General features: G+C 70.0%; 55 protein-coding genes, 1 tRNA gene and 1 pseudogene (1 of these 57 only partly in view). 32 read left to right on the top strand and 25 right to left on the bottom strand.

Going from position 1 to position 55,564, the window contains the following annotated elements; translation table 11 throughout:
- Positions 1-940 carry the 5' portion of an MFS transporter gene (locus HUT06_RS00535; RefSeq protein WP_176193871.1) on the bottom strand. The gene continues 524 nt to the left of window position 1, outside the view, so 940 of the gene's 1,464 nt are visible here — the first part of the coding sequence; its start codon is at positions 938-940; the stop codon falls past the left edge of the window.
- Between the two features lie 197 nt (positions 941-1,137).
- On the opposite strand from HUT06_RS00535, the gene HUT06_RS00530 reads away from it, so the two are divergent.
- The gene (locus tag HUT06_RS00530; protein ID WP_176193870.1) at positions 1,138-1,629 is read left to right on the top strand and encodes a MarR family winged helix-turn-helix transcriptional regulator; all 492 of its coding nucleotides are present in this window, start codon (positions 1,138-1,140) and stop codon (positions 1,627-1,629) included.
- Between the two features lie 12 nt (positions 1,630-1,641).
- On the opposite strand, the gene HUT06_RS00525 is transcribed toward HUT06_RS00530, so the two are convergent.
- Positions 1,642-2,061, bottom strand: coding sequence for a MerR family transcriptional regulator (locus tag HUT06_RS00525; protein WP_217711132.1), 420 nt, complete (start codon positions 2,059-2,061; stop codon positions 1,642-1,644).
- On the opposite strand from HUT06_RS00525, the gene HUT06_RS00520 reads away from it, so the two are divergent.
- Positions 2,060-2,995, top strand: coding sequence for an NAD(P)H-binding protein (locus HUT06_RS00520; protein WP_176193869.1), 936 nt, complete (start codon positions 2,060-2,062; stop codon positions 2,993-2,995). The two genes, HUT06_RS00525 and HUT06_RS00520, sit on opposite strands and share 2 nt — an antisense overlap.
- Positions 2,996-3,022: 27 nt before the next feature.
- On the opposite strand, the gene HUT06_RS00515 is transcribed toward HUT06_RS00520, so the two are convergent.
- The gene (locus HUT06_RS00515; RefSeq protein WP_176193868.1) at positions 3,023-3,550 is read right to left on the bottom strand and encodes a YbhB/YbcL family Raf kinase inhibitor-like protein; all 528 of its coding nucleotides are present in this window, start codon (positions 3,548-3,550) and stop codon (positions 3,023-3,025) included.
- A gap of 108 nt (positions 3,551-3,658) precedes the next feature.
- Here HUT06_RS00515 and HUT06_RS00510 point away from each other — a divergent pair, with 108 nt between their 5' ends.
- Positions 3,659-4,336: a GntR family transcriptional regulator gene (locus HUT06_RS00510; protein ID WP_176193867.1), complete on the top strand. Its 678-nt coding sequence runs from the start codon at positions 3,659-3,661 to the stop codon at positions 4,334-4,336.
- An 11-nt stretch (positions 4,337-4,347) separates the two neighbouring features.
- Here the strand turns inward: HUT06_RS00510 and HUT06_RS00505 are convergent, their stop codons facing one another.
- Complete coding sequence (locus tag HUT06_RS00505; RefSeq protein ID WP_176201053.1) at positions 4,348-5,091, bottom strand: helix-turn-helix domain-containing protein; 744 nt, start codon at positions 5,089-5,091, stop codon at positions 4,348-4,350.
- A 224-nt stretch (positions 5,092-5,315) separates the two neighbouring features.
- Between HUT06_RS00505 and HUT06_RS00500 the strand changes: the two genes are divergently transcribed.
- The 5 genes from HUT06_RS00500 to HUT06_RS00480 all read left to right on the top strand — a co-directional run bounded on the left by HUT06_RS00500 (position 5,316) and on the right by HUT06_RS00480 (position 9,139).
- Entirely contained in the window at positions 5,316-5,984 is a 669-nt protein-coding gene (locus HUT06_RS00500; protein ID WP_176193866.1) for a DUF4097 family beta strand repeat-containing protein, read from the top strand.
- 11 nt (positions 5,985-5,995) lie between these two features.
- On the top strand, positions 5,996-6,955 hold the full coding sequence (locus HUT06_RS00495) for an ATP-binding cassette domain-containing protein (RefSeq protein ID WP_176193865.1): 960 nt from the start codon (positions 5,996-5,998) through the stop codon (positions 6,953-6,955).
- Entirely contained in the window at positions 6,952-7,725 is a 774-nt protein-coding gene (locus tag HUT06_RS00490) for an ABC transporter permease (RefSeq protein WP_176193864.1), read from the top strand. Before HUT06_RS00495 ends, HUT06_RS00490 begins: the two co-directional genes overlap by 4 nt.
- Positions 7,726-7,970: 245 nt before the next feature.
- Positions 7,971-8,546 carry a universal stress protein gene (locus HUT06_RS00485; protein ID WP_176193863.1) on the top strand — a complete coding sequence of 192 codons (576 nt, stop codon included), beginning with the start codon at positions 7,971-7,973 and terminating at the stop codon, positions 8,544-8,546.
- A gap of 17 nt (positions 8,547-8,563) precedes the next feature.
- The gene (locus HUT06_RS00480) at positions 8,564-9,139 is read left to right on the top strand and encodes a hypothetical protein (protein WP_176193862.1); all 576 of its coding nucleotides are present in this window, start codon (positions 8,564-8,566) and stop codon (positions 9,137-9,139) included.
- A gap of 28 nt (positions 9,140-9,167) precedes the next feature.
- Here HUT06_RS00480 and HUT06_RS00475 read toward each other — a convergent pair whose 3' ends face one another.
- From HUT06_RS00475 to HUT06_RS00465, 3 genes are all read right to left on the bottom strand, one after another.
- The gene (locus tag HUT06_RS00475; RefSeq protein WP_176193861.1) at positions 9,168-9,908 is read right to left on the bottom strand and encodes an SDR family NAD(P)-dependent oxidoreductase; all 741 of its coding nucleotides are present in this window, start codon (positions 9,906-9,908) and stop codon (positions 9,168-9,170) included.
- Positions 9,909-10,058: 150 nt separating this feature from the next.
- A complete protein-coding gene (locus HUT06_RS00470; RefSeq protein WP_176193860.1) occupies positions 10,059-12,806 on the bottom strand; it encodes an AAA family ATPase in 2,748 nt (915 codons plus the stop codon).
- A gap of 95 nt (positions 12,807-12,901) precedes the next feature.
- Positions 12,902-14,092: an MFS transporter gene (locus HUT06_RS00465; RefSeq protein WP_176201052.1), complete on the bottom strand. Its 1,191-nt coding sequence runs from the start codon at positions 14,090-14,092 to the stop codon at positions 12,902-12,904.
- 104 nt (positions 14,093-14,196) lie between these two features.
- On the opposite strand from HUT06_RS00465, the gene HUT06_RS00460 reads away from it, so the two are divergent.
- Positions 14,197-14,787, top strand: a complete 591-nt coding sequence (locus tag HUT06_RS00460; RefSeq protein ID WP_176193859.1) for a TetR/AcrR family transcriptional regulator — start codon at positions 14,197-14,199, stop codon at positions 14,785-14,787.
- Positions 14,788-14,865: 78 nt separating this feature from the next.
- Positions 14,866-15,354, top strand: a complete 489-nt coding sequence (locus HUT06_RS00455) for a TIGR03618 family F420-dependent PPOX class oxidoreductase (RefSeq protein ID WP_176193858.1) — start codon at positions 14,866-14,868, stop codon at positions 15,352-15,354.
- 23 nt (positions 15,355-15,377) lie between these two features.
- Here HUT06_RS00455 and HUT06_RS00450 read toward each other — a convergent pair whose 3' ends face one another.
- Positions 15,378-15,965, bottom strand: a complete 588-nt coding sequence (locus HUT06_RS00450) for a hypothetical protein (RefSeq protein ID WP_176193857.1) — start codon at positions 15,963-15,965, stop codon at positions 15,378-15,380.
- Positions 15,966-16,167: 202 nt separating this feature from the next.
- Here HUT06_RS00450 and HUT06_RS00445 point away from each other — a divergent pair, with 202 nt between their 5' ends.
- Positions 16,168-17,628, top strand: coding sequence for an FG-GAP-like repeat-containing protein (locus tag HUT06_RS00445; protein ID WP_176193856.1), 1,461 nt, complete (start codon positions 16,168-16,170; stop codon positions 17,626-17,628).
- A 52-nt stretch (positions 17,629-17,680) separates the two neighbouring features.
- On the opposite strand, the gene HUT06_RS00440 is transcribed toward HUT06_RS00445, so the two are convergent.
- Positions 17,681-17,863: a hypothetical protein gene (locus HUT06_RS00440; protein WP_176193855.1), complete on the bottom strand. Its 183-nt coding sequence runs from the start codon at positions 17,861-17,863 to the stop codon at positions 17,681-17,683.
- Between the two features lie 410 nt (positions 17,864-18,273).
- Here HUT06_RS00440 and HUT06_RS00435 point away from each other — a divergent pair, with 410 nt between their 5' ends.
- The 3 genes from HUT06_RS00435 (at position 18,274) to HUT06_RS00425 (ending at position 21,689) form a co-directional block, all read left to right on the top strand.
- On the top strand, positions 18,274-19,272 hold the full coding sequence (locus HUT06_RS00435) for an isopenicillin N synthase family oxygenase (protein WP_176193854.1): 999 nt from the start codon (positions 18,274-18,276) through the stop codon (positions 19,270-19,272).
- A 716-nt stretch (positions 19,273-19,988) separates the two neighbouring features.
- Positions 19,989-21,458: a serine hydrolase gene (locus HUT06_RS00430; RefSeq protein WP_254714895.1), complete on the top strand. Its 1,470-nt coding sequence runs from the start codon at positions 19,989-19,991 to the stop codon at positions 21,456-21,458.
- 87 nt (positions 21,459-21,545) lie between these two features.
- On the top strand, positions 21,546-21,689 hold the full coding sequence (locus tag HUT06_RS00425; protein ID WP_176193853.1) for a hypothetical protein: 144 nt from the start codon (positions 21,546-21,548) through the stop codon (positions 21,687-21,689).
- Positions 21,690-22,026: 337 nt separating this feature from the next.
- Here HUT06_RS00425 and HUT06_RS45490 read toward each other — a convergent pair whose 3' ends face one another.
- The 3 genes and pseudogenes from HUT06_RS45490 to HUT06_RS00415 form a co-directional block, all read right to left on the bottom strand.
- Positions 22,027-22,254, bottom strand: a complete 228-nt coding sequence (locus tag HUT06_RS45490) for a hypothetical protein (RefSeq protein WP_368407019.1) — start codon at positions 22,252-22,254, stop codon at positions 22,027-22,029.
- Positions 22,223-22,498: pseudogene (locus HUT06_RS45485) on the bottom strand (hypothetical protein); the annotation flags it as partial. The gene HUT06_RS45490 and the pseudogene HUT06_RS45485, both read right to left, overlap by 32 nt.
- 8 nt (positions 22,499-22,506) lie before the next feature.
- A complete protein-coding gene (locus tag HUT06_RS00415) occupies positions 22,507-23,505 on the bottom strand; it encodes a YafY family protein (protein WP_138641080.1) in 999 nt (332 codons plus the stop codon).
- A gap of 91 nt (positions 23,506-23,596) precedes the next feature.
- Here HUT06_RS00415 and HUT06_RS00410 point away from each other — a divergent pair, with 91 nt between their 5' ends.
- A complete protein-coding gene (locus tag HUT06_RS00410) occupies positions 23,597-24,133 on the top strand; it encodes a VOC family protein (RefSeq protein WP_240808493.1) in 537 nt (178 codons plus the stop codon).
- 386 nt (positions 24,134-24,519) lie between these two features.
- Here HUT06_RS00410 and HUT06_RS00405 read toward each other — a convergent pair whose 3' ends face one another.
- Positions 24,520-25,152 (bottom strand): CGNR zinc finger domain-containing protein, encoded by a 633-nt coding sequence (locus HUT06_RS00405; protein WP_254715711.1) that lies wholly within the window; start codon positions 25,150-25,152, stop codon positions 24,520-24,522.
- Between the two features lie 88 nt (positions 25,153-25,240).
- On the opposite strand from HUT06_RS00405, the gene HUT06_RS00400 reads away from it, so the two are divergent.
- Both HUT06_RS00400 and HUT06_RS00395 read left to right on the top strand, forming a co-directional pair.
- On the top strand, positions 25,241-25,576 hold the full coding sequence (locus HUT06_RS00400; RefSeq protein WP_176193852.1) for a VOC family protein: 336 nt from the start codon (positions 25,241-25,243) through the stop codon (positions 25,574-25,576).
- Positions 25,577-25,628: 52 nt separating this feature from the next.
- Entirely contained in the window at positions 25,629-26,045 is a 417-nt protein-coding gene (locus tag HUT06_RS00395; RefSeq protein ID WP_176193851.1) for an SRPBCC family protein, read from the top strand.
- Between the two features lie 178 nt (positions 26,046-26,223).
- Here the strand turns inward: HUT06_RS00395 and HUT06_RS00390 are convergent, their stop codons facing one another.
- Positions 26,224-26,424: a hypothetical protein gene (locus HUT06_RS00390; protein WP_138641086.1), complete on the bottom strand. Its 201-nt coding sequence runs from the start codon at positions 26,422-26,424 to the stop codon at positions 26,224-26,226.
- A 559-nt stretch (positions 26,425-26,983) separates the two neighbouring features.
- Between HUT06_RS00390 and HUT06_RS00385 the strand changes: the two genes are divergently transcribed.
- The gene (locus HUT06_RS00385) at positions 26,984-27,481 is read left to right on the top strand and encodes a VOC family protein (protein ID WP_176193850.1); all 498 of its coding nucleotides are present in this window, start codon (positions 26,984-26,986) and stop codon (positions 27,479-27,481) included.
- Positions 27,482-27,553: 72 nt separating this feature from the next.
- Here the strand turns inward: HUT06_RS00385 and HUT06_RS45480 are convergent, their stop codons facing one another.
- Together HUT06_RS45480 and HUT06_RS00380 are read right to left on the bottom strand one after the other, a co-directional pair.
- Positions 27,554-27,871, bottom strand: a complete 318-nt coding sequence (locus HUT06_RS45480) for an ATP-binding protein (protein WP_368407018.1) — start codon at positions 27,869-27,871, stop codon at positions 27,554-27,556.
- 576 nt (positions 27,872-28,447) lie between these two features.
- The gene (locus HUT06_RS00380) at positions 28,448-29,212 is read right to left on the bottom strand and encodes a DUF3883 domain-containing protein (protein ID WP_176193849.1); all 765 of its coding nucleotides are present in this window, start codon (positions 29,210-29,212) and stop codon (positions 28,448-28,450) included.
- Between the two features lie 114 nt (positions 29,213-29,326).
- Here HUT06_RS00380 and HUT06_RS00375 point away from each other — a divergent pair, with 114 nt between their 5' ends.
- Complete coding sequence (locus tag HUT06_RS00375; RefSeq protein WP_176193848.1) at positions 29,327-29,614, top strand: hypothetical protein; 288 nt, start codon at positions 29,327-29,329, stop codon at positions 29,612-29,614.
- Positions 29,615-30,169: 555 nt separating this feature from the next.
- On the opposite strand, the gene HUT06_RS00370 is transcribed toward HUT06_RS00375, so the two are convergent.
- The 5 genes from HUT06_RS00370 to HUT06_RS00350 all read right to left on the bottom strand — a co-directional run bounded on the left by HUT06_RS00370 (position 30,170) and on the right by HUT06_RS00350 (position 35,117).
- Entirely contained in the window at positions 30,170-30,757 is a 588-nt protein-coding gene (locus HUT06_RS00370) for an RNA polymerase sigma factor (RefSeq protein WP_302931876.1), read from the bottom strand.
- Positions 30,758-31,298: 541 nt separating this feature from the next.
- Positions 31,299-33,053 carry an ABC-three component system protein gene (locus HUT06_RS00365; protein WP_176193847.1) on the bottom strand — a complete coding sequence of 585 codons (1,755 nt, stop codon included), beginning with the start codon at positions 33,051-33,053 and terminating at the stop codon, positions 31,299-31,301.
- Complete coding sequence (locus tag HUT06_RS00360; RefSeq protein WP_176193846.1) at positions 33,043-33,309, bottom strand: ABC-three component system middle component 6; 267 nt, start codon at positions 33,307-33,309, stop codon at positions 33,043-33,045. Before HUT06_RS00360 ends, HUT06_RS00365 begins: the two co-directional genes overlap by 11 nt.
- Positions 33,306-34,259: an ABC-three component system protein gene (locus HUT06_RS00355; protein ID WP_176193845.1), complete on the bottom strand. Its 954-nt coding sequence runs from the start codon at positions 34,257-34,259 to the stop codon at positions 33,306-33,308. Before HUT06_RS00355 ends, HUT06_RS00360 begins: the two co-directional genes overlap by 4 nt.
- Positions 34,260-34,742: 483 nt before the next feature.
- Entirely contained in the window at positions 34,743-35,117 is a 375-nt protein-coding gene (locus HUT06_RS00350) for an aminotransferase class III-fold pyridoxal phosphate-dependent enzyme (protein WP_254714894.1), read from the bottom strand.
- A 447-nt stretch (positions 35,118-35,564) separates the two neighbouring features.
- Here HUT06_RS00350 and HUT06_RS00345 point away from each other — a divergent pair, with 447 nt between their 5' ends.
- Positions 35,565-35,924 carry a MarR family transcriptional regulator gene (locus HUT06_RS00345; RefSeq protein WP_176193844.1) on the top strand — a complete coding sequence of 120 codons (360 nt, stop codon included), beginning with the start codon at positions 35,565-35,567 and terminating at the stop codon, positions 35,922-35,924.
- A gap of 33 nt (positions 35,925-35,957) precedes the next feature.
- Positions 35,958-36,599 (top strand): hypothetical protein, encoded by a 642-nt coding sequence (locus tag HUT06_RS00340; RefSeq protein WP_176193843.1) that lies wholly within the window; start codon positions 35,958-35,960, stop codon positions 36,597-36,599.
- Positions 36,600-36,641: 42 nt separating this feature from the next.
- On the opposite strand, the gene HUT06_RS00335 is transcribed toward HUT06_RS00340, so the two are convergent.
- Positions 36,642-37,916 carry a hypothetical protein gene (locus HUT06_RS00335; RefSeq protein WP_176193842.1) on the bottom strand — a complete coding sequence of 425 codons (1,275 nt, stop codon included), beginning with the start codon at positions 37,914-37,916 and terminating at the stop codon, positions 36,642-36,644.
- A 2-nt stretch (positions 37,917-37,918) separates the two neighbouring features.
- Entirely contained in the window at positions 37,919-39,085 is a 1,167-nt protein-coding gene (locus HUT06_RS00330) for an ImmA/IrrE family metallo-endopeptidase (protein ID WP_217711129.1), read from the bottom strand.
- A gap of 1,180 nt (positions 39,086-40,265) precedes the next feature.
- Between HUT06_RS00330 and HUT06_RS00325 the strand changes: the two genes are divergently transcribed.
- Both HUT06_RS00325 and HUT06_RS00320 read left to right on the top strand, forming a co-directional pair.
- The gene (locus tag HUT06_RS00325; protein ID WP_176193841.1) at positions 40,266-41,219 is read left to right on the top strand and encodes a hypothetical protein; all 954 of its coding nucleotides are present in this window, start codon (positions 40,266-40,268) and stop codon (positions 41,217-41,219) included.
- Positions 41,220-41,554: 335 nt separating this feature from the next.
- Complete coding sequence (locus HUT06_RS00320) at positions 41,555-42,184, top strand: hypothetical protein (protein ID WP_176193840.1); 630 nt, start codon at positions 41,555-41,557, stop codon at positions 42,182-42,184.
- 230 nt (positions 42,185-42,414) lie between these two features.
- Here the strand turns inward: HUT06_RS00320 and HUT06_RS43630 are convergent, their stop codons facing one another.
- Positions 42,415-42,756, bottom strand: a complete 342-nt coding sequence (locus HUT06_RS43630; protein ID WP_217711128.1) for a helix-turn-helix transcriptional regulator — start codon at positions 42,754-42,756, stop codon at positions 42,415-42,417.
- Positions 42,757-42,850: 94 nt separating this feature from the next.
- On the opposite strand from HUT06_RS43630, the gene HUT06_RS00310 reads away from it, so the two are divergent.
- Positions 42,851-43,858, top strand: a complete 1,008-nt coding sequence (locus HUT06_RS00310; protein WP_176193839.1) for a hypothetical protein — start codon at positions 42,851-42,853, stop codon at positions 43,856-43,858.
- A 2-nt stretch (positions 43,859-43,860) separates the two neighbouring features.
- On the top strand, positions 43,861-45,678 hold the full coding sequence (locus tag HUT06_RS00305; RefSeq protein WP_176193838.1) for a hypothetical protein: 1,818 nt from the start codon (positions 43,861-43,863) through the stop codon (positions 45,676-45,678).
- Positions 45,679-45,871: 193 nt separating this feature from the next.
- On the opposite strand, the gene HUT06_RS00300 is transcribed toward HUT06_RS00305, so the two are convergent.
- Positions 45,872-45,954, bottom strand: a tRNA-Leu gene (locus HUT06_RS00300).
- Between the two features lie 128 nt (positions 45,955-46,082).
- On the opposite strand from HUT06_RS00300, the gene HUT06_RS00295 reads away from it, so the two are divergent.
- From HUT06_RS00295 to pknB, 7 genes are read left to right on the top strand one after another with little or no spacing between them, the layout of a single operon-like run.
- On the top strand, positions 46,083-46,838 hold the full coding sequence (locus HUT06_RS00295) for a DUF3662 and FHA domain-containing protein (RefSeq protein WP_067627928.1): 756 nt from the start codon (positions 46,083-46,085) through the stop codon (positions 46,836-46,838).
- Between the two features lie 11 nt (positions 46,839-46,849).
- Complete coding sequence (locus HUT06_RS00290; RefSeq protein ID WP_089327623.1) at positions 46,850-47,341, top strand: FHA domain-containing protein; 492 nt, start codon at positions 46,850-46,852, stop codon at positions 47,339-47,341.
- Positions 47,338-48,918 (top strand): Stp1/IreP family PP2C-type Ser/Thr phosphatase, encoded by a 1,581-nt coding sequence (locus tag HUT06_RS45100; protein WP_176193837.1) that lies wholly within the window; start codon positions 47,338-47,340, stop codon positions 48,916-48,918. Before HUT06_RS00290 ends, HUT06_RS45100 begins: the two co-directional genes overlap by 4 nt.
- Positions 48,919-50,505, top strand: a complete 1,587-nt coding sequence (locus HUT06_RS00280) for an FtsW/RodA/SpoVE family cell cycle protein (protein ID WP_176193836.1) — start codon at positions 48,919-48,921, stop codon at positions 50,503-50,505.
- Positions 50,506-50,521: 16 nt separating this feature from the next.
- Positions 50,522-51,997 (top strand): penicillin-binding protein 2, encoded by a 1,476-nt coding sequence (locus HUT06_RS00275; RefSeq protein ID WP_254714893.1) that lies wholly within the window; start codon positions 50,522-50,524, stop codon positions 51,995-51,997.
- Positions 51,994-53,460 carry a serine/threonine-protein kinase gene (locus HUT06_RS00270; RefSeq protein WP_176193834.1) on the top strand — a complete coding sequence of 489 codons (1,467 nt, stop codon included), beginning with the start codon at positions 51,994-51,996 and terminating at the stop codon, positions 53,458-53,460. The genes HUT06_RS00275 and HUT06_RS00270 overlap by 4 nt, the downstream gene beginning before the upstream one ends.
- A gap of 22 nt (positions 53,461-53,482) precedes the next feature.
- Complete coding sequence (pknB, locus tag HUT06_RS00265; RefSeq protein WP_176193833.1) at positions 53,483-55,312, top strand: Stk1 family PASTA domain-containing Ser/Thr kinase; 1,830 nt, start codon at positions 53,483-53,485, stop codon at positions 55,310-55,312.
- Positions 55,313-55,564 lie beyond the last annotated feature (252 nt).

Genomic DNA, 55,564 nt, shown 5'->3' with positions numbered 1-55,564 from the left:
GCGCCATCCACAGGCCGGCGGCGAGCATCGACTGGCCGAGGCCGTAGCCGGTCGCCTCGGGGTACTGGAGCAGCTGCGGGACGATCAGCATCGACGCGTACATGCCGACCCCGACGAAGATCGACGCGAGGTTGGTCAGCAGCACCCGGGGACGGGCGGTGGTGCGCAGGTCGACGATCGGCTGCGCGGTGCGGAGCTCCCAGAGACCCCAGCCCGCCAGCACCACGACGGCCGCGACGAACAGGCCGAGGGTGGTGGCGGACGCCCAGCCCCAGTCGGCGCCCTTGGACACCGCCAGCAGCAGGCAGACCAGCCCGACGCCGAGACCGACCGCGCCGGGCGCGTCGAACCGCTCGCCCTTGGCCCCGGCCGGGACGTCCGGGATCAGCCGCCAGATCAGCACCCCGATGAGCACGGCGATGCCCGCCGACCCCCAGAACAGCACGCGCCAGCTCGCGTACTCGGCGATCGCCGCCGCGATCGGCAGGCCGAGACCGCCGCCGATGCCCATGGACGCGCTGACGACCGCGATGGACGAGCTGAGCTTCTCCTGCGGCACCACGTCCCGCAGCAGGGCGATGCCGAGCGGCACCATGCCCATCCCCATGCCCTGGAGCCCACGCCCGACGATCATGGGGACGACCGAGGACGACAGCGCGCACACCACCGAGCCCGCGATCAGCGGCACCGCGCAGACCAGGAGCATGGGGCGCTTGCCCACGAGGTCGCCCAGCCGCCCGAAGACCGGCACGCAGACCGCACCCACCAGCAGGGTGACCGTGATGACCCACGCGCTGTTGGACGGCGAGGTGTGCAGGATCTTGGGCAGGTCCGCGATCAGCGGCGTGACCAGTGTCTGCATGATCGCGGCGGTGATGCCGGCGAGCGCCAGCGTGGCGACCACACCGCCCGATCGGGCAGCGGGCTGAGGGGCGTCCATGACGCGGCTCCTTGCTTGTCGTCGTATCCGTCCGGCCGTCGACCGGCACCAAAAGTGCACGATACACGTAATATGTATGAAGCATATGATGTGTGTGATGCACACCTCCCCGCGAATCCGGGGGTCTCTCTGCGAGGATGGAGGCCGGGGACGCCCCCGGAGGGGCGGGCGGTCCCGGCAGGAGGAGGGCAACGGCCATGGTCAGGCCCACGCACGAGGTCGAGTACGAGCAGATGCTGCTCAGCCGGCACGAGGTCATGCGCCACCGGGCCGGGAGACTGGAACGCAGCGCCTACGTGCTGCTCAGCCGGATCCGCCTCCAGGGGCCGATGTCCATCGGCGAGCTCAGCGAGGCGTTCGGCCTCGACGCCTCGACCCTCAACCGGCAGACGGCCGCGGCGATGCGCGCCGCCCTCCTGGAGCGCATCCCCGACCCCGAGGGCGGCATCGCCCGCAAGTTCCGCATCACCGCCGAGGGCGCCCGCCTCCTCGACGAGGAGCGCACGATCATCATCAACGGCCTCGACCGGGTCATGGCCGACTGGTCGGACGAGGACATCGCCACCTTCGCCGCCTACCTGCGCCGCTTCAACACCGACATAGAACGCCTCAGCGGCCGCACCTGGCCCCGCCCGACGAAGAAGGACTCGGACACCGACCAGCCCGCGGACGCCAGGCTCCACGCCTGACGACGGGCGCGCTCAGTCCTTGCGGGCGAACGACGCGCAGTCCGGGCATTCGTCGAGATACCGGTGCCGGCACTCGGCGGTGTGCCGCAGGAAGGCGACGGCCTCCCGGCGCCGCGCGATCTCGGCCTCCAGCGAGGCGATCTTCGCTCGCACGACCGCCTGCGCCGCCGCCTTCCGCGGCGCCATGGCGGCGATGACCTCGGGCAGCGACAGGCCGACCCGGCGGAGCTTGCGCACCGTGCGGGCCTGTTCCACGGCGGCGTCGTCGTAGCGGCGGTGCCCGTTGCCGTCGCGGCGAACGGTGAGGGCTCCGACGTCCTCCCAATGCCGCAGGACGTGGGGGGCGACACCGAGTTCCGCGGCCACCTCCCCGATCGTCCGCACCGCGCGCCTTGCCTTCATGTCGACCTGAACCCCTACCGTCTCGATCATGCCTGACACCGACCGCCCCGCGAGCCCCCGGCTCCGTCCGACGATCCTGGTCACCGGCGCGACCGGCAACCTCGGCCGCGAGCTCACCGGCCGCCTCCGCGAGCGCGGCGCGCGGGTGCTGAGCCTGACGCGACGGCCCGCCGGTGCGCATTCCGTGGCCGGCGCGGTGGCCGGCGATCTCACCGACCGCGCCGCGATGCGCGCGGCGCTCGACGGCGTCGACGCGGTCTTCCTCATCTGGCCGCTGCTCGATTCCGCGCCCGCGCGCGGCCTGGTCGCCGAGCTCGCGGCGGCGGCGCCGCGCGTCGTCTACCTCTCGTCGACGGCCTTGGACGACCGGGCCGTCCGCCAGAGCGATCCCATCCTTCAGGTGCACGCGGACATGGAGACTCTGCTGCACAACGCCGGCCTGCGGCCCGTGGTGCTGCGCAGCGACACGTTGGCGTCCAACGCCCGCGGCTGGGTGCCGCAGGTACGTGCGGGCGACGTCGTGTCGGGGCCGGACGTCGCGCGCACGGCCGTCGTCGATGAGCGCGATGTCGCCGATGCGGCCGCGGCCGTATTGCTCGCCGGCCACGCCCCGTCCGAGCACGACCTCGCCGACGACGGCCCGTGCCTGCTGACGGGGCCCGAGGTGCTGAGCCGCGCCGAGCAGGTCGAGCGCCTCGGCGCCGCGCTCGGCCGCCGGCTGCGTTTCGCGGCCGTCACCGCCGGCACGGCACGGTCGCGGATGCTCGCGGACGGGCGTCCCGCACCGCTGGTGGAGGCATTGATCGCCGCCTCGGAGCGCAGGCCGGCGTCCGACCTCACGACCGACCACGTGGAGCGCCTCACCGGCCACCCGGCCCGGTCGTTCCTGGAGTGGGCCCTCGACCACGCGGCCGAGTTCAGCGGCGCCGATCGGCCCGCCCGGGTGGACGGCGAGACTCCGTAGCGAGGGGCAGTCCCCGTTCGGTGTTCGTTATGCGGGGGTTTCGGCGGTGGCGGTCAGGACCGCGCGGCCGAGGGTGTGGCCGGCCATGGTGAATCCGAGGACGGCCGGGGTGGCGTCCGCCGGGACGCCGATGGTGTCGACGTCGAGGGCGTGCACCACCACGAAGTAGCGGTGCGGGCCGTGCCCGGCGGGCGGGGCCGCGCCGATGAAACGGGCCGCGCGGGCGTCGTTCGGGAGCTGGAAGGCGCCGTCGGGCAGGCCCGAGCCGGTGTCGTCTCCGGCGCCTTCGGGCAGCTCGGTGACGGTCGCGGGGATGTCGGCGACCGCCCAGTGCCAGAACCCCGACCCGGTCGGGGCGTCCGGGTCGTAGATGGTGACGGCGTAGCTCTTGGTGCCTTCGGGGGCGCCGCTCCAGGACAGCTGCGGCGACGCGTCCCTGCCGCCGGGCAGGGCGGACGAAAGCTGCTCTGCAGGCAGGGCCGCACCGTCGGCGACGCCGGCGCTGCTGACGTCGAAGGCGGCTGCTTCCGGGAGGCGGGCGAAGGGGTTGTTCATCGGACTGCTTCCTCTCACACGGCGTGCGGTGGGGACGACCAGTGCGGCCGTCTCTATCGACGATAACACAGATAATCGATTATCTACCTGATCGTCTATGCTGGGGGCATGACGCAGACGGTACGGGCGGGGAAGCGGATGCTCTCCGAGGAGGTCCACGCGCAACTGCGGGACGCGATCATGCGGGGGCGCCACGCCCCCGGCGACGCGCTCAAACCGCACGACCTCGCCAAGGAGCGGGGCGTGAGCCTCGCCGTCGTCCGCGAGGCACTGGTGCGGCTGGTCGGCGAGGGCCTCGCCGACCGGCTGCCCAACCGCGGGTTCGCCGTCCCGGCCTTCTCCGACGGCCGCTGGCAGGAGATCGCCGAGGCGCGCCGGACGATCGAGCCCGTCCTGCTGCGCATGTCCATCGAGCGCGGCGACGTCGACTGGGAGTCGCGGGTGCGCGCCGCCCACCACCGCCTTGCGCGCACCCCGCCGTACGTCCCGGAGGAGGGCGAGTACTACAGCGAGGCGTGGTCCGAGGCCCACCGGGTCTTCCACCGCACCCTGCTGGAGGGGTGCGGCAACCCCGTGCTGCTGGAGACGTTCGACCGGCTGTGGACCGCTAGCGAACTGGCCCGCCGCTGGTCGGCGCACCGCGATCCCGGCCGGGACGGCGTCGCCGAGCACCGCCGCCTGGAGGAGACCGCGCTCGCCCGCGACGCCGACGCGGCGGCCGAGGTGCTCGTCCAGCACTTCACGCAGACCGCCGCCGCGCTCACCACGGACCCGCAGCCTGCCTGAACGGCGGCCGGTTACCCGTCGTCCGGCTTCGGCTCGGTCGGCCGCATGCCGCTGTAGAGCACCTCGCGGGCCTGGTCGGTGGCGCGGCCGAGGCTCTCGGCGACGAAGTCGAGGAAGCGCGCGACGTTCTCCAGCCGGACGGCGGCCGGGCTCCCGGACCCGAGGATGCCGACGCCCTGCCGGAGGATCTCGGCCTGCTGGTACAGGGACCGGACGCTGCCGATCATGGACTGGTAGTAGAGGTCCTCGTCGACGACGTAGCGCTCGCGGCGGCCCTCCTCCCGGACCCGGCGGACGAGGTCCTGGCTCTCCAGGAACTTGATCGTCTTGGACACCGACGCCGGGCTGACCTGCAGCCGCTGGACGAGTTCGGACGCGGTGAGGCTGCCCGAGTCGCTCAGGTACAGGGCGACCAGCATCCGCGCCATCATCCGGTTGGACAGGCCCGACTGCATGAGGACCGTCGTGAGGGACTCCTCGTACTCGCGCAGCGCCTCGGGGTCGCGCCCGTCGGCCTGCGGGATCGCGCCCGGCGCCCGGGAGGCGGCCGGCCTGCGCCGGTTGGCGCGGCGCTCGGTGGCGCGATGGGCGAGGTCGGCGCGGTAGCCGGTGGGCCCGCCGTTGCGCATCACCTCGCGCGTGACCGTGGAGGTGGGGCGGTCGAGCCGTCTGGCGATCTCCGCGTAGGCGAGGCCGTCGGCCAGGCCCAGCGCGATCTGCTGGCGTTCCTGCTGGGTGAGCCGGCCTCCCGGCATCGCGGCCTCCTTCATCCGTCCGCCGTCCGCGCCCAGCCTAGCGTTCACACTCATTCCATTGCAACGCGACGGTGCTCGATCATTGCATTCGAGTTCAGGTCGTTGCAATGATTATTGCCAGTTGACGTGCAGAGATGTGGATCTAGTGCAACGAGCTTGTTGCCAGGATCGGAAAGGCAACGTAGCGTTTCCAGTGTTCGAAACAACGACCCGAGGAGCGCACGATGCACCGCTTCGACACCCCCGCCCCGATCACCGCCGACCTCGACGTCCCCGCCGGCCGCGTGCAGGTCATCGCCGCCGACCGGGCCGACACCGCGGTCGAGGTCCGGCCCGCGAACCCCGCCAAGTCCCGCGACGTGCAGGCCGCGGAGCAGACCGCGGTCGAGTACGGCGACGGCGTCCTGCGGATCACGGCGGCCCCGGCGCGCAACCAGCTCTTCGGCCCCTCCGGGTCCGTCGAGGTGACGGTCCAGCTGCCCGCCGGGTCCCGGGTCGAGGCGAAGTCCGCCAGCGGCGAGTTCCGCGGCGTCGGCCGGCTCGGCGAGGTCGTCTTCGAGGGCGCGCACGGCGCCATCAAGGTCGACGAGGCCGCGGGCGTCCGGCTCACCACCGCCGCCGGCGACGTCTCGATCGGCCGCCTCACCGGCCCCGCGGAGATCAGCACCCAGAAGGGCGACATCAGCGTCGCCGAGGCCGTGCGCGGCACGGTCGTGCTGCGCACCCAGTCCGGCCAGGTGTCGGTCGGCGCCGCCGCCGGGGTGTCCGCCTCGCTGGACGCCGGCACCGCCCACGGCCGGATCCGCAACTCGCTCAAGAACGCCGGCGGCGTCGCCGACCTGGCGATCCACGCCACCACCAGCAACGGCGACATCGTCGCCCGCAGCCTCTGAGGAGCACCACCATGTCCCCCCTGGCCATCGCAGCGACCGGACTCCGCAAGTCCTACCCCGGCAAGGACGGCGCCAAGACCGTGCTCGACGGTGTCGACCTGGCCGTCCCCGAAGGGACGATCTTCTCCCTGCTCGGCCCGAACGGCGCCGGCAAGACGACCACCGTCCAGATCCTGTCCACCCTGATCCCGGCCGACGGCGGCACCGTCCAGGTCGCCGGCCACGACCTGAACCGGCAGGCCGACGACGTGCGCGGCGCGATCGGCGTCACCGGCCAGTACTCGGCGGTCGACAAGCTGCTCACCGGCGAGGAGAACCTGCTCCTCATGGCCGACCTGTGGCACCTGTCCCGCCGGGACGGCAAGCGCAAGGCCGCCGACCTGCTGGAGCGCTTCGACCTGGTGGAGGCGGCGCGCAAGCCCGCCTCCACCTACTCCGGCGGCATGCGGCGCCGGCTCGACCTCGCGATGACGCTGGTCGGCGACCCGCGCCTGATCTTCCTGGACGAGCCCACCACCGGCCTCGACCCGCGCAGCCGGCGCGGCATGTGGCAGATCGTCCGGGGACTCGTCGAGGACGGCGTCACGATCTTCCTCACCACCCAGTACCTGGAGGAGGCCGACGAGCTCGCCGACCGGATCGCCCTGCTCGACCACGGCCGGCTGATCGCCGAGGGCACCTCCGAGGAGCTCAAGCGGCTCATCCCCGGCGGCCACATCGAGCTCACCTTCGCCGACGCGCGGCTGCTCGGCGCGGCCCGCGACGCCGTCGGCACCGGCATCGCCGACGCCGGCGCGCTCACCCTGCGGGTGCCGAGCGACGGCGGCGTCCACGCGGTCCGCGAACTGCTCGTCCTGCTGGACGGACGCTCCATCGACGTCGCCGAGATGAGCGTCCACACCCCCGACCTCGACGACGTCTTCCTCACCCTCACCGGCAACCAGGACCAGCAGAAGGAGCCCGTCCGATGAGCACCCTCACCCTCGCCGCCCGCGACTCCTCCACCATGGTCCGGCGCCAGCTGAAGCGGATCGTCCGCTACCCGTCCATGACCATCCAGCTGATCATCACGCCCGTCATCCTGCTGCTGCTGTTCGTCTACGTCCTCGGCGGCACGCTCGGCGCCGGCATCGGCGGCGGCCGGGACCAGTACGTCGACTACGTCCTGCCCGGCATCCTGCTCATGGCGGCGGCCACCGCCGCGACCGGGACCGCCGTCATGGTCGCCACCGACATGACCGAGGGCATCATCGCCCGCTTCCGCACCATGCGGATCTCCCGGGCCTCGGTGCTCACCGGCCACGTCGTCGGCAGCGTCGTCCAGCAGCTGCTCGGCATGGCGGTCCTCATCGGCATCGCCTTCGCGATCGGCTTCCGCCCGAACGCGACGGCCGTCGAGTGGCTGGCCGCCATCGGCCTGCTGACCCTGTTCGTCGTGGCCATCACCTGGCTGTCGGTCGCGCTCGGCCTGAAGTCCTCGACCCCCGAGGCGGCCAGCAACGCGCCGTTGCCGCTGGTCCTGCTGCCCTTTCTCGGCAGCGGCTTCGTCCCCACCGACGACATGCCCACCGTCCTGCGCTGGTTCGCCGACTACCAGCCCTTCACCCCGATCATGGAGACCGTCCGCGGCCTGCTCCTCGGCAGCGAGATCGGCGACAACGCCGCGATCGCCACGGCCTGGTGCGCCGGCATCGCCGTGCTCTCCTACGTCTGGGCCAAGCGGACCTTCAACAAGGCCTGACCCGAACGCCCGCCCCCCGGACAGGGCCGCCCGACCACCCGGTCGAGCGGCCCTGAATCTTTGTGCCCGCTGCCCGCGCGATTCGGGAAACCCATTCGAGCTGTCACAAATCGCGGGGCCGGTTGGTCGTACCTGGTGGCGGATGGCGACCGATGCCGGGGAATGGCCTTCGACCGCCATTCTCGGGACGAGGTGCATTGGCCGCCCATTGGTCCGGGCGCGATGCGCGAACAAAGGAGACGGACATGATCGTGGTGGTGGCCGACGGCTCGAAGGCGGGCCTGCGGGCCGTCGAGTGGGCCGCGCGCGAGGCGGCTCGGCGCACGATCGCGCTGCACGTGCTGCACGCCGCCTCGGTGGCGTGGAAGGCGTTCGCCGAGGAGGACGGGATCGCCGAGGCCGTGGAGGCGATCGGCGACGGCCCGGGCGCGGTCCTGGAGCGGGCGCGCGCCGCGGCCCTGACCGCCGAGCCCCGCGTCCCCGTGACCACGGCGGTCGTCCGGGGCGATCCCCGGCCCGCGCTGGTCGAGGCGGCGCGGGAGGCCGAGCTGCTGGTGGTCGGCGACCGGGGGCTCGCCGACCACGGCCTCGGCACCTTCAGCGAGCCGCCGGTCAACTCGGCGGGGCTGGGCGTGTCCACCTACGTCCTGTGCGACGTGGTGGTGGTGCGCCGCACGGCGCAGGCCGTCCGGCTGTCACCCGCGCAATGGCTGTTCGACCCGGTCGACGCCCGGCAGGACGACATCGGCCTGCACGGTCTGCTCGCGTCCACCGGGCCACTGGAACTGCATCTCAATTCCGGTCTCCTTTTCCCGGGCTAACGGCGGGGGATGCGGCCATGAGAAGGAACGGATTGGTCGCGAGCCTCGGCCGGCTGCGGCGAAGGATCGGCTTCGACGGCAATGAACTGCGCCGTCCGGTGGACCGCCGGCAACGCACGGCCGGCCTGCTCCTGCTGTTCCTTTTCCTGGGCGTCGGCCTGCCGGTCTGCGGCCGCGTCGTGGAGGTCGTGTACGACGCGGGCGTGCGCACCGAACGGTACGAGGCCGTGACCCGCTACCAGGTCCACACCACGGTGCTGCGGGTCGAGGCCCTGCGAACCGGAAATCGGCTCACGGTGATGTGGTGGGACGTGGACGGCCGGCTGCGGACCGACTCCTATGAGACCACCTACGCAGCCGCCGTCGGCGAGCAGTTGGAACTGTGGGCAGACCCGGAGGCGGTGTCGGACAGGCCCCCGCGGCGGCACGCGCAGACGGTCGGCGAGAGCGTCGGCGCCGGCCTCGGCACCCTCACCGCCGCCGGCTCGCCGCTCCTGGCCGCCTACCTGTGGATCCGCACCCGCTGCGACCAGCGGCGCGACCGGCTCTGGGACGCCGACTGGGAGCAGCTGGACGCCGACCGGTCCCGCTGAACCGGCCCGATGGGCGCCGCGATCGCGGTCACCACGCCTGGTCGCCGCCGCGCACCATCAGCTGGTTGACGGCGACCCGCCGGTCGCGCGTGACGATGTAGCCGATGGCGTCCGCCACGTCCTCCGCGCGCAGTGCGCCGGCCCCGCCGAACTCGCCGAGGCGGTCGTTCAGCTCGGTGTCGGCTAAGCCGGGCTCGACCACGCTCACCCGGACCCGTTCGCCGAGCAGTTCCTGGCGCAGCGATTCGGTGAAGGCGTTCAGGCCGGCCTGGGTCAGCGAGTAGACGCTGCTACCCCGGCGGGCGACGCGCCCGGCCGTGGAGCCGACGTTCACCAGGTCCGCGACCTGCCGCGGCGACGTCGACGCCGCGTAGATCAGGTGCGGGACGGCGGCGTGCGTGACGTGCAGCATCGCCTCCACGTTGCGCGCGACCATCCGGTCCCACTCCTCGACGGTGGTGTGCAGCGCCGAGTTGAGCAGCATGATCCCGGCGCTGTTGACCAGGACGTCCAGCCGCCCGAGCTTGTCCAGTGCCTCCTGCACCGCGTCCTCGGCCCCGTCGGGCCCGGTGACGTCGGCCGCCACCGGGACGGCGTGCCCGCCGAGCCCCGCGATGTCGTCCGCGACCTGCGTCAGGCGGTCGGCGCGGGAGGCGAGCAGGGCGACGGCCGCGCCCTCGCGGGCGAGACGGCGCGCGGTCGCGGCGCCGATCCCGCCGCCGGCCTCGGTGACGAGGGCGACCGCCCCGTCCAACGGCTGATCCGACATGGCTGCCTCATTCGTTCCGAGGCCACGGGGAGCTCGGTGGCCGGTGGATGCAGGGTCCGCGGCGAGACGCCGACGGTCCAAACCTCGTCCACACGGTCACCGGTTCGCACCAGTGTGTCTCCCTAGTCGGCTCCGGCTGGGGCCGGGCGGCTACGCCGGGCGCGAGGAAGCGGACTCGTCGCGCGGAAGGACGCCGGGAAGCTGCTTGCGCGAGCTGATCCCGAGCTTGGCGAAGACCTGGCGGAGGTGCCATTCGACGGTGCGGGGGCTCACGAAGAGGCGGGCCGCGACCTCGGGGTTGGACAGGCCGTCCCGGACGAGCAGGGCGATCTGCTGCTCCTGCGGCGTCAGCCGCGTGTCCGCCGCTGCATCGCTCTTGCGCCTGCGGACGGTCTCGCCGGTGGCGAGCAGCTCGCGCCGCGCGCGCTCGGCGAACGCCTCCATCCCGATCGACGTGAACATGTCGTAGGCGGTGCGCAGGTGGCTCCGTGCCTCGACCCGCCGGCGGGCGCGCCGCAGCCACTCGCCGTACAGCAGGTGAGCGCGCGCCAGTTCGGGGCGCAGGACCGTCCGTTCCAACCGGTCGATCGCCTCGCGGTACAGATCGGCCGCGCCATCGTCGTCGTCGCTCAGCAGCGCCCGGCAGCGCGTCAGGATGCCCTGGGCCCAGTCGGTGTCGCAGGGTTCGGCCGTGTCCGCCAGATCCTCCAGCGCCCCGTGGGCCGCCGTGGCGTTCCCGGTGCGCGCCGCCGCTTCGACGAGTTCGGGGAGCGCCCACTGGCCGACCAGCTCGTTCGCGCTCTGGATGGTGGCCTGGGCCGCCGACAGCGCGCGCTCGTAGTCGGCCAGGCCGTTGTAGAGGATCGCCGTCGCCCACTGCGCCGTCGCGACGCCCGCCAGCTGACCGCCGGCACCGGCCTCCTCGATCGTGGCGGTGAGCAGCGCCGACGCGTCCGCCTCCCGGCCGCGCAGCGCGGCCAGCAGGAGCTTGGTGTGCTGCGTCATCGGCACGCCCGTCGCGGCGGCGACGGCCTCGGACTCGGCGGCGATCTCGGCGGCGGCGCCGAGGTCGCCGCTGAGCGAGACCGGTATGCCGAGCGCGTGGAGGTAGACGGGAAGGTCGGCCAGGGCGCCGGCCGCGCGGACCTCGGCCAGCGCCCGCGCGGGCGTCCGGGTCATGATCCCGTCCTCCCAGGCCAGCGCGACCAGCCCGTTCGCGGCCCAGCCCCACTTCAGGACGTCCTGCGAAGGGGCGTCGGTGAGCGCCCGCACCGCCTCGCGCAGCACCGGAAGCGCGGCGCGCCGGCCGGCGGTGCCGAGCAGCGCGTAGCTCTCCAGTACGAGATCGCGGACGGTCGGCGGGCCGTCCGGCCGGGGCAGCCTCCCGATCGCCTCGGAGATCGCCACGAGGCTCTCCCGGTTCGCGGCCCCGTAGGAGGCGCTGCCCCAGGCGACGAGGTAGGTCTCCCGCGCCGCGTCCATGTCGAACGGCTCCAGCCGCCGCGCGGCCTCCAGCAGCATCGGCGGCGCCTCGTCGTCGAAGCCCGCCGCGAACGTGATGTGGCTGTGGACGAGGTGGGCGCGCACCCGCTGGATCTCGGTCCGCGCGTTCCGGTCGGCGACGGCGGCCAGCTGCCGCGCGGCGTCGAGGTCGCCGGCCCGGAGCGCGGCGTCGGCCGCCGCCAGGGCGCGGTCGGCGCGCCGCGAGGTGTCGACGCTGAGCAGCGCGGACCGCTGCAGGAACGCCGCCGCCGCGGCCAGCCCGCCGCGCGCCTGCGCCCGCCCGGCGGACCGTTCCAGTTCGGCGGCGACCCCTTCGTCGGGCCCGGTCGCGGCCGACGCGAGATGCCAGGCGCGGCGGTCGGGGTCGGTCTCCGCGTCCGTCGCCTCGGCCAGGGCCAGGTGCACCGCCCGGCGGTCCTTGAGCCGCGCCGCCCCGTACACAGCCGACCGCACCAGCGGATGGCGGAAGATCACCCGGGTGTCGAGCTCCAGCAGGCCGTCCGTCCCGGCCGCGAGGGCCGTCGCCGGGGTGATCCCGAGCCGGTCGGCGGCCGCCCAGATCAGGGTGGGATGGCCGGTGGGCTCGGCCGCGGCGATCAGCAGCAGCAGCCGGGTCGGCTCGGGCAGCGCCTCGATGCGGGCCAGGAAGCTCTGCTCGATCCGGTTCGGGAGCGCGTCCGCGTGCAGCAGCCCGAACCCGCCCGCGAGCTGCGTCGCCGACAGCCCGCGCGGCAGTTCGAGCAGGGCCAGCGGGTTGCCTCTGGTCTCGGCCACGAACCGCTCGCGGACGTGCCGGTCGAGCCGGACCCGCGCGACCGAGTCCAGCAGCGCCTGCGCGTCCGCGTCCGCCAGGCCCGTGATCTCCAGCTCCGGAAGCCCGATCAGGTCCTGCGGACGTTCCCGCGAGCCGAACAGCAGGACGACCGACTCGGCCAGCAGGCGCCGCGCGACGAAACCGAGGATCTGCGCCGACGCGCGGTCCAGCCACTGCGCATCGTCCACCACGCACAGCAATGGGCCCTTTTCAGACGCGTCCGAGAGCAGCCCCAGCACCGCCAGCCCGACCAGGAAGCGCTCCGGCGGAGGCCCCGCGCGCAACGCGAACACCGTCTCCAGCGCCTCACGCTGCGGCTCCGGAAGGCTGCCGAGCCCGTCCAGCAGCGGCGCGCACAGCTGGTGCAGAGCGGCGAACGCCAGCTCCATCTCCGATTCGACGCCGGCCGCACGCAGCACCCGGACGTCCGTCGCCGCGCGCTCCGCATACTCCAGGAGCGCCGACTTCCCGACCCCGGCCTCCCCCAGCAGGACCAGCACACGGCTCTCCCCGGCACGCACCGCCGCGATCGCCTGTTCCAGAAGAGCGCGCTCCGAAGCCCGCCCGAGCAGTTGGTCCACCGGTACCAGCCTTAATTGCGGACGATGCCGCACCACCTCCAATTATGTCCGAAAGCGCCCGGTCTCTGGAGATATCACCCCGCAAGGTCGGAGCATCATCGCCCCAGCTCCACGCTCGTCCGCGCACTCCAGACCGCCAGTGCGGCCGCCAAAGCGCAGGCGCCGCCGACCCACAGGACGGCCTCAAGCGCGAGCGAGTCGACGATGACGCCGCCGGCCAGGGCACCGAGGCCGATCGACAGGTTGAACACCGCCACCCACAGCGCGGAGGCCGCCTCCACTGCCTGGGGCGCCACCTTGATCATCCACGTCTGCAGCCCGACCGACACGCCGCCGAAGGCCAGTCCCCAGGCGATCAGCAGCACGGCTCCGCCGACCGGCGTCCGGCCCAGCGCCAGAAAGAGCGGCATCGCGGCCGCCAGCGCGAGGGCGATGACCAGCACGGTCCGGTGCGGACGGCGGGCCAGCGCGGCGCCGGCGACGAAGTTGCCGATCAGGCCCGCCGTGCCGAAGGCGAATAGCAGCGGGCCGACGAGCCGCTCGTCGATGCCCGACAGCCTCTGGAGTGCCGGGCTGACGAAGGTGTAGGCCGCGAAGTGGCCGGTCACGATGAGGAACGTCGCCAGGATGCCGACGCGGACCCCAGGAGTGCGGAACTGCGCGCCCAGCAGCCGCGGCCGGACGGGCCGGGAGGCCGCCAGCGGCGGGAGCACGGCCAGCAGGGCCAGCAGCGCGAGGAGCGCCAGGGCGCTCAGCGTCGCGAAGGCGATGCGCCAGCCCGAGAAGTCGCCGAGCAGCGTGCCGAGCGGGACGCCGAACACGTTCGCGGCTCCGACGCCGCCGAAGATGACCGCGGTGGCCCGCGGCACCGCCGCCGGGGCGACGAGCCGGACGGCGAGGCCGCTCGCGACGGCCCAGAAGCCGCCGATCGCCACCCCGACCAGGACCCGGGACGACACCAGGACGGCGAAGCCCGGCGCCAGCGCCGAGGCCACGTTGGCGAGCGTCATCAGCCCCATCAGGCCGAGCAGCAGCAGGCGCCGGTCCATCCCGCCGACGACCACCGGGACCAGCGGCGCCGAGACCGCCGCGACCAGGCTGGGCACCGTCACCATCAGCCCGGCCGTCCCCTCGGAGACCGCCAGCGCGGACCCGACGCGGGTCAGCAGCCCGATCGGCAACTGCTCGGCGGTCACCAGCAGGAATGTCCCCAGCGCCACCGCGGCGACCGCCGCCCAGCGACTGTCCGGTGGAGCCTGCTCCGCCTGGACCGCGGACTCGCCCATCGTCGTCACCGTTGCCTCCTTCTCATTTGGGAACGATCGCTCCCATATGATGCGGGACCCTAGTATGGGAACGATCGCTCCACAAGTCGGGTAAGGTGGCGGACATGGCACGCCCCCGGCAGTTCGACGAGCAGGACGCGGTCACCAAGGCGACCGGGCTGTTCTGGCGCCGCGGCTACAACGCCACCTCGGTGCGCGACCTCGGCGCCGAACTCGAACTCACTCCGAGCAGCCTGTACCGGACGTTTATCGACAAGCACACGCTCTTCCTGCGCGCGCTCGACCACTACCAGGCCACCGACTCCGCCGAGGCCGAGCACCGGCTGGACGCCGCGGGCCGTCCGGTCCGCGAGGTGCTGCGCGAGTGGATGCTGTGGCTGGTCTCCTGCCCGTCCGACGGCGAGCCGAGCAGGGGCTGCTTCGTGGTCAACACCGCGACCGAACTCGGCACCGCCGACGACCAGGTCCACCAGCGGACCGAGGCCGCCTTCGAGGTCACCCGCCGGGCCCTGCGCTCACTCCTGCTGGAAGGCCGCGACAACGGAGAACTGCCCGCCGCCCTGGACGTCGACGCCTCGGTGGAGCTGCTGTTCACCGCGGTGCTCGGGCTGCGCGTCCGAGAACGCGCCGGCCACGACCCCGCCCGCCTGGCCACCGCGATCGACGCCGCGATCCGGGCGCTGGACACCATCTAGATCCGAACAAAACCATCTACAACAAAACTATCTGCTAATGTCTCTCCTGTTGGACCACACCAGGAGGGCTGATCGACCATGACCGACGACACCACCCCCGCGTACCGTCCCGGGCAGGGGCCCGGCCCCCGCGCCCTCACCGAGGAGGAGGCGGTCCGAGTTCTGGGCGGGCGGCAGTTCGGCTCGCTGGCGACGCTGAAGCGCAGCGGCCAACCGCACCTGGCCTCGATGGTCTACGCGTGGGACCCGGACGAGCGGATCATCCGGATCCCCTCGGTCGCCGACCGCATCAAGGTGCGCCACCTCCTCCGGGACCCGCGTGCGACGTTCCAGATCCAGGGCGAGACCGTCCTCTCCTATGCCGTCGCCGAGGGCGAGGCCGAGGTCTCGGAGGTCACCACGGAGCCGGGCGACGCCGTCGGCCGCGAACTGCTGCCGCTGTTCGGCCCCATCGCCCCGGCCGACGAGGCGGAGTTCTTCGAGCGGATGGTGCAGGACCGGCGCCTGGTCATCAGGCTCCGGGTGTCCCATCTCTATGGGATCGCCCTGGACGGCCCCCTGACGTAACACCGGCCGATAACACCGGCCGATCAGGACGCCGTCGCGACCGAGACGAGCACCAGTGCGAGCACCGCGACGCACAGAACCCCCGCGATCCCGAACGCGAGCCGGTAGGGATGCCGTTCGGCCCACGACACCAGGCCGGGATACGTCTCGGCGAACTCCTTGGCGCTGACGGGCCCCTCGGGCCCGCTGCACGGCACACCGAGCGCGTCCACCAACCGGGCGAGATCCCGCTGCCCGTAGAGGCCGCCCTGCACCCTCACAAGCAGGTCACGCCGGACGTCCAGCACGAACAGGCTCTCACCGGCCCCTCCCCGGGGCGCGATGATGCTCGCGCGCACCACCTCCGCGACGAGCGAACGCGGCCACGCCTTCCGGGTGAACAGATCCTGGACGACGAACTCGTGAGCGGTCAGGGTGATCCGCGCCCGGGCAAGAGCCCCGATCCCCAAGGGGACGAGCAGAGCGAACGGAACGCCCACGATCAGCGCGAACGCGTCCGGCGCGTCACCGATCAGGATCGCGGCGACGATGCTCACGGCGACCACCGCCAGGACGACCAGTACGATCATCCCGGTCCGGAAATCCGGCCGGACCACCAGTTCATCGCCCACGCCAAGAGCCTGCCCCATCCCCGCCGGTGGTCCGGCCGTCCGCAAGGCGGCCGGAGCCGACCAGAACCATTTCCCCCGCGGCGGCGTCAAAAGATCTTGGTCGGCGGCCCGGGTTCCGTGGCCGCCGGACGTCCCCCAGGCGTGGCCTCCTTCCCCGTGACCGGGGAGAACGGCCGCTCCCCCCGAACGCTAGGAGACCTCCATGAAGTCGTCCGGTCGGCGCCTGCCGTTGGTGGCCTCGGCGGCCGCACTCGCGTTGGCGGCCGTGGCGGGAACGGCGGGGCCCGCGAACGCGGCCCCCACCCCCCGCCCGCCGCAGGGCAACGCGCTCGTCACCCCGGCCCCGTCGCTCATGGCGCCGAAGGTCGCCGCCTCGGCCGTCGCCGCGGCACCGGCCTCGGCGAGGCTGTCCCTGACGGGCCGCTACCAGAACACGAACTACAACTGCGTGCCCACCTCGGCGTCGATGAGCCTGTCGACGTTCGGGGTGTCCGTCAGCCAGGAGACCCTGGCGACCAAGATGGGCACGACCCCGTCCAACGGCACCACCGGCAACCAGGCGCTGCCCGTCATGAACGGGTACGTCGACCCGCTCGGCTACAGCTACGGCTTCGCCAGCGCCTCGACGGCGTCGACCATGATGGAGCAGGTCTCCTACAACGTCGGCGTGCTCAAGCGGGCCCCCGTCCTCGGCGTGTGGATGGAGAAGCTGCCGTGGAACTCCGGCATGAGCGGCTCCAAGGTCGGCCACGCGATCATCGCCTACGGCTACGACCGCGGCGCCGGCACGATCACCGTGTGGGACCCGTGGAGGTCGACGGGCGGTTCGCACACCATCTCCGCCGCGAAGCTCGCCGCGGACATGCAGCCCGGCGGCATGTTCAAGGTCACCGGCCACACCGACGCCGACCTGTCGAGCGTCGGGGACCTGAACGGTGACGGCAAGGCCGACCTGGTCGGCGTCGACCGCGCGACCGGGAAGCTCTGGCTCTACCCCGGCCCGGCGCTGGCCGCCTCGAACCGGCGCCTGATCGGCACCGGCGGCTGGAACGGCATGACCGAGCTCACCGGCATCGGTGACCTCACCGGCGACGGCAAGCCCGACCTCATCGCCACGAAGAAGGACGACGGCACGCTCTGGCTCTACCCCGGCGCCACGAACGAGCTCGGCAACCGCATCAAGATCGGCAACGGCGGTTGGAACGGCATGAAGGACCTCACCGGCATCGGTGACCTGACGGGCGACGGCAAGGCCGACCTCATCGCCGCCAAGAAGGACGACGGCACCCTCTGGCTCTACCCCGGAGGCAACAAGGCCCTCGGCAGCCGCATCAAGGTCGGAAACAGCGGCTGGAACGGCATGAACAAGCTGGTCGGCGTCAACGACATCACCGGCGACGGCAAGCCCGACCTGATCGGCGTCCGCATCTCCGAAGGCACGCTGTGGGTCTACCCCGGCGCGTCGAAGGCGCTCGGCACCCGCAAGAAGCTCGGCTCCGGCTGGGGCGGCATCCGCTCGCTCACCTACACGGGCGACGTCACCGGCGACGGCAAGGGCGACCTGATCGGCGTCCAGAGCAACACCGGCGTCATGTACGTCTACGCGGGCCGCGCGACCGGCTTCGCCGCCCGCCAGCAGCTGACCTCCGGCTGGAACGGCTGACCCCGAGGCCCCGCGCCGGACACCCGGCGCGGGGCCGCCCGGCGGCGCCCGATCACACCGGGGCGCCCGCGATGCAGTACTCGGCGATCTCGTCACTGGTGTGCCCCAGCCCGACACCGAGCGCCGGCGCGGTGGCCCACAACGAGATCGCCCGGGTCCGCTGCCCCTCCCGCCGGCTGGTGGCACGGTGCGGCAACTGCACCCGCACCAGCCGCCGCCCGCCCGAGCTGCGCATGGCCCCCCGCACACCTCTCTACACCAGGAGGGCCTGTGTCGGTGAGGGAACCACGAACTAAAGCCGTGATCAACTTCGGGGCGGCGGTCGCCCCAGGAGGTGGACCGCCGCGCCGGCGGCCGAGGCAGCGGATTCCGTCGAGGGCTTCGAGCGGGCTTTGAGGGTCATCGGCTGCCGTCCTCCGGTCACCGGGCTGGAAGTGACGAAAAGTCTCCGGAGCGACTTTAACGGAACACTGAGAGTCACGAGAACGGCGAAACCGCCGTGCCGGGAACCGCCGTGCCGGGAACCGCCGTGCCGGAACCAGCTGTGGTGAATTCACGCGGGCCCGGCTCCGGCGCTCCGGCCGTTTCTCCTGTTCAGCCCAAATGTCCGGTCATCTCAACGGATGCAGCGCGATGGAGGCAATCATGAATCCAGACACGGTCACCACAGTCGGCGGGTACGTGCCCGTCATCGACATCTCTTCCAGGCACAGCGGCCCTGGGCGCGTAGCACTGGCCGAGGCGATCGACAGGGCCTGCCGGACCTCGGGCTTCTTCGTCATCACCGGTCACGGCGTTCCCGCGGAGCTCATCGAACGGATGCGCACGGTGACCACCGCGTTCTTCAGGCTGCCCGGCGAGGAGAAGAGCGCCGTCCAGCGGCCGGGATTCTCCGGATTCCGCAGCTCAGGCGGTACCACCGCCCAGAGCCTCGACCGCAGGACTCCGCCCGATCTGTGCGAGTCGTTCGCCGCGCACGTCACGGGTGAGCTGAGCGACCGGGAACGGGAGATGCTCGGCGACTACTGGGCGACCTGGAAACTGGCCAACCTGTGGCCACAGGAACCGGCCGAGTTCCAGAGCACCTGGCAGGAGTACATGACCGCGCTCCATGCACTATCGGCCGACCTCATGCGCCTGTGCGCCCGCGCCCTCGGCCTCGACGAAGACCACTTCGACGACAAGTTCGACCGCCACGTCTCCTCCCTCGTCGCCAACTACTACTTCCCCCAACTCCAAGAGCCCCTGCCGGGCCAGCTCCGTCGAGGCGCGCACACCGACTTCGGCGGGCTGACCGTCTTGTACCAGCAGGACGACATCGGAGGACTCCAGGTCCTCCAGGGCGAGAACACCTGGCAGGACGTCCGCGCCGTCCCCGGGAGCTTCGTGATCAACATCGGCGACCTGCTGGCCCTGTGGACCGGCGGCCGATGGGTCTCCACCATGCACCGGGTGATCAACCCGGCGGAGACGGACACATCCTCACGCCTGTCCGTCCCGTTCTTCTTCCAGCCCAATCACGACGCCGTCGTCGAGCCCCTGCGGCCGATCACCTCCGAGGCGGACCGGGAACGGCCCGAAACCGTCATCGCCGGCGAATGGATGGCCATGAAAACACAGAAGCTGTTCGCCCCGGCCCAGTAGAACCGCCGGAACCCGGCCGGCGGCCCCGCGCCGCGTCGGCAACCCGCCGGAGCACCTACGGCCAGTAGGAGGGCCGCACGACGGGCTCGGGGCCGCCAGAGCAGCGCCCGTGCCCGGTCGTGCGGCGCGGCAGAGGAAACCTGGCGACACCGATCGAGGTTCCGTGGCTGCCGGGCGAGATCGGGGTTGTGCCAGATGACCAACGGCGGCGCCACCGCGCGGGTCCGCGGACTCCACCGGCGGGACGTGAAGTGCCGCCGAGCGTGGGAGGCCCCGCCCGCTGAGCTGGCTGCCGACCTGCCACGGCAGCCCACCTGGCTGTTCCTGCCGACTGTGGCGCACCGCAAGATCAGCCGGGTCGGCAGCCTCGGGTCCCGCGCCCGCAAAGCCCCCGACGCACCGCCGGTCAAGCCCGTACTAGTGCGCGCTACCTGGCTGGTCGACCTGATCGACAGCAGGGTCATATTCGATGTCACCGCCAGTGCCGCCGGCGGCTCTCTGGAGATGCCGCGTAGGACGGGGCGGGCACCCCCAGGAGGACCGCAGACGTCGCCGACGGGACCCCACACGTCAACTCCGCGACGACTCCCGCACCAGGTGCTCCAGGCCCTCGTGCGGACCTCTGCCAAAGGTCGGGGGTGATCGTGGACGATCGGCAGATCCCCTGAGAGGGCGTCGGTTCCTAGGTTCTCTTCCATCCATGTGAAGGAGAGGGATTGAGAACCAGGCTTTCGGCGGCGATCATCGCGATCGGGTTCGCCGTGACGACGACCCCGGTGCTTGCGGCCCATGCCGCGCCCGCACCCCCGGCCGAGACCAGCGTCACGCCGGAGGCGATCGACGCGTACGCCCGCCAGGCGATGAAGGCCTCCGGCGTGCCGGGGATGTCGCTGGTGGTGACCCACGGCCGCCGCGTCGTCCACGCCGCGGGATACGGCCACGACTCCGCCGGCCGCCCGGTCACCGCCCGCACACCGATGCGGGTGGCCTCGCTCAGCAAGTCGGTCACCGCCGCCGCGGTGATGACCCTCGTCGACGAGGGGCGGATCGCCCTGGACCGGCCGGTCGCCGCGCAGATGCCGGAGTTCCAGGCGGACGATCCACGGGCCGCGCGCATCACCGTGCGGCAATTGCTCAACCAGACCTCCGGCCTGTCCGACCGCACCATCGACATTGGCGCGCTGGAGGACGCCGGCTCGCTTCGCGAGTACGTGGCACGGCTGCGCACCGCGCGGCTGACCACCGACCCGGGCACCCGCTGGGCGTATTGCAACGTCAACTACAACCTGGCCGCCCGCCTTGTCGAGGTCGTCACCGGCCGGCCGTTCGGCGACTACCTGCGGCACCGCGTGTTCGCCCCACTCGGCATGGACGGCAGCGCCGTCAGCGACCGGGACGTCCGCCCTGCCGACGGCCACCACTCCGTGTTCGGCCTGTGGGTCGCGCGCTCCGAACCGCCCGGCTTTCTCGACGGCAGCGGCTCGGGCGGTGTGATCACCAATGCCCACGACATGGGGCGGTGGCTGATCGCCCAGGCCGGTCACGCGCCGCGCACGCTGAGCCCCGCCGCGCTGCACACCATGCACACGCCCGGCCCGGCCACCGGCGACCGCCGGTACGGCATGGGCTGGGCCGAGGAGAAGGACGGCACCGGCCCGACACGGCTCGTGCACTCGGGGAACATCTTCACCTACAACGCCGCCGAGGCGATCGTGCCGTCCACCGGGTACGGCGTCGCCGTCATGGTCAACGGCGCCGGACTGACCGACGCGAGCTGGTCGACGCTGCAGGGCCTGCTGACGCTGACCGATGGGCGCACCCCACCCGCGCCCGGGGACGACTCGCAACTGGCCGAGCTCGCCCTCGGCCTGATCGTGCTCGTCTCCGTCGGACTGGGGGTACTGGCCGGGTTCCGCGCCCGCCGGTGGGCACGCAAGCGCGCGGCGGCGCCCCGGTGGAGGATCGTGCCGCGGCTGGTCCCAGCGCTGCTGCCCGTCGCGGTGTTCGCCGCCTACCCCGATCTGGCGTCGCTGATCACCGGCGGGCGTACGGTCACCTGGGCGCAGCTCACCTACTTCGCGGCACCGCTGACGATCGCCCTGGCCGCCGCGGCGCTGGCCGGGCTGGTCACGGTGACGCTCCGGCTGTGGGCACTGGTCAGGTTCGTCAGGTCGAACGCGCGGTGACGTACCGGCCGGTCTCAAGGGGCGGGGAACAGTGTGCTCCCGGCCCCCTTGGGTTTCCTCTCTAGGCGCGGTGCTACGGGTGTGGTCATGGATGCGGGCGAGGTGATCGAGCAGGGCCGGCGGGCTGTGAACCTCGAAGGGGTAGTCGAGGAACAGGAGGCGGAGCGCGAGCCATCGTTCCCCGCCCGCGGCGGCGAGAGCGGTGAGGACGTCGGGGCCGGCCGTTACTAATGATCTTGGTCGGCCCCCGTCCGAGGGCGAAGCAAACTTGCGGGAGCGGTCGTGCAGGCGGCGCCGCGGCAATGAGCGCGAGGAGCACCCCAATGGGGGCAAGGGGCGAAGCCCCGAACCGATGGCGAAGCCGAGGGGGAGCGAGCGCTAGCGAGCGCCGGGGGCGTGGGGGCGGAGCCCCCACATCGGGGGTCCGGGGGTCGTCCCCCGGGTAAAACAACGAAGGAGTGGCGGCCTGCGCTCTCCGCAGACACACCACTCCCAACTCGTTCGTGGGGAACCGACGAAACCCGCTAACCAGCATCAGCGCAGGGTCTCGTCCACCCCGAATTCCACGCTAGGGAAGATCATCTTCCACGGTGCCTCCACCCGCGCCGGACGCCAACGCCTCTAGGGTCTGGGCGGTCATGTCGAAGTCCAGGAAGCCGCCGTCGGTTTCGCGGAGGCGCCGCCAAGCGCGGTAGCCGGTGAGGATGGCCTTCTCCCAGTCGGCGGCGCGGCGAGTGGAAACCTCGAAGCTGGGCGGTGATGGAGCGGATGGTCTCCAGCAGGGCGTTGTCGACATGGGCCTTGCCTTCGAGGTAGTTGTGCTCGCTCGCGTAGGCGAACACCAGCGCGGACATGGCCTCCTCGATGGCGATCGCCCTGCCGCCGTCCTCGGCGAGGTCGATGTCGGGCCGGGAGCGCCGCTTCAGCTTCATGAGGGAGCGGATGACCGGGGACCGGTCGAGCACGGCGGCATGTGCTAGGTGGAAGACGTCGTGCAATCGGTAGTGGTCGTCGATGGGAGGCGTCGGTAAGCGGATCACCGACCTGCTCACGGTGCCTCCTTGTTGGGCTCTCGGTCGGTGATGGTTTCATCTCTGGGCGCGGTGTTACGGGTGTGGTCGTGGATGCGGGCGAGGTGGTCGAGCAGGGCCGGCGGGCTGTGGACCTCGAAGGGGCAGTCGAGGGACAGGAGGCGGAGCGCGAGCCATTCGACGGTGTCGCGGGCGCTGCGCCATCGCGTCCGGTCGCCTTCGGGGGTGAGGGTTCCGTCGCCGAGGTGGTCCTGGAGCCGGGTCGTCGCTGTGGCGAGGGTGAGGTGGAGGGTGACGTCGGCGCGGTAGACCGGCGCCATGGCCAGGGCGGCTCGCGCGAGGTGGGTCTGCAGGTCCTCCTCGGGCAGGTGCCGGGAGGTGCGGGCGCCCGTGCCGCGCGGAGTCTGGATGCGATCGGCTCGGAAGGTGCGCCAGGCGTCGCGGTCGATGTCGAAGGCGAACAGGTACCAGTGGCGGTGAGCGCTGACCAGCCGCTGCGGTTCGACGTGCCGGGTGGTGATCGCGCCTTCCCGGTCCCGGTAGCGCATCCGCAGCCGTTCCCCGCCCGCGATGGCGGTGGCGAGAGCGGTGAGGACGTCGGGGTCGGCGGTGCGGCCGGGGGGCATCCAGCCCGAGATCGAGCCGCCCAGGGCGCGGACGCGGTGGCGCAGGCGGGTGGGCAGCGCATTGCTCAGCTTCGCCAGGGCCCGGATCCCCGCCTCCTCCAGTTCGGGCAGACCTTGCGCCGCGACGGTGCGCAGCCCCAGCGCGACGGCGACCGCCTCGTCGTCCTCCAGCAGCAGTGGCGGCAGTGCCGAGCCCGCGACGAGCCGGTAGCCGCCGTGCGCGCCGAGGTCGGCCTCGATCGGATAGCCCATCTCGCGGAGCCGCTCGACGTCCCGCCGGACCGTGCGATGGGTGATGCCGAGCCGCTCGGCCAGTTCGCTCCCGGGCCAGGTGCGCGGCGTCTGCAGAAGCGAGAGCAGCGACAGCAGCCGCGAAGTGGGTCCGGACATGGTGCACAGGATGCCCGGCATCTAGGACCGGAACAAGCCTAGATCCCGCCTACGTTCGTCTTCGACAGCCGAGCGACAAGAAGACAGGATCATGATGTCCGAGCAGATCAGCGCCGCCCCCGAGGGCTACACCAGCGTCGCGCCGTGGGTCGTCACCGACGACACCGGAGCCTTCCTCGACTACGTCTCCCAGGCATTCGACGGCACCGAACTCGGCCGGGTGGCCACCGAGGACGGGCTGATCGGCCACGGCGAGATCCGCGTGGGCGACACCGTCGTCCTCGCCTTCGACCGACGTCCCGACTGGCCCGCCATGCCGAGCCTCCTGCGCGTGTTCGTACCCGACGCCGACGCGGCGTTCGCCCGCGCCGTCGAGGCGGGCGGCACCGTCGTCACCCCCATCGCCTCCGACGCCTTCGGGCAGCGGGGCGGCCGGATCAAGGACCCCTTCGGCAACATCTGGTGGGTGGTCGCCCACGTCGAGGACGTTCCCGAACAAGAGATGTGGAAGCGCCTGCAGGAACCCGTCTACGCGGCGGGCATGCGCGTCGCCCAGGAGACATTGGACGCCGAACTCAGCGGCCGCGTCCGAGGCCGCAGCAGCGCACCGGTCCGGCTGCCGCACTGACGGGGACAATGGGGCCGCTCGCCCCCTCGCGGGCCGGCGGCCACGCAGCCCGCTGCGCTCACGCGCCCCGAGCTCTCAACGTGACCGGCTGTTCGGGAGCAGCTTCAGACCTGCTTCCGAGCGGGGTGCCGTCGGGTGTGGGCGCGGGATACCCGACGAGTTGCTGTCACACACCTCACCCGGCCAAAGCGGCAAAGCCAACTTCTTCGGCGTCATGATGTGGACGTCGGGGCGGATCCGGCCGCTCTCGACGGCTGCAGATGGTGACCTCTTCGCCCCGGCCGCGCGAGAGCCGACAGACGCACGATCGCGCAGTTTCGTGGTCGGCGTGGCCACTGATCAGATGTTCGGTGAGCCGATGCTCCGCCCGGCACGACGGCGCGGCGTCATCGGTTCGCCGGCTGGCCCCCGGTCGAGGGCGCGGCGGATTTACGGTGGTGGGAGGCGCGGGCTTTGGCGCGGTTGCCGCAGATGTCCATGGAGCACCAGGTCCGGCGCCGGTTGCGGGAGTGGTCGTAGTAGGCCCATCGGCAGCTCGGTTCCCGGCAGGCCTTGAGCCGCGTCCACGTGCCGTCCGCCACGGCCTCGGCCACGACCGCGAGCAGCCGGGCCAGCGCCGCCTCCACCGGCGCCCGGGTGCGGGCGACCAGCCGGGGCGGGGAGACGGTCACGTCGAGCATCAGCGGGAAGTCGCGGGTGAGGTCGGCGAGCTCGGCGCGAGCGGCGGGGTTCAGGCCGTCCGGGCGCGGGCTGGAGACCGGCGGGGCGTTGTTCTCGGCGATCAGCGCGCGCAGCCCCTCGCGGATCCGTTCGCCGCGGTCGCGCTGCTCGGCGTTCACCACCGTGCCTGCCGGCATGAGGCCGCGGGCGTGCAACCACGTCGCCAACTGGTCCGGGGTCGCGATCTCGTCACTGTCCCGGCGGCGGGTGTTGACGAACTCCTCGATCACACGCAGCGGCATCGGTGCCGTCCCGGTCGTGAGGTTGTCCGGCACGGGCTCGGCGGCATGCTCGTTCATCACGACTCGCACCCTACCCGGCTATCAGAGATGGTAGGTTACCTAACCGACGTAACCGATACGTCAGTTAGATCAGAAGGGATCGCTGGTGAGCATCAGCATCGGCAACATCTGCATCGACACCAACGACCTGGCCGGTAGCACCGCCTTCTGGCAGGCGGTCACCGGCTACCAGGTCGCGTCCTCGGACGAGGGCACCACCTACCTGGAGGACGCGAACAAGAGCGGCGTCGGCCTGTCCCTGCAGGCCGTCCCCGAACGCCGGGACGGCAAGAACCGGCTGCACCTGGACCTGTTCACCGACGACCTGGCAGGCGAGGTCGACCGCATCCGGGCCGTTGGCGCGAGCGAAGTGCGGCGCTTCGACGGCTGGGTCGTGCTGGCCGACCTCGAAGGCAACCAATTCTGCGGCGTCGCCGCGTAGACGCGCTCACCACCGCGCGAGACCGGTTCCCACCACTACGGAAGAGACAGACATGGCCTCCGTGCAGAAAGAGATCATCATCGATGCCGACCCCGCAGCCGTGTGGGCGGTCATCAGCGACTTCACCGACGGGCCCGTCCGGATGGCCCCGGGTTTCGTCACCGACAGCCGGCTCGACGAACCGGACGTCAGGGTCGTCACGTTCGCCGACGGAACAGTGCTGCGGGAGCGGCTCATCGCGCTCGACGATGAACTGCGCCGGCTCGTCTTCTCGGTCATCGGCGGCACCATGCAGCCGGCGCACGACAACGCGTCGATGCAAGTCGTCCCGCACGGGGACGGCCGCAGCCGGTTCGTCTGGATCCACGACGTGCGACCGGACGAGCTCACCATCCCGATGGCGGCCGGAATGGACCACGGCCTGAACATCTTCAAGCAGGCGCTGGAGTCCACCAAACACCCCGGCTAGGTCAGTCGCGCGACTCCAAGAACCCCGACGGCCCCGCCCTGGTGCTCATACCACCCACCAGAACAGCAACCTGCTCCGCCAGGTCAAGACCGGCCGACACGACCTGTAACCCAGGCCGCGCACCAGACGGGCCTCGACCGATCCGAACTCGGTCGAGGCCCGCCCGCGTCCATCATCATCACCCGCCGACCAGGTTGCCGTGCCAGTCGACGCCCGCGCAGCAGCGGTCCGCTGCTGATGCCGTGGCCGGCGGGGATGAGCGCCCACCGAGCGGGGCCGCCGCAGCCAGCCCGCGGCAGACCAGTCTCGCCTGGCCGAGCAAGAACACGGCCACGGTGATCGAGACGTTCACCCGGACCCGCGCGTCGTGTTCGCTCATCGTCGCCGGGCACCGGTCGATCACCGGCTGCGGAACGGCTGACGCCCCATCCCCGGCACACCCCCTGCGAATACTCGCCCGGGAGCTGCGAGCCAGCCGAGCTGCGGCGCCTTTACGCTGCGGCGGACGTGACGATTGTCAGCCGCGCCGCCGGGGCCACCAGGGATCCGGGCTGCTCATGGACGCCATCCGGCACGGCGACGCCGGACGGCTGGCCTGCACACCCCCGAGCAGGCCCTGGCCCGCTTCACCGCCCCGCACGCTCGGCTTCCGCACTGACCGGATGACCTCCTCATGACCGGCACACCGGCCGGCCGTACCAGGAACGAGCGCTACGGAGTTGTGTGCGACTCGTCGGCGATCCACTCCACCATGCCCCCGTGGGAAGGGCGGCGGATGGTGGTCGCCTGCTCCACGGCTTTCCGGCCCCGCGGCGGGGCGCGGCCAGGTGGGACGGCCTGCGGCACGGAACGGAGTGGTATCTAGGACCGGAACTGCCCTAGACGGGGGTTAGCGTCACCACCGCATGAGGGCACTCAACATCCCAGGAGGCAGTCAGATGTCCGTCAAGCCGGTTCCCCAGGGCTACCACACCGTGACGCCGTGGATCATCTCGCGCGACACGGTGCAGCTCATCGACTACATGAAGAGGGCCTTCGGCGCGGAGGAGCTCGCGTGCCTTGCGGGCAAGGACGGGGCCATCGAGCATGCGGAGGTACGGATCGGCGACTCAGTGGTGATGATGTTCGACGCGCGGCCGGAGTGGCCGCCGACCCCTGGCTTCCTCCGCCTTTACGTCGAGGATGCCGACGCCGTGCACCATCAGGCCGTTGCGGCCGGCGGCACCTCGGTCACCGAGGTCACCCACCTGTTCTTCGGAGACCGGGTCGGGCGGGTACGCGATCCGCTGGGCAACCTGTACTGGATCCAGACCCGTGTGGAGGACCTGAGCCCGCAGGAAATGGAACGCCGCCTCGCCGGCCCAGCATTCACCAAGGCCATGGAGTACGTCCAAAGCGCCGACTTCTTCCCCGCCCGAGGATCCAACCTCGGCTGACGTCTAGGAGCGAGAAACGGCTGCGGAGTTGCGACCGTCCTCGACGACGGCACCGGCGGCATCCGCCGATCGTCATCGGCGGGTTCCCTCGGTGCCGTCGGGGTCATGGCTGTCGGCGAGGCTGGGGTGGTGCGGGTGCAGTGGGACTTGGGCGGCGACTTCTAACCCGCCTGCGAGCAGCGGGCCGGCATGCAGCCGTCCGCCGAGTGAGGTCGCCCGTTCGCGCATACCGATCAGCCCGTACCCGGAACCGGGCGTTGCTCCAGCGGGTGGAGTTCCTCCGGGGTCGGTGATGGTGATGTCGAGCCGGTCGGTGGTGTAGCGGAGCCGCACGTGGGCTTGCGCAGCTGGGGAGTGCTTGGTGACGTTGGTCAGGGCTTCCTGGATGATGCGGTAGGCGGCCAGGTCGGTGCCCGGCGGCAGCGGCTGCGGCGCTCATGTCTCGTGGCCCGAAGCCACGACCTAGTCTGCACGGCCCCGCGGCGCTTCCACACGTGTAGACGGCGGTGCGAATGCGCTGCGATCCGCGCTGCGGTCGCCGGGAAACGCTCCGCTTTGAACGACGAGCGCTCGTTTCGAAGACTCCCAACCCTCGAGATCATTTACCGGGTGGGCCCCGTAGTCCCTGCATACCGGGCACGGCCTCGCCCGCCCGTATCTCCTGGTCAGCTACTTAGTAGGGGTACATTCAGGAGGTATCCGAGCGGCTCCCGTGACGGGCTGAATCCGGGCGTTCCGCGGTGGGGGAACCGGCCGCATCCGGCCAAATCCCGGAGGCGGCGGATCTCCTCGGTGTCGACCGTGCTAGCCGTCCCAGCAGATCGCCCCGCGCCTCATCCCCTGGAGGGGCCATCGTTGTCTGGGGTGGTTGATTGAACTATTAGGTCAGTGGCCTGGAACGCCGGCCCATGGCTGGGGCTGGAGCGCTGTTCACGCGTCAAGTGTCACCGCGGGCCTCCCGCATTGTCAGTCGTTCTGCTGCGGTCCTTCGGGGAGCTGGCACTCGAAGGTCATGGGCGTCAGTTCGTCGTCGGAGGGCCGCCATCCAGCCCAGCGACGGAGCCGACCGCCGTCGGTAACGATGCGGCCATAGGCGTCGCGGTAGTAGGTGATCTCGTCAACGACTACCAGGTCGGCTACCTCCGTGCGGGCGTTCCTGACTTCGTTGCGGGTGACGGTGATCTTGTCGATGCGGCTTCGTGAGCCCTTGACCTCGACGGTGTGGCTGCCGTGGTCGTTCTCGACGAGCAGGTCGAAGGGCTTGCCGTACTCGGTGACGGTCCACCCTCGTTTGCGGTACCAGGCTGACGCCACCTGAACAGCGCGCTGCTCGACGGCTAGCCGGAGCGCGGCGTCCTGCTCGCGTGCTGTCCCGCGCTGCGCGAGAGCCTCCGCGAGCTCGGATCGCACTGCCGTCGGCTCGGGACGGTCGATGACGAGAAACTCATCGAGCGCGGTGTGCAGCCTCGAGACCTTCAGGCCCATGCCGAAGTAGCCGATCGGCGAGCGGGAAGCCAAGGGCCGGAAGAAGTTGGTGAAGTACGCGGCGCGCGAGGTTCGCGAGCTGCCTTCACGCACCAAGAGCTCGCTGATCACCTGCACAAACGCGAAGGTCTTGCCCATACCGACCGAACTTGCAATAAGGGTCTTCCCTTGAAACGACCGTTCGATCAACACATGGCGGTGATCTTCGAGGGTTCGGTCTCGCCACGCGCGCTTCGGTTTAGGCACGGGCACACGGTAGATCTCGGGTCCGACAGTCTGCGGTGTTCACATGTTGACCGGCTGGGAGGGCGAAGCGAGGCCGACCGGCGGTGCGGCCGGTCATCCGGCACATGGTCCCGAATGGGCGTCACGGAGCTGGCCGCCCGGCCGGCTGGAGGTGGCACCCGCGACGGTGAGCCTGATGCCAGTCGGCAGGGCGTGCTGGAACGGGCCGAGGACGTGGCCGATCGGTGGCAGACGATCGTGAGCATCACGGCGGAGCACCGCGCGGCGGTCGACAGGTGGCTCGCCAAGGGAGCCGAAGCGTGGCGCCAGGCGCTGGAGCCGCTGTCACCGGCAGAGCGGCGGACCTTCATCGACACGTTCCGCGCCTACGAGCAGGGCCTCGCCGAGGAGAACGGGGGCTGAGGTTAGCTCGTCGAGCGTGCGACGACGCGGAGGGTGATCCGCCCTCCGGGGCGACCACGTGCCGCTCAAGGAACAGGGGACCGGCGGTGAATGTCGGGTCCCTGCAGGTGGACTGGCGATCTAGCAGTCCTTGGAGACGGTGCCCGGGAAGCCGCTGCCGATGCAGAGGGCTGCGCCGACGCCGAGTTTGATGAGGCCGACGCAGAAGACGACCTCGGTGAGGAGGAGACGGGGACCGCGAGAAGAAGGAGGCCGTTGCCGGTCCTGGCGATGACGGCCCGAGTGCAGTTGCCCACCAGGACGCCACCTCTGACACCCAGTGCTGAGGACGTCCTCGGCGAAGAACGACAACCGTCTCGTAACACGCGCACGAGCGGCCCGCGATGTTGGGCCTCGCCGGGAGGTGGCCAGCTGTCAAATCTGGATGCGGGCTTCGACTCAGGCCCCCTGCCGGCCGCGCTGTGCGAACGCAGTGCTGTCGTCACCGGCGGCGGTCATACCTCTCTGCCCGCCCCGAACTGCGCCTCGTGCACCCCTCCTGCCAGGAACCGATGCTCAGAACCCTGACCCACGGTGGCCGCCCCAGTGCGCGTCCACATGTGCGCTGGCTCTTCTTGCCAACTGGGGCTCGTCGGTTGTCTCCGTGTTCTGGTTGACCTTGGTTAAGAGATCGCGCAACCGGGACCGAGCATGCCGGTGAGTTGATCTCACCGTCGAGGGAGCGCACTCAAGGATCGCGGCGATGTCGCTGCTGGAGAAGCCGTAGTTGCGGAAGAGGATGACCTCCGCTTCTCGCGTGGTTAGTCGGTCGAGAAGTTGATCAACGAGGACTTGGTCAAGGACTTGGAGGGTGTTGTCGAAGGCGCGGTGGTCGTTGCGTGTGACGTCGCCGGTGGGTAGCTCTTTGTAAACACTGCGAGCCGCCCGGATGGCTAGGTTGTTTCGCGCGATCTCGGCGACGTAGCTGCGGCGATCCGCCATGGTCCGAACTCGGTCCCAGCGGACGTAGGCGATCACGAGGGCGTCTTGGACGATGTCGTCGGCGTCAGCGATTCCACCCATATAGAACGTGATCTTGGTGACGCGTTTGCAGAGCCACGCACGTGCTTGTTCGACGAAGCGGGAGAACTCGTGCTCACCCAGCTTCGTCGGGACGGGCGGGGCCTGCTCCCCGCGATCCGCGGGGAGCAGTTCCTGGTCGAGAGCGTGCTGGTCAGCTCAAGTCATGCGCCTTGCAGAGCCCCTACAATCAGCAGGAGGGAGCGTACTGCTTCCCAGGCGCGGCAGACGTTCAGGTGAGGAGTCCTCACCATGGTGGGTCGATCACCGACGCAAGACTATGCCGCAGGTAAACGCGCCTACCCGGGGCCCGGGTGCTGCCCAGGCCTCGCACCGCGGGAAATACCGGACGCACAGGCGGCGACCATGCAAGCGCGGCGGTTTACCGCACATGCCAGCGGACGCGAACTCGCGCCCACCCAACACCCACTCCGGCACCTGCATGTGGTCACATGCCGTGCACGTCGTCCTGGCCGCTCAACTCGACCAGAGGCAGTAGGCCGCCAGGAACAACCGTCCTGGGCCGAGCCTCACCTCGACGCACCGGTCGACCGCCGGATCCCGGCCCGTTCGCGGTTGGTGACTCGGTTCTTGCTTCGCTGGCCCAGGTGAACGGTCCGGGCGGTCAGAACCGGAAGCCGAAGAGACCTCCGTCAGGCTGGTCGGTGAGGCGTGGTTCGATCACGTGGGGGCTGGGGTCGAAGCCCTTGGCCTCGGCTTTGCGCAGGTCGTCGGTGTTCATGGTGACGATGTACTGCATGTCCTCATCGGCCATGACGTCGGCGGCCAGTTGCAGAGCGGCCGAGACCTGGCGCTCGTCGACGCCGTCATAGAGGTGGCTGTCGTGGACCAGGAAGTCGGGGCCCCGGCTGTGGCGGTGCGCGATGACCGCCGCGGTCAGGTCGAAGCAGAAGATGACCATGTTATGGATGCCTCGGCTGCCGTCTGCGTCGATGCGGGTCTCGATCTCCAGGCGCTGCTTACGTGCTTCGAACGCCAGAAAGGGGTTGTGGGTCTGGCCGTAGAGGTGGCGGGCGAAGACGTTGAACAGCCGACTGGCTTCCGATGTGATCGCCGCGCGGTCGTTGAGGTCGTCGGCCAGCGCCGACTCCAGTTCCAGTCGTCGGCTTTCGATCTCGCGGCGGCTGGCCTCCAGCGTCTGTGCGGCCTGGAAACGGTTCCGTAGTGCTTCCAGCGTCGCCTCCTCGCGAGCCAGGACGGACTGCAGCGAGGTCAGGGCGTCCAGAGCACCCCCCTGGTTCAGGGTCTGCAGGATCGAGGCGAGCCGTTGGCCGAGTTGCTGGCGTTCGCGCTCGCGTTCGGCCAGACGCTGCTCCAGGCGGTCGGTCTCCTCACGCAGTTGCTTCTCGCGGTTACGGACGACGGTCTCGTGGAAGGTGCGCACCTCGTCGAAGCGCCGCCGGACCTCGCCGCTCAGAACAAGGTTGAGCTGCTGGAATGCCTGTTCGAGATAGCGGTCGTCGGGTTCGGTGGCATCGGTGGTGGCCCGCACCATCTGTTGGAGGTTGTGGCGCTCGACCTCATCCAGGTCGCGCAGTTCCCGGATCCGCCGGTCCAGCGCATCGGCCTGCCTGCGCAGATCCTCATACCCCGGCACGACTTGGAACTGCTGGATCTGGGCGCGGAGTTCGGTGATCCGCTGCTCGACTGCGGTGATCTCGCCGCGCAGCTCGGCGGAGCGCCCGACGATCTTGCCCCACACGGGGTCCTTGGCCGCCTCGACGAGCTTCTTGCGGGTCGCGTCCTGCTGCGACAGCGTCCGGTACTCGGTGACCAGGCCAACGTCCAGACCGAACAGATGGCTGAGCGAGATCATCGCTTCGTGGGGTGACTGCCCGGAGAAGGAGCTCGTCGGCTGCAGGAAGCCGCCGACGTCCACGCGACGGATCGCAAACGACAGCAGGGTGCGGCCGCTGACCGGAGAGTCAGGCGACGGCACCCGATACAGATCCCGTTTGATCACCCACTGCCAGTCCTTGAGCGTGACCGCAGCCGCGAGCGCGTCATCGAAGAGGTGGCCGGACTGATCGAGACCTGGACGGCGCGACACGTCGGGCTGGAGATAGACCTTCGGTGACGCCGGGCGGCGTTCGATCGTGATGGGCTCGGCCCACCGGGGCCAGTCCATCTCCAGGTAGAACCGGTGCCTGGCCAGGGCTTTGTGGCTCCACAGCGAGTTCTTGCGGGTGGTGGCGCCGAGCAGGTAGTGCAGAAGCTCTATGGCGCTGGACTTGCCGGCACCGTTACGGCTGTCGGTGTCGGCTGATCCATCCGTGCGATCGGCGATGAGCAGATTCAGCCCCGGACCGAAATGCAGGTCCTTGAACCGCTCGTCATCGGATCGGAGACTATGCAGCATCGGCCCGGGCGCGGAACATCAGCAGTTCGTTGTGGGGATCAAGGTCGACCAGGCCCATCGCGTAGAGCATGTCGAGCGCCAGCGCGAACCACCAGTACGGGACGGGCGCGGCGTGCCTGTTGTCCTCCCGCCAGGCCAGGAGCCGCCGCCATGCCTGGGTAATGGTGACGGGCTGGGCGCCGGTGGCGAGGATGATCTGTGCCCCCACGGCCAGCAGCGCCCGCTGGGGCGCGACTCCCTTGGTGGGAACGATCACGGGTGGGTCCTCGGCTCAGGGACTCCGGGCGGGGAGGCCGACGGCATCTTGAAAATGTCACACTCCCCAAAGAAGTACATCAGCACGACCATCGCGTTCAAGGTCTCTGCGAAGCCCTTGGCCTCGTTGCCGAGGATGTGGAGCACGAGTTCCTCGAGGACCTGGTCGGCATGGTCGTGCCGCTCGGCCAGCGCGAGGTAGTGCTCGCGGAACCCCGCTGCCACATCGTCGCGTTCGGTGGGATCGACGACGTTGGTGTAGTAGGTCTCCACACACGGTACGTACACCATGGCGGCCGTCATCTGGGTCATCGCGTCGGCCGAGAACTCGTTGAATTCCATCTTCCGATGGGATGGAACGGGAAGCGGAGGGAGCCCGTACTGCGGCTTGCGTTCCCTGGCCAGGTGCTCCAGCAGCGGCCGCACGTCGTGGAGCGCGACACCCGTGACGACCTTTCTGGCCGGGAACGGCCCCAGCAGCTCCTCGATCTCCAAACGATCAAGCTGCAGAATCTCGCGATGGATCCGCCGGAAGCCGACATTCTCGAACGCCAGGCTGGGAAACGACTTTTTGGCATCAGTCAGGGCGCTCGACACGACCGGGTCCAGGCCGCGACGGTCGCAGTGCACGAAGGCGAAGGTGTCGAAGGCGCCAGGGCGCTGCCGTAGCGCGCTCGCCAGATCCTTCTCGATCTTCCTGCGGATCTCCCGCTCGTCGGCGGTCTGCGGCCCGTAGCAGGCAAAAAGCTTGCGGCCACTGATCATCAACCCGTCGGCTCCGCGGTCCCCCAGGCGGCCACGCGTACGGATGTCGAAGAAGCCTGGATCCCGCATGCACATGAGATCAAGGAAGAAGTCCTCGAAGGCCTGTCCGTGCAGTGAATCGAGCTTGGCGTCGAGCATCACGCGGACAAACACGCGTTCCCACAACTCCAACGCGTAGGTCTGCATCCGGGCGGCTCCCAGGGCGTTCTCGTGCAGGTCTCAACCGGCGATCCTACCGAAGCACCCAAGGCAACAGCCATCGATTACCGCCCTCTTGGCCCTCGACAAGCACTTTACTGCCCTTTTGTCCTAATTCTGCAATTCGCATGGCATTACACACCGCAGAGATCTGGGTTCGGAAGTGCAGGCTGCCGGTTCGCCGCGCAAGCTCCACTCGAGGTCAGGTGCAAAGGGGCCGAATCAGGAACCGGCCCGGGCTGCCTGGCTCAATCTGATCGGTCAGCCGGGTCGCAACGCTCCAGCGCAGCAGGTTGGCGACGGCCCGCGGCGTTACCTCCACTCGAGGTCGGCGCTGGCCACGGCGGCCAGCGCGTCGGTGTCGCCGTCGAAGTGTCCGTTGGTGGTCTGGGAAGCACCGCCATCCGGATGCTTCGCCAGGTTTGCGGCGGTCAGCTGGCCGCGCGTCCGTCGAAAGCGCGCAGGCAGGGATCAAAGGTTAGTTCGATCTGTGCTCTGACGGCCGGGGGCTGGTGTTGGCAGGGGCTCCGGCAGGGGTTCCTCGGTGCGCTGTGCGGTCAGCCGCTTGCAGGTCATCACGTGCGCCATCTTGCCGAGCTGCCCGGTCACGGCCGCGTTCAGCTTCGGGTGGTTGTACCCGTGCACGGCCGCCCACCACGACGACATCCCGTCGATCAGCTCCGTGCCGTCGGCGAGCGTCAGCCGCACCCCGTCCGCCGACACGACCGGCAGCGCGGGCGCCGGCGCGGGCATCGGCGCGTACGGGTGCCAGATGTGCTCCCGGTCGAACGCCAGCATCCGCTCGGTCTCCCGCGGGCTCATCCGCCCGAGCTGCAGCGGAATCACGCCTCGCCCTCCCTGTCCGCGCGAGCCGCTCCGTCCGAGTCGCCCTTCACAGCCGGCCCGGCGGGCGGGGGCGCGGCGCCGCCACCGGAGGCCGCACCGCCCTCCGCGTCTCCGCCGCCGGCGGCGCCTCCTGCAGACTGGGTCGTGCTGGCCCGTCGTGACGCCGGTGAGACGCTCTGCGCCTGGCTCTGCTGGACCACAACGCGCCACCGTCCTGCGGCTCCGTGACCGGCGCCGTAGCGACGGCGCCTTCCTCCGCCAGATCCGAGCCCCCTAGAGATCGAATGGGTCTCTAACCCGGCGCTCCCCGGACGAATGACCACACGCCGAAGAGATCCCAGCGACCGCTGAAGTCAACTCAGAGCACACCGTGCCGCTTGGAAGATTCGAGGCACGGGGTTGGAGAGACGCCAGGACATTGATTAACGAATAGGTAATCACTAATCTATGGCGATGGTCGGTGGGCGTCTGGCGCGCGAGCGTGCGCTGTCCGCATGCCTGTTCGGCAACCGGTACCGGTGGGAATTGCTGGCTGCGCTGGCGCATGCGCCGGATGGCCGTGTGAACCTCGGGCTGCTGGCTGCGGAAAACGGCGTTCAGGCTGCGGTGTACTACTCGACGGTCCGCGAGTTGGTCTCTGCCGGGCTGCTGACCCGCCTGGAAGCGGCCAGCGGTGACCGCCGCCGCTGGTACGGCAGGTCAGGGGCAGAGCGGATGTGGCGGTCTGTGGGGGAACTGACCGCCGGTCTACACGAACACCTGGCTGATCAATCAGCCGACCAGTCGGACGCGGAAGGGGCGGGGTAGATGACCGGCGGTGGGGTGCGAGACAGTGGCGGCATGGCCACCTGCGCGCACACAGATCAGATGCAGGTCGAGGCGTTGACCGACGTCCTCGCAGCGATGCCAGGGCTTGGCCGAAGAGAATCGTGTCCGGCAGGCTCATCCGCGCGAGTGTCCCTACTCGGCGCACAGGCGACGGTCGCCTACACCATGCTCGCGGAAGACGAGCGGCGTCGCGCTGCAGGGCTAGGGCCGATCACCTCACCGGATGCGTTGCGGCCGCTGTTGGGCCTTCCTGTCGGGGAACGGGTCGCGATGTCAGCGCTGACGCCGACCGAGCGCAGCGATCTGGCCAGTCTTCCTGCAGGCGCGGTCGAGATCGGCGAAGATTTCGTCGTGCGGCGCGCGGTCGCGCCCCTGCGCGTCGATCTAGCGGTGGTGCCGGCGCGGCGGTGGCGGACGGGACTGGAGCAAGCCGGGCGGTTCGCGCCGTTCTGTGCACGAGCGATGCTGCTGCCCACACTGCCACGCGATCACGAACTGATGTGCCTCGATGCGGCCTACTATGGCATCGGCGTGATCATCAATGCGCCAGGCCGTGAACCGCAGGTTCTGGTTCCTCCAGCGGTTTTCCAGCGACGGCGTCTCACCGTAGCGGGCATGCGGTTCCCCGAGGAGGTGTACCGGCAGGTCCGCTGAGCGTCAGGAGACTGGGCCGAGTCGTCAGCGGCCGCCTGCACCTCAGGGACCCTTCGGGTGGGACGCGCGACGCTGCCCGAAGTTCCCAGGCTGGTCTCGGGTCGGCAGTTTGGCCCACTTGGCCACAACCTTGGGCGGATTAAGCCGACCGGGCTGGCCGATGCGCTCGTTCTCCTCATCGTGGGACTGCACGGCATCCTGGCACCGGCCGCGCCACCACGCCTGCCGGTCTCCCAGCCGTGGGTAGGCCAGCATCTCGGGCAGCCACTTGGTCCACGTCGCGGCATTGTGAGCATGCGCTGCGGCTCGGCCCGGTGCCTTGAGACTGTAGAACGCCTCCAACTTCAACATCCCGCCGCACACCGGGCACTCGCAGGGCGGCGGGTCGGCGTCGGCGTAGACGTCGGCGAGGAAGTCGGCTGTGCTGAAACGCAGCAGGTCGGGGACGAGTACGGAGGGGTAGTGGGGAAACGGCTTGGAGGACTCTGGCTTCTCTCCGGCGGGAACCAGGTGCCGCAGTGATCCGCCCGCACCGATGGCCGCGAAGGACCCTCCGTAGGCGAGCATGTCGAAGGCGGCCAGATCGGTACGCCATAGCCCGACGCCGGGGACCTCCTGCAGCAGATCTCGCAGGTGTTCGGGCGCGTCAGCGATCTTGCGGAGCGGGTTGTACTGGCCGCCCAGCGCCAGCGCCACCGGGTGGCCGACCGACTGCAATGCAGCGGTGAACTGCCTGCGGAAGTCGCGGTTCAGCCATCCGACCGACGCCGCAACCACGACGATGACGTTCTTGAACGTGATCTTGCGCGCCTGTTCGGCCAGCGCCTTCAGCGCTGGTGAGTCACCGCTCTGGATGTACCGGCTGGGCGTCACTGCCCAGTCCGCGCCCCTCTCGATTTGAGCCTGCAGGACGTCCTCGAGTTCGATCTTGAACAGACCGTCGTCCTCGGGAAGGTCGAACGGCGCTTGCTTGGTGGCGACCTGCTTCTCGTACGCCGCGGGGTCCTCGACCAGGGCACCGGTGAACCCCGCCAGCCGGAGTTCGCGCGTCCGCGCCGGCGCCCCGTCTCCGCACAGGACCAGGCCGCCGTGGCTGGGGTCCAGAAAGCTTTGGCCGAGGTATCGGGGGTATTGCTCGATGAAGGCGGGACGATCCAGCAGGAACACCCGATCGGTGAGACCGGCACCAGCCGAAGCATCGGCCAGCGCCGTCGCCGCAAAAGCGGCGGGTGTCCTCGCGTCCTCGAGGCCGCTTGTGACCGGCGCGGAGGGGTGGGGCGTGGGGACACCGTTCCGGGAGGTCTCGTATTCGCTCATCGTCACGCCTTGCGTCCAGTGCCAAAGTTGAGTTGCGCCAGCGACGAGTCGAAGGCGTGAACGCCAGAATGACCGGCGGGTTGGGTCGGGTCCGCAACCGGAGAGTCCTCTGGCAGGTAGAGCGTGATGAATTCGTCGGGAAGCAGTCCGGCAGCAGCCGCAGCCTCCTGCGCCGAATACTGATCAACCAAGAGGCGGGCGAGGGTATGCAGCGTCCGGGGAGACTCGTTGGGAATAGCGCCCGGCTCCTTGGTGCGGTAGCCGAGCGTGGACATCTCGATCATCAGGTTCCTGTACTGCCAGTCACTGATCACCGCAAGGGCTTGGGCACGGCGGGCCAGCGCGGCCATGGAAACCCCCCATCGCTGTTTGAGCGCCAGCAGCCGGTCAAGATCCAGTCGACCGCCCAATTCATCACGAATATCGCTGGCCGGCATCAGCAACTCGCTGGCGAACTGGTCGGCCTCCCGCTCTTGCAGCGCGGTGGCTGCGGGCTGGGCATGCATGATCAGATGCCCGATCTCATGGCCGAGGCTGAACCGCAGCCGGTCGCCAGACGCCATGGCGTTAGCCAGGACCAGTGGCGGCTGGTCGCCGTCCCACTGACTGACGGCGTCCAAGTCCGCGGTACGCAGATCCCTCATCAGCACCAGCCCCCCGGCGCGCTCAATCAGGGCGACCATGTCCTCAACGGGCCCCGACGGCACGTCCCAAAGCTCGCGTACCTGCTGCGCTGCATCCATGGGAGTGTCCAGCGCGCTCACACCGATGCGTACGAAGCGTTGCCGCACCGGCCCCCCAACCTCGGCAAGCAGGCCCCCGACCTGGCGTCGCGCCAGCGCCAGTTCGGCGTGAATCCGCCGGAGCGCCGTCGCCCCCAACGCCGCCTTCTTGCGGTGGTGGACCAGCCCGATCCCCACCCCGGAAACTTGCGGATCCTCACACAAGACCTGTGGCGGGTAGCCGACCGCAGCCGCGTACCAGGCCAGGCGAAGCCCGCTGAGCGGAGTCCGTCCCGCCTCGGCCTTGCTCACCCACGCCTGCGACACCCGCTCGCCCGAGATTCTCGCCATCGCCCTGGCAACCTCGGTCTGCGTCAAGCCCCGAGACTCCCGGGCCAGCACGAGCATCCCCGGCTGCGCCGTCAGTGTCTCGTCCGCCACTTCCACATCACCAGCTCCATATCATCCATCACTGAACTCCACGCGAGAGTACACCAAATTATTCCGCCGAGGGTGATAGTCCGCGAAGACCTTCGACAAGGTCGTCGCCGTGGACGGCGAGGCCTACCGGCTTCAACTCATGCCGCCCACTTGATGCCGGGCTGGGCGCTAACCGAACGGGACGCGCTCGATCTGTTCTGGGTGCTGTCTTTGGCGGGCGGTGCTCGCGGGTTGCTCGGTGACCGGGACTGCGAAACTGCCTGCGGTTGAAGGCCTCTGGCACGGCGGGCTGGGACACGCGGGCACGTGACGGAGACCGATGTCGTCTGCGCAGGTCGCCGGGGCAGGCGTGCTATGTTCTAGGTGCGGACCCGCCCCACACTCGTGGACCAGCGGGTCTAGCTTCTTCTTGACCCGGAGCGCTCGGGCGAGGAAGCGGCGCGTCAGGAGAGGATACCTTCCGCGCCTCCGAGCAGGTCACATTGTGGCGGCCGGCGTGTGAGCCACACCCCGTGAGTCCCACGGCCATCACCGTCCCCGACCTCGCGTACGCCTTAAACGACGTACCTTCCACGACGGCCGCCGGTACCGGCTCGGCTCGCCCCTGGCCACGTGAGGGGATGCAGCCTCTCCCCGCACGGCACAACGGTGTCGTGCTCATGGGCCGACGGGCCGAAACCGTGGGACATCACGGGCACGTGAGCCGAACGGCCGAGGCCTGCGTTCCCGAGGCGCTCTCGGCGCGGAAGCGAAGCCCCGCAGCACCCGCCCCTGCCTGCCCGCACCCGCGTACCCCGCGAAGATGGAGCTGACTCAAGAGTTACTGGGCGCAGGGGGCAACGACGCATCCAGCCGTCCCGCCTTCGGCGAAATCCGCGTGGGTGGGCAAGGTGCGCGAAAGGGGTTCGGCACCGCGACGCGCACCTGGGTTCCCTCCAGCACCGCAAGGCGACACACCATGCATCTCCGCGCGCATTTTATGTCAACAAATAATAAACCCATACCTCCGATTACTCCGATAAGCAGCAAAAGCATCGAACCATCCTAGTGAGGGCGTAGCGGAATGAACCTTCTCCGACTGGTTCGACAAAGAGCCCGCAATACCTTCCTGCAATTGGATTAGCAGGCAGCGGGTCGGGCAACGCTGATCATCGCCGGTTCCTGGGTCTCAGCGACAAGGGGGCAGATGGTGACAGAGCAGGTCGACGGACCGAAGACCGTGGTCGCTTCTTACACGCCCGCCGAGAACCCGCCGGGCTGGCGGCGGGTTGCCGGTGAAGTGCGCCTGGCCGTGGCGACCGCGTTGCCGTTCACTCGCTACTCTGCGGGCGAATTGATGGGGGTGTTGTCCCAACTGGCGCTGTTCGCCGACGCCGAGGGGCAGCCGATAAGAGCCGACTTGTGGCTCACCCGCGAGTACATTGAGCGTTTCATCCTGGTGGGATGCGCGCACCTGGGTGAGGCATCCCGGGCAAACTACCGCTCGAAGCTGCTGCGGTTGCGTGAGGCGCTCTTCGGAGGCGTTTGCGCCACGGGCGCCCCGGCGCGCCTCTCAGGGTCCGTGGCGTCCTGTCCCTATACCCGCGCCGAGCAGGTCTCCTTGTGGACCTGGGCGTGCGGCCAACCCACTGACGAACTCCGCGACGGTCTGGCGGCCCTGATCAGTCTCGGGCTCGGGTGTGGCCTGGGATCCAGTGAGATCATCCCATTGCGGGCGGGCGATGTGAGCGCCTGCGGAACGGCCGACGGCGGACACGACCAGCCGACGGTGGTCGCGGTGCGCGGCAGGCGCTCCCGTCTGGTGGTGTGCCGGCGCCCCTGGGAGTCGATCCTGGCCGGCCTGGCCACCCGCGGGGACACCGCGGACTGCTTCCTGTTCCGACCCCGTGCCGTCAGGCGGGGCGGCAATCTGGTCACCAACTTCGTGTCCCGCGCCCAGCCCTCCGCGGGCACTCCGGCGCTCAGGACGAGCAGACTCCGCGCCACCTGGCTGGCGTCGTTGGTCGAGGCCGGGCTGCCACTCAAGGTCATCGTCGCCGCAGCGGGACTGGAAACCCTGCACGGACTGTCCCGCCTCATGCCGCACATCGGTGCCGTGGAGATCTCGGAAGCGGCCCGCCTGCTGCGAGATGTGCCATGACAGCCTCACGGGCCCGACAGAAGTTTCCCTCCATCGCCGACAAGGGTGTGCGTGTATCGGATACCCGTCCACACAGAACTTTCATCACATTATGCACCATCCCGGAACAAAACAGACCCAAGATGTCGCCCGCCGACGACACACGCGAAAATTTCGGGCGCTATGTCCGCACCGCGGAGGAGGTAACCAGATGACAGCGAGGATCGATCCGAAGGACGGCGCGACACAGGCAAACCAGGCCGTGACCTGCGTCGTTATACTTTGCGGCGCTTCTGTGGGACATCTCGGCCGAATTTCCCACCTGGAGATCACTGGAAACGGTAGGTTTCTGCCCCATGAGCCAGTGGGGTTTCCAGGCGGTGGCAGCCGACCCAGTACAGGCCCTGATCGACCTTCAGGCCGAGGAGGCCGAGACTGAGCAACGGCTGGCCGAGATCAAGAAGAAGATCAAGTTCGTCAAGCGGCTCGTGGAGACTCAGCAGAACTGGATGCAAGTCTTCGGTGGCGAACCCGCCTGGGCCCCAACCCTGGCCTCCAACCCGGGCTCCAGCCAGGATCCGGGTCCTGATGACGATCACCTGCAGTCGGCCCAGCCGGTCGGAGATGAAGGAACAGCAAACGGCAGTGAGCCAGCCGGCGAGACCGAGCCGGGCAGCGAGACCGAGCCGGGCGGCAGCCAGCAGAAGTCCTCGAAGGAGACGCCTGCCGGCGCACATCTTCCACCTCGTCGGGTCCAAGTCCTGAACCTGCTCGGCCAGGATCCCGCCTCTTGGTGGAAGGTCCGAGATGTCGCCGAGGCCCTGGAGATCGAGAACCAGAAGAGCCTGCGGGTCCTTCTCGACCAGCTCGCGCGCAAGGGCGCACTTGTCAAGGCGCCCGACGCCTGGTTTCGCTTCAACGACGGCTCGTCGGTACCCAAGCCCGCGAGCAATCCCAACGGCAATCATCAGGAGACGGTGATGTAGACCGCACCATGCGGCCCGTCGGCCGCAAATCAAGTGGCCGCCGCCGAGGCGCAACTCGGCGACGGCCGGTGACGAACCCATCCATCTGCTGGCGGCACCGTCACGCCTTCGAACATACCGTCATGCACACTCGTGCGGCGGCGTGTTTCGCGCATTTCGCCCTGCCGTCGGCCTTTGCATGCCCGCCTCCCGTGAAGGAGGCAGGAAAGGCCCCGATGCTCTTCGCTCTGCTAGGCCTGGTCGTGCGGGTCGGTCTGGTCTCCCACGTCTGCCTGCAACTCGCCCTGCACCGGCCAAAGACGCCAATCAAGGCTCTTCTCCAGATTGGCGACCGTCATGAGGTCCGGCCAGACCGTCCCCGCCAGTACGTTGGCGATCGTCTGCCGGTTCACTCCGCTCGCGCTCGCCAGACGGTTAGCACTCACCCGCTGCTTCAGCATGGCCTCGGCGAGCCGCCGGGAGATCGACTGGGCGACCGCAGCTGCGTGATGCTCGGCGAGCACGGCGTGCGGCCATCGGCCCGCCTCGACGAAATCGCAGGGGCGCCGAGCACGCGAGTCATCACGTACCACGCCGCTGCTCCCTTCGGTGCCTTGATCGGATCGGGGTCCGCCTGTGAGTGAGGAGGCGCTCCCGCCCCCGGGCGTCTACTCCTGGCATCTGCTGATGCGGCAGAAGATCAACGCCTACAAGCCTGCGGGGCACAACCCCGAGTGGCCTCGGGTCGCCGAACCCGTCGGCGCCACGGTCGCCGCATGCGAGCCGCCGAACGCCCAGAAGGTCTCGGAGCTGATGGGCGCTTTGAGCAAGGTGGCAATGTTCGTCGAGGCGGAGAACACCAGACGAGCTCAAGAGGCCGCGCAGGCTCGCAGAGCCCACCAAGCGAAACGCGGCACCAGGCGCGCCAACACCGCGCAATCGGACCAGCCGGACCCGCGCCCCAAGCCCAACCCCGCCGAGTGGCTGTCGATCGAGACGATCGAGCGCTTCATCCGCTACGGCCTGCCCGGCGCCACCACCTCGACCCGCGACAGCTACCGGCGGCGGCTGATGCAGTTGCGCGCCGGCACCATCGGTGACGGCAACGGCAGACTGATCAAGCTCTCGGACTCCAACCTTTACCGGCCCTACACGACGGTCGAGCAGAAGGAGCTGTGGTACTGGGCACACAATCAGCCCACCAGACGTCGTGAGGCAGCCTGCAAGGTCCTGCTCTGCCTCGGGCTGGGCTGCGGCCTAGAGGCAGCGGAGATCTGCCGAGTGCGGGCGCACGACGTACACGTGATGAGCAACGGCGGCGTCACCGTGCGGGTCCGCGGACTCCACCAGCGGGACGTGAAGTGCCGCCGAGTGTGGGAGGCTCCGCTCGCCGAGCTGGCTGCCGACCTGTCGGGGCAGCCGACCTGGCTGTTCCTGCCGACCGTGGAGCACCGCAAGACCAGCCTGGTCAGCAGTCTTGTGTCCCGCGCCCGCAAAGCCCCCGACGCGCCTCCGGTCAAGCCCGTTCGGCTGCGCGCCACCTGGCTGGTCGACCTGATCGATAGCCGGGTCAGATTCGATGTCATCGCCAGTGCCGCCGGCGGCTCTCTGGAGATGCTGTCAGCGTTGCTGCCTTTCACCGCCCGCACCGACCCTGCAGAGGCGGAGCGGCAACTACGGGGCCTGGAGCCGTAACAGTGACCGACACCATCGGCCCCACACCCAGCCCCGTGGGCAGCGAACCCGATGAACCGGGCGACGCCGCGCATGCAGCACGAGACCACGGGTGGGGCATCATCCGGGAAGACCGCGTCCAATTCAGCGATCTGCGGGTCCGCCGCGCTGCTGAGTTCGTCGAGAAGTGCGGCATCGCCGACGAACTCCAAGCCATGATCGCCAAGACGACCGGGCGGCCCCGGCTCTGTACCGTTCAGGGCCTGCTGGTCGGCATGACGCTGTGCTCGCGCCGCAACGGCAACGGTGCCGTGTTCTTCAACCAGGTCACCGACATCCTGCACTGGGCGATCCCAGAGGACTGGCGACACCGCTTCAAAGTGCCCGAGCGGCCCGACAACATCACCGGTTTCGAGGCCGCCTACGCGGTTGTCCGTCGCCTGTTCGGTGCCATCGTCAGAGCTCTGGACCCCTCTCCACTGCCCAAGAACAAACGCCTGACTCTCAACCAGGTCAAGGCCTACTTCGCCGGCGCCGACCCCGAACTGCTGCAGGAGCACCGGGAGGCCCTCACCCGCATCAGCAACCGCGTCGTGCAGGCTTCGCTGGCCTCCGTCGAGCAGCACCTGACGACTCTGTGGGACGGATCGGTCGGCGTGGACGCGACCCCGATCGAAACCTTCGCCCGCGGTGTGTCGGCCAAGAGGGACTACACCTCCACCGACCCCGACGCCGGCTACTACGTCCGTGAGGGCGACCACCGCGACCCCGACCTGACGCCATCGGCGCCGCGACCGCGCGGCCGCCGCCGGACCACGAGCAAAACACTGTGGGGTTACGACGCCACTTTGGCCGTCGCTCGCAATCCCCACCGTGACCCGCGACCCATGCCAGGCGGATGCGGTGACCCCGAAGTGCTTCCCGCACTCACCGTGGGCTTCATCCTCGATAAACCCGGGCACAGTCCCGGTCCCAACGGCATCGCGGTTCTCGAAGACATCCGGCGCCGCGGGCACCCCGCTGGAGACCTCGCCGCCGACGCCGCCTACAACAACTCCAAGCCCGAGGACTGGCAGGTCCCTCTGCGCAAGCTCGGCTACCGCCCCACCTACGACTACCGCATCGACCAACTCGGAAAGATCGACAGCATCCACGGCGCCAACCAGATCGAAGGAACCTGGTACTGCCCCTCGATGCCCACCAACCTCGTCGACGCCACCATCGACCACCGCCGCAACCCCGACGACCCCAAAGCGATCGACCAGGAAACCTGGCGTGCCCGTATCGACGCACGGACCCAGTTCGCCCTGGCCCCCAAGGGCAAGCCCAACGACAACGGCCGACAGCGGTACATGTGCCCCGCAACAGCCGGCCGTGTCCAATGCCCGCTCAAGCAAGACAGCCTCGGCACCAACCCCAGCCTGCGCGAGGTCGACCCCTTCCCCAGCCCCGTTGGCCCGCCCAAGATCTGCGAGCAGACCAGCATCAGCGTCAACATCGAGGACGGCGCCAAGCACTGGCAGCCACGTCCCTACGGCAGCCCGGAATGGCAAGACATCTACGGGCGGCTCCGCAACACAGTCGAAGGCATGAACGGCTATGCCAAGGCCGACGCCTACGAAGGCATCGAGCACGGCGGCAACCGCCGTATCCGCGGTATCGCCGCCCAAACCCTCCTGCTGGCCTTCCAACTGGCACATGTCAACGAACGCAAGATCAACGCCTGGCTCGCCACGCTCCCCGGCCCCGACGGGAAACCCCACCGCCGCGCTCGGCACAAGACACGCAAGCCACGCGGCAGCTGGACGCCCACCGGGCACATCACCCCGCCGGCAGCCTGAGCCGTCGGCGCCCACGACGTCGGCACACCACCACAAACCGGACCCGAGGGCCGGGGTGCTCTGCTGCGCGTCCGCCCCTTCGGTCCCTGCGGTCACAGGAGACTGGCCTCCGTAACGACGAAGACCCCGGAGCTTGCCTGCTCCGGGGTCGTTTCGTCACTGTGGGGCTACGACTTTCGTCTGTACCCCTTCGTGGGCGAGGAGGGATTTGAACCCTCACATCCTTTCGGACACACGGACCTGAACCGTGCGCGTCTGCCGTTCCGCCACCCGCCCGTGGGTGCCGCCCCGTTTCCGGGTGCCTGAAAAGGCTAGCACGTGCCTGGCAGTGGTTAGGTATCCAGATACTCCTAGCGAACCTTCGCACCGATACGATCGTCTACCAGTGGGGAAGGGAGGTGCCCGTGGGCGTCATTCAGCGCTTCGAGCGACGGCTGGAGGGCATGGTCGAAGGGGCCTTCGCCCGTGCGTTCAAGTCGGAGCTGCAGCCGGTCGAGGTGGCCAGTGCTGTGCAGCGCGAGATGGACGACAGGGCTGCGATCGTGGCGCAGGGCCGCACCCTCGTGCCGAACGACTTCGTCGTGGAGATCTCTCAGCAGGACGGGCAGCGGCTGCAGGTGTACGCCGACAGCCTGAGCCAGGAGCTGGCGAACCTCGCGCGGGAGTACGCGAAGGAGCAGGGGTACTCCTTCGTGGGGCCGGTGCGGGTCCGGTTCGAGAATGCGGGCGATCTGGCCACGGGAATGTTCCGGATCCGGTCGGGGGTGATCCGGGGCTCGACGGTGGAGGGCGGGGAGATCCGCCGGCCGGTGAGCGATGTGCCGCAGGGCGGCCGGGGCGGTGTCTTCGGGGGGCATCCGCGGCTGCTGGTGACGACGGCCGTGGAGGGCTCGGACACGACGCAGCGCACCTATGAGATCAATACGCCTGTCACTCTGCTGGGTCGCGGCACTGACTGCGACCTGCGACTCGTCGATCCGGGCGTGTCCCGGCACCATGCCGAGATCCGCGTAGAAGGTCCCGAAATCGCTCTCGTGGATCTAGGGTCGACCAACGGCTCGTTCGTGAACGGGCAGCCGATCCGGCGGGTCACGCTGGTGGACGGCTCCCGGGTGACGATGGGCCGGACAACCCTTGTGTTCCGCCGCGATAGGGAGTAACCCCGACTCCGATGTCCCCATTCACCCTCACGCTGATCAAGCTGGCGTTCCTCGCGGTGCTGTGGCTGTTCGTCATCGCGGCCGTCGGTGTGATCAGGGCCGACCTGTTCGGCTCGAAGGCCGCGTCGAAGGCGGCCGCGCGCCCGTCCCAGCCCCCGAGGTCCGCCCGGCCGCCGAAGCCGCCGCGGCAGCAGCGCAGCGCCCAGCACGGCGCCCCGACGAAGCTGGTGGTCGTCCAGGGGGAGCGGGCCGGCACCGTCATCGACCTCACCGGGGTCCCCATCACCATCGGCCGGGCGAATGACGCCACTCTGGTCGTGACCGACGACTACGCTTCGAGCCGGCATGCCCGACTTTTCGCGCAGGACGGTCAGTGGATCGTGGAAGATCTCGGCTCGACCAATGGGACATATCTCGGACGCACGAAGGTGAGCCGGCCGATGCCGGTGCCGCCCGGCGTTCCGGTCCGTATCGGCAAGACCGTGATCGAGCTGCGCAAATGACTCTGGGAATCCGCTACGCCGCGCGCTCCGACGTCGGCATGCTGCGCGAGGGCAACGAGGACTCGGCGTACGCGGGCGCGCACCTGCTGGCGGTGGCCGACGGCATGGGCGGCCACGTCGGCGGCGAGATCGCCAGCGCCGCGGCGATCGAGGCGCTCCGCGCGCTCGACAAGAACCTGCCGGCGACCGAGCTGCTGGCCGCGCTGGAGCACACGGTCAAGACGGCCAACGACAACCTGCACCGCATCGTCGAGTCCGACCCGGCCCTCCAGGGCATGGGGACGACGCTGACGGCGATGCTGTGGGCGGGCAACCAGATCGCGCTGGTCCACATCGGTGACTCCCGCGCCTACCTGCTGCGCGACGGCAGCCTGTTCCAGATCACGCACGACCACACGCTCGTCCAGTCGCTGGTGGACGAGGGCCGCATCAGCCCGGACGAGGCGGCGTCGCACCCGCAGCGGTCGCTGCTGCTGCGCGCGCTGGACGGGCGCGGCGAGGTCGATCCCGACCTGTCGCTGCGCGAGGCCGTGGTCGGCGACCGGTACCTGCTGTGCTCGGACGGCCTGTCGGGCGTCGTCACGGCGGAGACGATCTTCCAGGTGCTGACGGACGTGGACGACCCGGAGCAGGCCGTCCGGCAGCTGATCGACCTGGCGAACCGGGGCGGCGGCCCCGACAACATCACCTGCGTCGTCGCCGACGTGGTGGACCTGGAGCGCCAGCCCCCGACGGGCGGCCCCGGCCACGCGGTGGGGGCGGCGGCGAACGCGTCGCCGCCGGAGCCGCCGGGCGGCGGCCCGGGCGCGAACACGACGGTGGCCGACACCCCGGCGGGCCGCGCGGCGCAGTTGCGCGACACGCGGCCGCAGCCGCCGGTGGCGGTGGACGAGCGGCCTCCTCCGCCGGCGCCCGCGCCGATGGGCGACCCGATGGGCGGCCCGCCCGCGCCGGGCACGATCCAGCAGGCGCCGATGGAGCGGCCGCGCCGCGGCGGCGTCCGCCGCTGGACGTGGCTGATCGTCGTCGCCGGCGTGGTCGTGGTGGGCGTGGTGGCGGGCGGCTTCGTGCTGCTGCAGAACGTCCGGAACGGCTACTACATCGGTGCGAGCGGCGACAACGTCGTCCTGTACCGGGGTACGCCGCAGGAGGTGCCGGGCATCGACCTGTCACGGCCGGCCTCCAAGCAGCCGGAGCCGAAGATCCAGGTGAGCGATCTGCCGGAGGACGCCCAGCAGCGGGTCAAGTCGACCTACACCGTGGACGGCCCGAAGGACTGGAAGAAGCTGACCGACACGGTCTGCAAGTACTCCCTCATCGAGGCCGGCGGCAAGGTCGCGATCGTGCGGGGCGCGACCCAGCAGAACTGCAAGGAGACGAAGATCGTCACCAGCGATGTCCTGCTGAGCGAGCTGCCCAGGTCGGACGCCACGGAGATCACCAAGGGCACCCCGCCGGTGATCGGCAGGGCCGCGGCGCAGAGCGCGCTGCAGACCCTGCAGAAGCGGCGCGACCAGTGCGTCGACAACGCGGCGGGCAAGCCGAAGGACTGTCCCTCCAGCGGGGGGAGCTCGTAGATGCAGTCGATCGGGGAGCAGATCCGGGCGCGGCTGCCGTACCAGCGGCGCAACGCCGCCTCGCTCGCCCTGCTGGTCTTCGCGATGGTGATGACGCTGTCGGCGTTCGCGGAGGTCGGGCTGGCCCGTGACGGCAGCATCCCCGCGGGGCTGTTCGTGTACGGCGGCGGCCTCGCGGTGTTCGCGCTCGTCGCCTACTTCATGCAGGCGAAGTTCACCCCGTACGCCGATCCGCTGCTGCTGCCGCTGGCGGTGGCGCTGAACGGCATCGGGCTGACGATGATCTACCGGCTCGACCTGGACACCAGCGCCGACCGCAAGGCCGCGGCGCTGGCCGGCAAGAAGCTCATCCCGGACGCCGCGGACGCCCCCAGCCAGCTGATGTGGACGTTCGTCGGCATCGGGCTGTTCGTCGCCGCCGTCCTGATCATGCGGGACACCGACAAGACGGACGCGCCACTGTCGTTCACCCCGAAGACGGCGCAGCGCTACACGTACCTGATCGGCCTCACCGCCGTGATCCTGCTGCTGCTGCCGATCGTCCCGGGCATCGGCGCGGAGATCAACGGCGCCCGGGTGTGGATCCATCTGGGTCCGTTCTCGGTGCAGCCGGGCGAGTTCGCGAAGCTGCTGCTGGTCGTGTTCTTCGCCGGGTACCTGGTGAACAAGCGGCAGGCGATGTCGCTGATCGGCAAGAAGGTGGGCCCGGTCAGCCTGCCGCGGGGCCGCGACCTCGGCCCGATCATGGTGATCTGGTTCTTCTGCCTGGGCGTGCTCTTCCTGCAGAAGGACCTCGGTACCGCGCTGCTGTTCTTCGGCCTGTTCGTGTCGATGCTCTACATCGCGACGCAGCGGGTCTCCTGGGTCGTGATCGGTGTCGGGCTGCTCGCCGTGGGCGTGTTCGTCGCGACGCTGCTGCCGTTCATGGGCCACGTGAACCAGCGGATCGACATCTGGCAGAACCCGAAGCCGTACTTCGACGGCGGCTGCCTGCTGGAGAGCGGCAAGGTCGTCCCCGTCAACCCCGACACCGAGATCTACAAGCAGAACGACGTCGAGGGCGTGATCTCGCCGGGCTTCACGGCCTGCGCGAAGCTCGGCGGCGAGTACTCCGACAGCGCGCAGCTGATGAAGGGGCTGTTCGCGCTCGGGCAGGGCGGCGTGCTCGGCACCGGGCTCGGCCAGGGCGAGCCGTGGCGGACGCCGCTGTCGTTCAGCGACTTCATCTTCGACTCGCTCGGCGAGGAGCTCGGGCTGACCGGGCTGATGGTGATCCTGCTGATCTACGCGTTGATCGTGCAGCGCGGGATGAAGACGGCCGTGGCGGCGCGGGACCCGTTCCTGAAGCTGTTCGCGGGCGGTGTGTCGTTCGTGCTGGCCCTCCAGGTCTTCGTGATCGTGGGCGGGGTCACCCGGCTCATCCCGCTGACCGGTCTCACGACGCCGTTCCTGTCGCAGGGCGGTTCGTCGCTGATGGCCAACTGGATCCTGATCGCGATCCTGGTGCGGATGAGCCATGACGCGCGCAAGCCGGCCCCCCAGGCGATCCAGGACGAGGGCATGACCCAGATCGTGAGCACGAGGTGACTTCCCCCCTATGAACATGGACAAGCCGGTTCGGCGGGTGGCGATCTTCGCGATGCTGCTGTTCTTCGGGCTGATGGCGCAGGTCAACTACGTCCAGGGCAGCCAGGCGGAGGACCTGCGCACCGACGACCGCAACAGCCGGCGGTTCGCGGACGTGTTCAACTCGCCGCGCGGCGAGATCTCCGCGGGCGGCGAGGTGCTGGTGACGTCCAAGGAGACCGGGAAGGACAACCCGAAGTACGGCCGGACCTACAAGGACGGGCCGGTGTTCGCGCCGATCACCGGGTACTTCAACGGCGGCGCCAACGGGATCGAGCGGGCCTACAACTCGCTGCTCAGCGGCAAGGACAAGCGGATCACGCAGCAGCACTGGTTCGACGTGTTCATCGGCAAGGAGGCCGACGGCGCGAACGTCGAGCTGACGATCGACCCGGCGGCGCAGCGCACCGCGTACGCGCAGCTGAAGGCGGGGACGCAGCAGGGCCGCCGCGGCGGCGCCGTGGTGATCGACGTGAAGACCGGCGCGGTGAAGGTGGCCGCGTCGTGGCCGTCGTTCGACCCGAACGAGGTGGCGCCGCAGACCGGTGAGAAGGGCGGCAAGCGGCTGGAGCAGCTCGACGACGGCAACGGCGTCATCAAGCCCCTGGTCGACAACGCGCTCAGCCAGACGTTCCCGCCCGGTTCGTCGTTCAAGACGCTGGTGGCGGCGCTGGCGATGCAGAAGCTCGGCATCAACAGCTCATCGACCGTCGACACCGGCCAGCTCCTCCTGCCGGAGTCGGGGCGGCCGCTGCCGAACTCGCACGACAGCGGCAGCTGCGGCGGCGCGGCCTCGCTGCGCGGCGCGTTCGCCGAGTCCTGCAACACGACGTTCGGCAAGATGGCGCTGGACATGGGCATCCAGGGGCTGCACGACGGCGCCGCGAAGTTCGGGTTCGGCAAGCGGCTGAAGCTGGAGGACGACTTCTTCACGGCCGAGAGCGACGTCCCGGTGGCGTACACGGACGCGAACGGCAAGAAGACCCCGACGGGCGCGGACGGGACGGCCCGGTCCGGCATCGGCCAGGAGAACGTGCGCGCCACGCCGCTGCAGATGGCGCTGGTCGCCGCCGCGGTCGCCAACGAGGGCAAGATCATGAACCCGTACCTGGTGCAGACCGTCCGCGCCAAGGACCAGAGCCAGCTGTACGGCGCGTCCCCGAAGGAGTTCGGGAAGGCGATGACCGGCGACCAGGCCGACCAGCTGGAGGACATGATGCGCGCGGTGGTCTCCGAGGGCACCGCGAAGAACCTGGCGGGCAAGCGGATCGCCGGCAAGACCGGTACGGCGGAGCAGGGGCCGGGCAACCCGAACGCCAACTGGTTCGTCGGGTTCAGCCCGACGAAGGACCCGCGCTACGCGTTCGCCGTGATGACCGAGGCGCCGGGCTCGGGCGCCGCGAACGCCGGCCCGATCGCGGCGGCGATCATGGCCAAGGTACTGCAGAAGTGAGCCCGGGCCTCGTCCTGAGCGACCGGTACCGGCTGCTGGAGCGGCTGGCCATCGGCGGGATGGGCGAGGTCTGGCGGGCGTCGGACGCGGTGACGGGCCTGCAGGTCGCGGTGAAGCTGCTGCGGCTGGAGCTCGGGTCGGACGTGCGGGCCCGCACCCGGTTCGAGTCGGAGGCGCGGTTCGCGGCGGAGCTGCGGCATCCGGGGATCGCGCGGGCGTTCGACTTCGGGGAGCACGGCGGCCGGACGTTCCTGGTGATGGAGCTGGTGGCGGGCGAGCCGCTCGACGAGATCCTGGCCCGCGACGGCGGGCTGCCGCTGGAGGCCGTCCTGGACCTGGTGGTGCAGGCGGGACGGGCGCTGACGGTGGCGCACGAGGCCGGGATCGTGCACCGCGACGTCAAGCCGGCGAACCTGATGGTGTCCCCGGACGGCACCATGAAGATCACCGACTTCGGGATCGCGCGGCGGCTGGCGGCGGCGTCGCAGACCCAGACCGGGATGGTCATGGGGACGGCGCACTACATCTCGCCGGAGCAGGCGCAGGGCAAGGAGCTGTCGCCGAAGGCCGACCTGTACTCGCTGGGCGTGGTGGCCTACGAGTGCCTGACGGGCGCGCCGCCGTTCGACGGGGCCACGCCGGTGGAGGTGGCGCTCAAGCACGTCCGGGACGCGCCCGCCGAGCTGCCGTCCCGGGTGCCGTACGCCGCCCGCGAGCTGGTCATGGAGCTGCTGGCGAAGGACCCGCTGGACCGTCCGCCGGACGCGGGGCGGGTCGCGGCGCGGGCGCTGGCGATCCGGGCGTCGCTCGCGGGGGCCAGGCCCGTCCGGCCGGCGGCGGGGACGTCCGCCGCCTCCGCCGCCTCGGCCTCCACCACCGCCTCCCGCACCGCTTCGGGACGTGGCAGGCATGCCGCCCCGGGCGGTGACCCCATCGTTACGCAATCGGCAGCTTTGTCGGGATTTGACGCTGACCCGGCGGCGGATAACCTCTCGCGTGGGACAGTGCAACGACGCACGACGCTGACGTACGCCTCGGTGGCGGCCGTCCTCGTCCTGGTCTTCGTGATCGTCGTCGGCTCGCTGTGGAAGGGGCTGGCCTTCGCGGGGTCCGGCGACGACGAGCGGGATCCGCCGGCCGCCCCGGCGACCAGCCCGGTCGGCGACGGCCTCGTGGGCGACCCCGCCGAACGTCCGAGCGTCCCGCCCACCCGCCGGGCGAGCAGCACACCCCAGCGGCCGGCTGTCACCCCACGGCACCGGAAGCATAGGATCCGTCCGTCAACGCGAGCGACGCCCAAGACGTCCTTTTCACAGAAGACATCGATGAAATCGCCCCGGGCGACTGCCACCGCCCCCAAGCCAACACCCACACCGACGGGGAGCACCACGACTCCGTCAACTTCGAGCCCGGCGCCCTCGCCGACGGAGAGCGGGAAGCTAGGTTCGGAACACCAGGTGTAGACGTACGAGGGAAAGTGCACATATGAGTCAACCTCGGCTGCTCGGCGGCCGCTACGAGCTCGATTCGGTGATCGGGCGGGGCGGCATGGCCGAGGTCTACCGTGCCCGAGACCTCCGCCTCGATCGCGTCGTCGCGGTCAAGACGCTGCGGTCCGACCTGGCCCGTGACCCCACGTTCCAGGCCCGGTTCCGGCGCGAGGCCCAGTCGGCCGCGTCGCTGAACCACCCCTCGGTCATCGCCGTGTACGACACCGGCGAGGACATGATCGGCGACACCCCGATCCCGTACATCGTGATGGAGTACGTGGACGGGAGCACGCTGCGCGACCTGCTCCGGGAGAACCGCGCGCTGCTGCCCGACAAGGCGCTGGAGATCACCGACGGGATCCTGCGCGCGCTGGACTACAGCCACCGCGGCGGGATCGTGCACCGCGACATCAAGCCGGCCAACGTGATGCTCACCCGGCAGCACGAGGTCAAGGTCATGGACTTCGGCATCGCCCGCGCCATGGCCGACTCCGCGTCCACGATGACGCAGACCGCGCAGGTGATCGGCACCGCGCAGTACCTGTCCCCGGAGCAGGCGCGGGGCGAGCGGGTGGACGCCCGCAGCGACATCTACTCGACCGGTTGCGTCCTGTACGAGCTGCTCACCGGGAAGCCGCCGTTCACCGGCGACTCCCCGGTCGCGATCGCCTACCAGCACGTCCGGGAGGAGCCGGTCCCGCCGTCGCAGGTGGATCCGCAGATCCCGCAGTGGGCGGACGCGATCGTGCTGAAGGCGATGGCGAAGGAGGCCGACCACCGCTACCAGAACGCCACGGAGTTCCGGCAGGAGATCCAGCGCGTCCTCCAGGGGCAGCCGGTGGCCTCGACGGCGGCGTCCACGATGCTGATGGGCGGCGCGCAGGTGCCGCAGGGCACCCAGGTGATGGGCGCCTACCCGCCGCACGGCGCGTCCCGGACGCAGATGCACCACCCGCAGGACGACGGGTACGGGATGCCGCCCGTCCGCTACGACGACGACATGCCCGAGCGCGGCGGCGGCGGCAAGAAGGCCGCGCTGTGGGTGGGCCTCGCCGTGCTGTTCATCGGCGGCGCCGCGCTGATCGGCTGGATGCTGAGCGGCGGCGGCGGTGAGAAGAACACGCAGGTCGCGATCCCGCAGAGCATCGTCAACGTCTCGGAGAGCGAGGCGACGGCGCAGCTGACCAAGCTCGGCTTCCAGCTCGGCGAGCCGAAGAAGGAGTTCAGCGACGACATCGACGAGGGCAAGGTCATCAGCTCCGACCCGAAGCCCGGTACGAACGCCGCCAAGGGCGCCACGGTGTCGCTGCTCGTGTCCAAGGGCAAGAAGCCGCCGACGGAGATCGAGGTCCCGAACGTGGCCGGGCAGCCGTACGCGACGGCGAAGAAGCTGCTGGACGCCAAGGGCTTCGATGTGCAGAAACGGGCCGAGACGAGCGACACCGTCCCGCGCCTCACCGTGATCCGCACCGACCCGGCCGGCGGGACGAAGGCGCCGAAGGGGGCGACCATCACGGTGGTGTTCTCCAACGGGCCGTCGAGCGTGCAGATGCCGAACCTGTTCAACAACAGCCAGCGCGCCGCGTGCGGCAAGCTGGAGGGGCTCGGGCTGAGGTGCCGCGTGGAGAAGGGCCAGGCGCCTCCGGACAAGCAGGTCGCGCCGGGCTTCGTCTTCGACCAGCAGCCGACCGAGGGCGCCACGGTCGCCCCCGGGGACACCGTGACGATCTTCGTCGCGGAGAAGCCGCAGCCGACCCCGAGCCAGCCGGGCGGCCCTTCGTCGCCGAACCTGCCGGGCTGGCCGCCGGGCAACGGCGAAGGCTGACCGGCCCGCTGAACGGCCGCTGACCGGCCCGCTGAAACGCGAAAGGGCCCCGGCTCTCCCTCAGGGGAGCCGGGGCCCTTCGCTTGCGCGGAGGTCGCGGGACGGGGCTGGTCGTCCGTCGCGGTCCGGGCATGAAGCAGGGCTTCCGCCACTCGGGGGCAATGGCGGAAGCCCTCGTTATGGTCTTCGTCACGCGGCCCTAGGACGTTACGGATTTCAACCGAATTTTTCTCATACTTCTGGCGGGCGCCG

This window comes from Actinomadura sp. NAK00032 (assembly GCF_013364275.1).
In the GTDB taxonomy this organism is placed as follows: domain Bacteria; phylum Actinomycetota; class Actinomycetes; order Streptosporangiales; family Streptosporangiaceae; genus Spirillospora.
This window is presented reverse-complemented; position numbering and strand designations above follow the sequence as displayed.

Excerpts from the sequence above, each read along its gene's own strand:
- HUT06_RS00505 (WP_176201053.1), bottom strand. The coding sequence starts at position 5,091 with ATGCCGGGAGGCCGGCTCACCCAGCAGGAACGCCAGCAGATCGCGCTG.
- HUT06_RS00460 (WP_176193859.1), top strand. The coding sequence starts at position 14,197 with ATGGCACGCCCCCGGCAGTTCGACGAGCAGGACGCGGTCACCAAGGCG.
- HUT06_RS00525 (WP_217711132.1), bottom strand. The coding sequence starts at position 2,061 with ATGATCGAGACGGTAGGGGTTCAGGTCGACATGAAGGCAAGGCGCGCG.
- HUT06_RS00455 (WP_176193858.1), top strand. The coding sequence starts at position 14,866 with ATGACCGACGACACCACCCCCGCGTACCGTCCCGGGCAGGGGCCCGGC.
- HUT06_RS00485 (WP_176193863.1), top strand. The coding sequence starts at position 7,971 with ATGATCGTGGTGGTGGCCGACGGCTCGAAGGCGGGCCTGCGGGCCGTC.
- HUT06_RS45100 (WP_176193837.1), top strand. The coding sequence starts at position 47,338 with ATGACTCTGGGAATCCGCTACGCCGCGCGCTCCGACGTCGGCATGCTG.
- HUT06_RS45490 (WP_368407019.1), bottom strand. The coding sequence starts at position 22,254 with ATGTCGACAACGCCCTGCTGGAGACCATCCGCTCCATCACCGCCCAGC.
- HUT06_RS00440 (WP_176193855.1), bottom strand. The coding sequence starts at position 17,863 with ATGCGCAGCTCGGGCGGGCGGCGGCTGGTGCGGGTGCAGTTGCCGCAC.
- HUT06_RS00320 (WP_176193840.1), top strand. The coding sequence starts at position 41,555 with ATGAGCCAGTGGGGTTTCCAGGCGGTGGCAGCCGACCCAGTACAGGCC.
- pknB (WP_176193833.1), top strand. The coding sequence starts at position 53,483 with ATGAGTCAACCTCGGCTGCTCGGCGGCCGCTACGAGCTCGATTCGGTG.
- HUT06_RS00375 (WP_176193848.1), top strand. The coding sequence starts at position 29,327 with ATGGGCGTCACGGAGCTGGCCGCCCGGCCGGCTGGAGGTGGCACCCGC.
- HUT06_RS00280 (WP_176193836.1), top strand. The coding sequence starts at position 48,919 with ATGCAGTCGATCGGGGAGCAGATCCGGGCGCGGCTGCCGTACCAGCGG.
- HUT06_RS00325 (WP_176193841.1), top strand. The coding sequence starts at position 40,266 with ATGGTGACAGAGCAGGTCGACGGACCGAAGACCGTGGTCGCTTCTTAC.
- HUT06_RS00435 (WP_176193854.1), top strand. The coding sequence starts at position 18,274 with ATGAATCCAGACACGGTCACCACAGTCGGCGGGTACGTGCCCGTCATC.
- HUT06_RS00415 (WP_138641080.1), bottom strand. The coding sequence starts at position 23,505 with ATGTCCGGACCCACTTCGCGGCTGCTGTCGCTGCTCTCGCTTCTGCAG.
- HUT06_RS00275 (WP_254714893.1), top strand. The coding sequence starts at position 50,522 with ATGGACAAGCCGGTTCGGCGGGTGGCGATCTTCGCGATGCTGCTGTTC.
- HUT06_RS00510 (WP_176193867.1), top strand. The coding sequence starts at position 3,659 with ATGACGCAGACGGTACGGGCGGGGAAGCGGATGCTCTCCGAGGAGGTC.
- HUT06_RS00385 (WP_176193850.1), top strand. The coding sequence starts at position 26,984 with ATGTCCGTCAAGCCGGTTCCCCAGGGCTACCACACCGTGACGCCGTGG.
- HUT06_RS00395 (WP_176193851.1), top strand. The coding sequence starts at position 25,629 with ATGGCCTCCGTGCAGAAAGAGATCATCATCGATGCCGACCCCGCAGCC.
- HUT06_RS00445 (WP_176193856.1), top strand. The coding sequence starts at position 16,168 with ATGAAGTCGTCCGGTCGGCGCCTGCCGTTGGTGGCCTCGGCGGCCGCA.
- HUT06_RS00425 (WP_176193853.1), top strand. The coding sequence starts at position 21,546 with ATGGATGCGGGCGAGGTGATCGAGCAGGGCCGGCGGGCTGTGAACCTC.
- HUT06_RS00410 (WP_240808493.1), top strand. The coding sequence starts at position 23,597 with ATGATGTCCGAGCAGATCAGCGCCGCCCCCGAGGGCTACACCAGCGTC.
- HUT06_RS00495 (WP_176193865.1), top strand. The coding sequence starts at position 5,996 with ATGTCCCCCCTGGCCATCGCAGCGACCGGACTCCGCAAGTCCTACCCC.
- HUT06_RS00335 (WP_176193842.1), bottom strand. The coding sequence starts at position 37,916 with ATGAGCGAATACGAGACCTCCCGGAACGGTGTCCCCACGCCCCACCCC.
- HUT06_RS00480 (WP_176193862.1), top strand. The coding sequence starts at position 8,564 with ATGAGAAGGAACGGATTGGTCGCGAGCCTCGGCCGGCTGCGGCGAAGG.
- HUT06_RS00530 (WP_176193870.1), top strand. The coding sequence starts at position 1,138 with ATGGTCAGGCCCACGCACGAGGTCGAGTACGAGCAGATGCTGCTCAGC.
- HUT06_RS00340 (WP_176193843.1), top strand. The coding sequence starts at position 35,958 with ATGGCCACCTGCGCGCACACAGATCAGATGCAGGTCGAGGCGTTGACC.
- HUT06_RS00405 (WP_254715711.1), bottom strand. The coding sequence starts at position 25,152 with ATGAACGAGCATGCCGCCGAGCCCGTGCCGGACAACCTCACGACCGGG.
- HUT06_RS00365 (WP_176193847.1), bottom strand. The coding sequence starts at position 33,053 with ATGCTGCATAGTCTCCGATCCGATGACGAGCGGTTCAAGGACCTGCAT.
- HUT06_RS00520 (WP_176193869.1), top strand. The coding sequence starts at position 2,060 with ATGCCTGACACCGACCGCCCCGCGAGCCCCCGGCTCCGTCCGACGATC.
- HUT06_RS00390 (WP_138641086.1), bottom strand. The coding sequence starts at position 26,424 with ATGAGCGAACACGACGCGCGGGTCCGGGTGAACGTCTCGATCACCGTG.
- HUT06_RS00310 (WP_176193839.1), top strand. The coding sequence starts at position 42,851 with ATGCGGCAGAAGATCAACGCCTACAAGCCTGCGGGGCACAACCCCGAG.
- HUT06_RS00355 (WP_176193845.1), bottom strand. The coding sequence starts at position 34,259 with ATGCAGACCTACGCGTTGGAGTTGTGGGAACGCGTGTTTGTCCGCGTG.
- HUT06_RS00290 (WP_089327623.1), top strand. The coding sequence starts at position 46,850 with ATGTCCCCATTCACCCTCACGCTGATCAAGCTGGCGTTCCTCGCGGTG.
- HUT06_RS00465 (WP_176201052.1), bottom strand. The coding sequence starts at position 14,092 with ATGGGCGAGTCCGCGGTCCAGGCGGAGCAGGCTCCACCGGACAGTCGC.
- HUT06_RS00475 (WP_176193861.1), bottom strand. The coding sequence starts at position 9,908 with ATGTCGGATCAGCCGTTGGACGGGGCGGTCGCCCTCGTCACCGAGGCC.
- HUT06_RS00500 (WP_176193866.1), top strand. The coding sequence starts at position 5,316 with ATGCACCGCTTCGACACCCCCGCCCCGATCACCGCCGACCTCGACGTC.
- HUT06_RS00515 (WP_176193868.1), bottom strand. The coding sequence starts at position 3,550 with ATGAACAACCCCTTCGCCCGCCTCCCGGAAGCAGCCGCCTTCGACGTC.
- HUT06_RS00345 (WP_176193844.1), top strand. The coding sequence starts at position 35,565 with ATGGCGATGGTCGGTGGGCGTCTGGCGCGCGAGCGTGCGCTGTCCGCA.
- HUT06_RS00490 (WP_176193864.1), top strand. The coding sequence starts at position 6,952 with ATGAGCACCCTCACCCTCGCCGCCCGCGACTCCTCCACCATGGTCCGG.